This window comes from Methylocystis sp. SC2, from assembly GCF_000304315.1.
Classification (GTDB): Bacteria; Pseudomonadota; Alphaproteobacteria; order Rhizobiales; family Beijerinckiaceae; genus Methylocystis.
The window spans coordinates 3,365,276-3,421,130 of sequence record NC_018485.1; the positions used below are offsets into that span (position 1 = coordinate 3,365,276).

Genomic DNA, 55,855 nt, shown 5'->3' on the forward strand with positions numbered 1-55,855 from the left:
CTATGCCGATGACGGCGCAAACCGCGCGGCAGAAGCGCGTCTGGATCGCATGCTGAATCGGCCAGCCGCGCCGGCGCGCCAGCGCCTGGAGCGGAACAAGGAAGATGAAAGCGCCCGTCAGCGTGAAGACGAAGGCGAGCGCGCGCAGATGGGCCATGGCGCGCAGATGGCGCGCCTGTAAGACAGGCGCATGACAGCGTCCCCGCTACCGCGCCTTCGCGGCGTCCGCCAGGAAAAACCGCACCATCTCGCGCGAGGCCTCGGGGCCGTGGCGATCGGCGAAGGAGCCGTCGGGATCGCCGCCTGACCAGGCGTGGCCGAGCCCCTCGACGGCCCAATGTTCCAGCAGCGGCACGCCGCGCGTGTCGGCGATGACGGTGCGGCTGTATTTGCGGCCGCCCGCCGATCCGGTCTCGCGCGTTTCGCGCGCCAGCGCATCGGCAAGATCGAGCCGAGCCCCTGCGATGATCGTTTCGCCGTTGGTCGGATGCACCTTCTGGTCGGCGTCGCCGTGGAAAACGATCGTCCGCACGCCGTCAGACAGGGACCTGCGCGCGGCGCCGCGTTCGAATTTGCCGCTCATCGCCGCGAAGGCGGAGGCGACGTCGCTCGCCGAGCCATGCGCGAGGCCGGAATGCACGCCCACCGCGGCGTAGAGCTCCGGATAGGTCGCGGCCATTGTCGCGGCCATGGCGCCGCCGGCCGACAGACCCGCCACATAGACGCGCGTCGCATCGACGCGCCACTCCGCCATAACGGCGCGGGTCATGCCGGCGATGAGGCTGGGTTCGCCCCTCTCGCGGGTCTGATCCGCCGGGTTGAACCAGTTCCAGCAGCCCATCTGATTGGCCGTCGTCGACTGCGCCGGATAGGCGACAAGGAATCCATGTTCTTCGGCCAGCGCATTCATTCGCGAGCCGATGGCGAAGTCGTCGGGGTTCTGCGTGCAGCCGTGAAGCATCACGATCAAAGGCCGTTCGCCGTCTCCGACGTTTTGAGGCGCATAGACCTTGTAATCGCGCGCGCCGGCCGCGCCGACATAGCTGCGCGAGACATAGGCGGCGCCCGGCGGAACGTCGATTTGCGGGGTCTTCCGAAGCCCGACGAGCGGCCCGCCGTTCGGATCGAGGCCGGGAAGACCGGCGTGACGCAGCAACTCCACGGTCTCGCCGAGCGGGCGGCGCAGACGAAACGTCGGGGGATGCGGCTCGGCGTGCGCCGCCGGCGGCGGCGTTGGCGCCTTCGCCGCGGCGCCGTTCGTCAGCGCGCCCATCAGCACCCGCGTCGCTTCCGCGAGATTTTGCTCGCGCGTCAGTCGCGTCGCCCGGCTGAAGGCGCCCGTTAGGAAGTTTTTCATTTTGTTTACGCCTCGCGGCAGAGTGGGGAAGGTCAACTGATGCGGTCCTGGAGCGCCGACTTGACGGACTTGCTCGCTTGCAGCGCGCCGAGCACGGTGATCGACTCGATGGTCTCGCGCGCAAGCTCCGGCGTGACGTCTTGCGCGATGGACGCCAGTCCCAGGACATGGATGCGCAATCTGCGGCCGGCCGACTTCACGGCCTCGAGGTCTTCGCGGCTGTAGTGCCGCAAGCCGAGCTCCAGCGTGTTGCGCATGATGGACTGTTTCACCGCGTCCGAATGCGCGCCGAGCTGGTTGCGGATCGCCGTGCGGATGAAGTCGGTGCGGTTGGAGTAGAAGCCTTCGCGCACCAAGAGATCGATATGGCCGAGATCGACGTAGCCGACATTGATCGTGATTTTCTCGGCCTCTGGCGGCCTTTCTCGTAATTTGTGTAGGTCCGCCATCGCCATCCTCTAACCATCTACTGGGATGGTATATGGATGGTCTGTCGTTCGGGCGCAAGTGGCGCGAACGACCTTTGCGGCCATAGTCGACCCGACGACGTCCTCCGCGGTCGAGTTCTTCGCTACTCTTGACGCCGCCGCTTTAGGCGCCCTTATGTGCGGCTGCCCGCCCGCGCTGGCGGCCAGTTCAGGCTTTCTGGGAGATCCTAATGACGATTGTGCTTGCGCGCCGCGCATGTGTCGTTGCGGCCCTGTCGCTTCTATCCGCCGGGCTGCTCGCCGGGCCGGCCTTCGCGCACGGCCCGTCGCGTCAGAAGGTCGTCGAAAAGATCGAAATCGACGCCCCGGCCGCGAAGGTCTGGGAAATCGTCGGCAATTTCCAGGACTGGAACTGGCATCCCGCCATTGCAAAAACCGAAGGGACGGGCGGCAACGCCGTCGACGCCAAGCGCAAGCTGACCCTCAAGAACGGCGGGGCAATCGACGAGACGCTGACCAAATACGACGCCGACGGCAAGTCGCTGAGCTACAAGATCGACGCCGTCGACGTGAAAGTGCTGCCGGTCAACAACTACGCTTCGACGATCAGCGTGAAGGAAGAGGGCGGCAAGAGCGTCGTCGAATGGAAGGGCGCGTTCTACCGCGGCTTCATGAACAATGATCCGCCGCCGGAACTTTCCGACGAGGCGGGGGTGAAGGCGGTGAGCGATATTTATAAATCCGGTCTCGCCGCGTTGAAGGCCAAGGCGGAGAGCAAGTAAGCGCCGCGCCATGCGCCAAGCGTCGGTCACGATCGCCGTCACGCGCCGGCAACTGCTCGGCGCCGTGGCGGCTCTTGTTTTTGCGCCGGGCGCTGCATTTGCGGCGCATGGCGCTTCGCCGCTGAAAGTCGTCGAGACGACGATCGTCGATGCGCCGCCGGGCAAAGTCTGGACGGTCGTCAGCGATTTTGCTCACGCCGACTGGCTGCCGGGCGTCGCCCGCGTCGAAACTTCCGGCGCCGATGTTCCCGATGAGGCGCGGCGCAGGCTGATCATGGCCGACGGCGGCGTCATCGAGGAATTGCTGACGAAGCGCGACGCCGAGCGGATGCTGCTTGGCGTTCATCGCGAAGGCGACGATGTGAAGCGGCTGCCGGCGACCAATTACACCGCGCTGATTACGCTGCTGCCCGCCGAGGGCGGCAAGACGCAGGTCGAATGGAAGGCGCGCTTCTACCGCGGTCATCCCAACAACGACCCGCCGCCGGAATTGAACGACGATGTCGCGATTGCGGCGGTCACGGCGATGCAGCGTGCTTTTCTTGCGGCGTTGAAGGTGAAGGTGGAGGGGAGCGTTCCCTCTCCCCGCCAATAGCGGGGAGAGGGCCAGGGTGAGGGGCTTGGTGATTTTCCGAACCTATGGCGCATGATCGGATGAATAGGACAGATGCCCCGGCCCCTCACCCTAACCCTCTCCCCGTAAACGGGGAGAGGGGGATGGGCGCGCGCCTTATTCGCCGCTCTCCTTCTCCTCGCCGCGCCGGCCCTCGCCGACGAGGCCTTCGTCACCGCGCAAGGCGCCGACGCCCTCTCGATCGTCGATCTTGTCAAAATGCAGACCGTCGCGACTCTGCCGATTGGCGGAAAGCCGGCTGGCATAGCTGTTTCGCGCGACGGCGCGCGCGCCTTTATCACTAGCCCCGAAGGCAAGTTTCTCACCGTCATCGACGCGGCGAGCCGCACGATCGAGAAGCGCATTCCGGTCGAAGGCGGGCCGCTGGGCGTCGCCGCGAGCCCCGACGGCAAGCGCGTCTATGTCGCCGATCTCTACGGCCGGCGCCTCATCGAGATCGTTCTCGCAGGCGGCGCGCAACGCAGCGTCGGCGTCGGCGCAATGGCGTCGGGCGTCGCGGTGGCGCCGGACGGCAAGACGATCATCGTCGCCGACCGCGACGACAATGCGTTGTCCCTCATTGACGCGGCGACGTTTTCACGCGTCGCGACCATACCGGTCGGCAAGCATCCTTTCGGCGTGACGATCGACGCTTCCAGCGCGCGCGCCTATTCGGCCAATGTCGAATCGGACGACGTCAGCGTCATCGACCTCGCTTCCCGCAAAGTCATCGCGACGCTCAAATGCGGCAGCCGGCCTTACACGGTGGCGCTCGCCAAGGGCCGCATCTTCGTCGCCAATCAGCACGGCGACAGCGTCAGCGTTTTCGATGCGGAAAGCTTGGCGCCGCTCGAAACGATAAAGGTCGGCGAATATCCGGAAGGCCTGGCGGTCAGCGGCGACGGCGCGCGCGTCTATGTCGCCAATTGGTTCTCGAACGAACTCTGGGCGCTCGACGCGCAGACGCTGAAAATTCTCGGGAAAGCGGAGACCGGCGACGGCCCGCGCGCCTTCGGCGCCTTTATACGCGACGCCGAATGATCTCGCAGTCATACAGCATGCGTTTGAACGGTTAGGCTGTCATTCCCGACGCGCGCAAAGCGCGCGATCGGGAATCTAGGGCAGGACCAGCGTTCCTGCGGCGGCTCTGGATTCCGGGTCAGGCCTTCGGCCTGCCGGGAATGACAGGCCCCACGGAACAGCCAGATTTGGATGGCGGCTATGTTTCGATGTGCTCGGGCCGTACGCCGAGTCCGATGAGCCGCGCCGGGAGTCGGCGCAGCAATGGTATGGCGTTAAGGAGTCGCAGCGCCAGCGGCGCGTCAAAAGGCTTCTCTGCCGAGAGGACGCTGCGCACCACGCGGTTTTGGATCGCAAGCTGAAGGGCCTGCGTCACGCGGGTCGGAAATTCCCGCCGCCTCTGCACCGCGGTCACGTCCGCGTCGGTCAGCGAATTGTCGCGCAGCTTCGTGGAAAGGAGATTGGCGGCGGCGACCGCGTCCTGAATCGCGAGATTGATCCCGACGCCGCCGACAGGCGACATGGCGTGTGCGGCGTCGCCGATGCACAGCAATCCGGGGCGGCTCCATGTCTTGAGGCGGTTGACCTGAACGGTGAGCAGGCTGACGTCGGTCCAATCCTTGAGCGTATCGACGCGATCGGCAAGGAAGGGCGTCAGCCGCGCGATCGAATCGCGAAACGTCTCGATGCCTTTCTCGCGCAGTTTTTCGGCGTCGCCCTTGGGGATGACGCAGCCGCACTGCCAATAGGAGCCGCGATCAATCATCGCCAGCATGCGCCCCGGCGCGACGCGGCCGAAGCTTTCGTCGGGATCGCTCTGCTTGCGCGGCAGCTTGAACCACAGCACGTCCATCGGCGCGCCGAAATCCTCGACGGGGAGCTGCGCGTCCTCGCGCATCAGCGACCTGCGCCCATCCGCGGCGATGACGAGTCTGGCCTCGATCTTCAGCTCTCCTTCCGGCCCTTTCGCTAAAACGCCGCAGACGCGCTCGCCGTCGAGTAGCAGGTCCTCGCCGGCGGTGTTCATCAGAAGGCGGAAATTCGGAAGCGCGCGCGCATGTTCGGCGATGAAGTCGAGAAAATCCCATTGCGGCATGAAGGCGATGAAATTGCATTTGCCGGGTAGGCTGGAGAAATCGGCGACCTTGTATCGACGATCGCCGATCCAGGCCGAAAGCTCATAGGCCTTGTGGTGCGGGAGGCGCAGGAAGTCGTCGAGCAGCCCAAGTTCGTCCATCAGCCGCAGCGTCGACGGGTGAATCGTGTCGCCGCGAAAATCGCGTAGAAAGTCCGCATGTTTTTCGAGAACGATCACATCGACGCCGGCGTGGGCGAGCAGAAATCCGGCCATGAGCCCGGCAGGGCCGCCGCCGACGACGCAGCAGGTCGTTGTAACAATCTGCGACATAGAGCCTCCGGCGCCTGGAGCCCGACGCTCCAGCGACTCGAACATAGGCCACGCCGCACGGCGCTCTAACAACCGGTCGTCCGGCGGTGGCTTCTATAGACTAAGAGCAAACCGCGCCCACATGATCGCGAGCGTGATGCAGCTTACGGCGTAAACCGCAAAACGGAAGGGAACGTGATTAAGCAAGATGTAGATGGCGGCGTGAACGGCTCGAGACGCCACATACATCCAGGCGAGTGAGAGCTGCAACGCGTCGATGTGGTGAAACGCGACCATCATCAGCATGACGACATAGAAAAGCGTCGGAACTTGCATGAGGTTATTGAATGCCCGAGCCGGGCGCTCAATCCATTCGCTCGGCGGCTCGGTCTTGTAGTCGCGGAAATATTTTAACGAAGCGCCGCCGAGCAGCACGGCGCCGTTCCGGGACATCACCATCAGCAACCAAACCGCGGCGGTTAAGGCGAACATTGCAATCATGGGCGACACGATATCCACGGGGTCAGCGGGAATGACCGGCCGAGTGGACAGCGCCGCGATCGCAACCGCGCCCGCCATAATGATGGCGAAGACAGCTAGATATTCGTTGCCGCTCGGTCGGCGCCCTTCTTCTTGGAATTCGGCCATCAATCTTCTCCCTCGTGAGATGCGCAAGCGAAGCGTTCACAGCCAGCGACGCGCGTTTGGGATGAGCGTCATGCTCGCCCGCTCGGCGGAGATCACTTGCAATTTACAAATAAATCGAGATCGCTTGTTATTTGCAAGTAAATTTCATAACCTCCGCGGGTGTCCAAGAAAGATCCCGCGCTCCGACGCTCCGACTGCCCGCTGAACGTCTGCCTCGAAATCTTCGGCGACCGATGGTCGCTGCTCATCATCCGCGACCTGCTGTTCAAGAAGCGGCACGAGTTCAAGGACTACCTCGCGGCCAAGGAACGTATCGCGACCAATGTCCTGTCGGATCGGCTGCGGCGATTGGAGGCAAGCGGCATCATCACGAAGACCGCGCACCCCTCCGATGCGCGCAAGGCGGACTACCGGCTGACTGAAAAGGGATTGGATCTAGCCCCTCTCCTCTTCGAAATGGCGCTTTGGGCGACGAAGCATGAGAAGACCGACGCCCCCACGGCTCTGGTGCGGCGAATGTCGGACGACCGTTCGGACCTGCTCGCAGAGCTGAGAGCCAACCACAGGCCGGCGCCGGCGCGAAAAAATCCAAGCGCAAGGAAGTGACGTCTGGGGCTGAGAAGCTTGCGTCCGGTCTGACCCGGGCGCTCGACTTGGATGGGGCCGTCTCTCCGGCAAGGCTGGACATTGGCGCCATCAGACGCAATAAGGGGCCACGACATTCGAGGACGCAGCTACATGTCCTATATCGTTCGCTTCTTCACCTGGTGGAACCGCGCCACGCTCAGCACCGGCCTGTGGACGCTGCTGTACGGCGAGCGCGTCGGCGAAGACGAATTCGGCAACGTCTATTACCGTCGGCGCGGCGGCAAGATCGATGCGGCGCTGGGGTTTGAACGGCGCTGGGTGATCTACAAGGGCTATTGCGAAGGCTCGGCGACGCCGCCCGGCTGGTACGGCTGGCTGCATCACACGGTGGATACGCCGCCGACCGACGAGACCTATCGGCCGCGTTCCTGGGAGCTTCCGCACCAGGCCAATTTGACCGGAACGCCGCAGGCCTATCGGCCGCCGGGCTCTCAGCTCGCGCTGGGCGAGCGGCCGCCCGCCGGCGGCGACTACGCCCCCTGGCGGCCTGAAGGCTGAGCGGCGCTCTTCCTTGGAAAGGCCTTTCTTGCCTGCTTTCGTCCCCGGCTTGTTTTCGAGGCTGGCGGAGAATCCTGCGGTGATCGGATGAAGTTGCCCTTATCCCTGACGCCAGCGGCGGTCGGCGCGTGGGCTTTTTTTGCCGTCGCCGCGTCCGCCGAGCCGATCCGGCATCCGACCGCGATCTTCGCCGGCCTCGACAAGACCACTGGCCGAATCATCAATTTCGACGTCGCGATCGACGAAACCGTGCAGTTCGGCGCCCTTCAGGTGACGCCGCGCGTGTGCAATACGCGACCGCAGACCGAAACGCCGCAGACGACGAGCTTCGTCGAAGTGGACGAACTCATCCTCAAGCCGGAACATCGGGGCGACCCCAAGCCCGAATCCGTGAAGGTCGAGGCCAAACAGGAGGCGAAGCGCATCTTCTCGGGCTGGATGTTCGCTGCAAGTCCCGGTCTCCACGGGGTCGAGCATCCGGTCTATGACGTCTGGCTGGTCGACTGCAAAGGCGGCAAGGAAACGGTTGCGCCGCCCGCCGAAGCGGCCGCGCCGGCGGCTCCGCCCGCCGCCGAGGCCGAGGCGACCGCCGCCCCCGAAGGCGCCAGCGGCAAGAAGCGCCGCTCGCGCAGAGTCGAGCCGACGGCGCCGCCGCCGATGGAAAATCAGCCCATCGGTCCCGCCGATCAGGCGGCCCCGGCGCCCGTCGAGCCCGACGTGGGTCCTGCGCCAGCGGAAGATCCTGCCGCCTCGCCCACGGGCGGGCGCAAGAAGAAGCGGCGGCGCGCCGAACAGCCCGGTCCCGCTGCGGCGCCGCCGCCAGCGAACAATCCGCTTTTCCCCTTCTAAAGCGCCTCCCGATCGCATGGAATCATGTGACCGGTAAGGAATCGCTCAAAATCAAAACGTTGGAGCAGGTTCTCATCGGAAAAGTCTGTCAACTTTTTCGGCGCCTGCGCTAATCGGCAAGCGCGGCCAGCGCCTGAACGCCCCTCACGGGCGCGTTTTTGGGCCAGACGTAGAAGTTGGCCTTTTCAGGGAGCGCCCGTTCGAGCGTGCGATGATATTCCTCGCGCGAAACCTCGATTGCGCCGAGCGAGGCGAGATGCGGCGTAATGAATTGCGTGTCGAGCAGCTGGAAGCCGCCCGCCCGTAGCCGTCCGATCAGGTGGACAAGCGCGACCTTTGAGGCGTCGCGCTCCAGATGGAACATGCTCTCGCCGAAAAAGGCGCTTCCGAGAGCGACGCCGTAGAGCCCGCCGACGAGGCGCCCGTCAATGCGGCATTCGACCGTATGGGCGAAGCCAATATCGAACAACTCGCGATAAAGCCGATGGATTTCGGCGTTGATCCAGGTCCGCTCACGTCGAAACGCCGGAGCGGCGCAAGCGTCGATCACCGCGTCAAAATCGCGATCGACGACGACCTCGAAACGATCGGACCTCACGGTCTTGGCCAGGGAGCGCGACACGACGAAGTCGTCGAGGGGAAAGATCGCGCGCCGCTCGGGATCGACCCAATAGAGCTGATCGTCGTCGGCGCTCTCGGCCATCGGGAAAAGCCCGATGGAATAGGCGCGGAGCAGAAGATGCGGGGTGATCGCATAGGGGGCGTTGAGGCGCGACATCTCTTCAAGGATAGCGGCGCGAGAACGCCGCGCCACCCTCGGGCGGCGAGTTTCTTGAAAGAAAGTTGAATTAATTGCGCGTCGTGCAGTCGAGCTTCGCGCCGCGCCACTCGACCATGGCGTCGTCGCCCTTGTTCCAGAATTCGATATCCTTGGCGACGTAGCGCGCGCCGCTCGCGGCCATCGCCTGTTTGGCGATCACGGTCTCGCCTTTAAAGACAAGTTTGGCGCGATTGGCGTTCGCGCCAAGGAAAGTGACCGTCAGAGCGGCGTTGGGATCGTCCGAACATGTGAAGACGAAGGGACCGCGCACGGCGGCTTTTGCGTGGGCGGAGGCGAGCGGCGCAGCCGCCGCCAGAACCGCTGCGACGATGACCAAGGATCGGTTCATCTTCTTCCTGTCCCTCGCTTCTAAAAATCAGGTTCGATGCCGCCCGTCGCTAAAAAATGCTCCAACCAATGAATGTCGTAAATGCCGTTTTGAACGTCGGCGTTGCGCACCAGCGTGCGAAACAGCGGAAGCGTCGTATCGATGCCGTCGACGATGAATTCGTCCAGCGCGCGCCGCAGCCGCATCAGCGCTTCCGTTCGGTTGCGCCCGTGAACGATCAGCTTTCCGATGAGCGAGTCGTAGTTGGAGGGGATCGTATAGCCCTGATAGACCGCTGAATCGACGCGAACCCCGACGCCGCCGGGCGGGTGGTAATAAGCGATGCGCCCGGGCGAGGGCCTGAAGCTCGCGGGGTGCTCGGCGTTTACGCGGCATTCGATGGCGTGGCCGTAGAACCACATGTCTTCCTGTCGCAGGGACAGCGGCGAGCCCGCGGCGACCCGGATCTGTTCGCAGACGAGATCGACGCCGGTGATCGCCTCCGTCACCGGATGCTCGACCTGAATGCGCGTATTCATCTCGATGAAATAGAATTCGCCGTTCTCGTAGAGAAACTCGATCGTGCCGGCGCCGGCGTATTGCATGTCCCGCATCGCGCGCGAGCAGATCTCGCCGATCTCCATGCGCTGGGCGTCGTTGAGCGCGGGCGAGGGGCTTTCCTCCCAGATCTTCTGGTGTCGGCGCTGGAGCGAACAGTCGCGCTCGCCGAGGTGAACCGCCTGGCCCTTTCCGTCGCCGAAAATCTGAAATTCGATATGACGCGGCTTTTCGAGAAATTTCTCGATATAGACCGTATCGTCGCCGAACGCGGCCTTTGCTTCGGTGCGCGCGGTGGCGATCGCGATGGGAAGATCATGCGCGTCGCGCGCGACCTTCATGCCGCGGCCGCCGCCGCCGGACGCCGCCTTCACCAGAACCGGAAAGCCGATCCGCTCGGCGATCTTCAGCCCTTCCTTTTCGCTCAGGATCGGCCCGTCGGAGCCTGGCACGCAGGGAATGCCGAGCTTTTTTGCCGTGGCCTTGGCTTCGATCTTGTCGCCCATCAGGCGGATGTGCTCGGATTTCGGTCCGATAAAGGTGATGTTATGCTCTTCGAGAATCTCGGCGAAGCGCGCATTCTCCGAAAGGAAACCGTAGCCCGGATGCACCGCGTCCGCGCCGGTGATTTCGCAGGCGGAGAGCAGGGCGGGAATATTGAGATAGGAATCGCGGGCGGGCGCCGGCCCGATGCAGACGGACTCGTCGGCGAGCTTGACATGCATGGCGTCGGCGTCGGCGGTCGAATGCACGGCGACTGTCGCGACGCCTAATTCCTTGGCCGCGCGCAGGATGCGCAGCGCGATTTCGCCGCGGTTGGCGATAAGGATTTTGTCGAACATCTCTTGCCGCCGCCTACTCGATTACGAGGAGAGGTTCGCCGTATTCCACTGGCTGGCCGTCCTCGACCAGTATGGCCGTCACAACGCCGGATTTGGTGGCGACGATGTCGTTGAAGGTTTTCATCGCTTCGATCAGCAAGAGCTTGTCGCCGAGCGAAACGCGCGCGCCGATCTCGACGAAGGGCTTTGCGTCGGGGTTCGGCCGAAGATAAGCCGTGCCGACCATGGGCGACTTCACCGCGTCCAGGTATTCGGGGGGCTCCGTGACCGGAGCAGGGGACGCGGCCGGCTTCGCCGTCGGCGGCGGCGGGGGCTGGACCGACGGCGCGGCGCCGACGCTCGCGATCGCTCCGGCAGGCGCGCGCGCCGCGCGGATACGCAAATCGCCCTTCTCCACCTCAAATTCGGTCAAATTGCTGTTTGCGACGAGTTCCGCGATCGTGCGCAGCAGATCCGCGTCGATGGCGGGCGCGGGCGCGGCGACCGGCGCCGGCTTGCGGGAGGAAGCGGTGCGAGGCGGTTGAGCTTTGCGCGCCATAAGTGTCTCAGCTCTTTCTCAGTTCGTTTTCAAAGACAGCGTCAAGGGCGAGAAGGTATGAGAGCGGGCCGAATCCCGCGATCACGCCGCGCGCCGCGGGCGAGATGAAGGAATGGCTCCGAAAGCTTTCGCGTGCGTGCACATTGGACAGATGCACTTCAATGACGACAGCCTCCGCGCCCTTGATCGCGTCATAGAGCGCGATGGATGTGTGCGTCAGCGCGCCGGCGTTCAAAATGACCGGCGCGCCCGCGCCGCCGGCTTCCTGGATCCAGTCGACGAGATCGCCCTCGTGGTTGGACTGCCGGAAAACCAGCGATACGCCGCGTTCGGCGCAACGCTTCTCCAGCGTCGCGCGGATATCGTCGAGCGACGCTGTTCCGTATATCGCGGGCTCCCGCTTGCCGAGAAGATTGAGATTGGGACCGTTAAGCACGTGGACGGCTGACATAGCGCTTCCGAAAACGTTCCCCGAAAAATCTCAAAGGCGGCAGGCCGCCTGTCTTAGCCTTGTTGTCGCCGCAAAGAAAGCCCGTCGCCGCCCTAGCAGGCGGTCTTGCCGCATTTGCGCATGTTTTCGATCTTGGCTTTCAGTTGCGCGTAGGGCACGCCGCCGATGATCGCCTCTTTGCCGATGACCCAGGCGGGCGTTCCATCGAACCGCAGCTCATCGGCCAGCGTGGCGACTTCCTTCAGCGCGGCCTTTGTCTCCGCGCTCGACATGTCCTTCTCGAGACGGGGCATATCGGCGCCGACCTCCTTCGCCGCCGCCAGCGCCTGCTGCTTGCCGATGTGGCCGCGAGTCGAGAGCAGCTTGCGATGGAAATCCCAGAACTTCTGGCTGTCGAGCTGCATGCGCGCAGCGGTCGCGACCTGCGCCGCCTCGACGGAGTCGGGCCCCAGAATCGGGAAATCCTTGAGCACCACCCGCAGCTTGGGATCCGCCTCGATCAACTTGCCGACCGAAGCCATCGCCTGCTTGCAGTAGCCGCAGTTATAGTCGAAGAATTCGACGAGCGTGACGTCGCCGCCAGGATTGCCCACGACGGCCTGGTTGGGCGAATTCAGGATTTTGTCGCCGTGCTGGCCGACGGCTTTTTCCCGCGTGGCGGCCTCGGCGACCTTTTCGCGCTTTCCAAGCTCGTCAATTGCTTCCCGGACCACTTCCGGGTTCGCAAGGAGATAGTCGTGCACGACCTTCTCGATCTCGACCTTCTGCTTGCCCGAAAGCTCCTCGGCGAAGAGCGGCGTCGCCGCGCCGAGAGCGAGACATGCGCCGGCGGCGAGCGAGATAAAAAAGCTCATTGCATTCTCCTTTGCGCGACAGCGCATTCGTGTCGATCCCTTCGTCGCGGCGCTTTTAGCACAGGGGGCGGCGGCCGTCCTCCTGACGCAAGGTTGGCGCATTTCACGCGAATGGCTTAGCGCGACTGGTTGGTCCGAACGCCGTCGTTCACCAGCACCGAACCGACGCCGTAGTTGAATTTCGCTTCGCCCAGGGTGCGCAGCTGGAGCGTGACCATTACCGTCTGGCTGCGGGCCGGCAGGCCTGTGTAGGACTGCGGCTGATAGATCTGCGAATAATTGACCGACAGCGTCGTGCATTCGTCCTGATAGCCGATGCCGCCGCCGAGCGTTGCGACCGAGAACAGGGGCGCCGAGCCGACGAGATTTGAGCCGGTAAGCGTCGTCGCATAAAAGACGGACGTCGGATTGGTGAGAGAGTTGTAGAGATAGCGGCTCATATCGAAGGTGACGGTGCCGGTCAGGAAATAGTTTTTGGTGATGTCGTATTTTCCGGACGCGGAGAGTCCCTGGCGACGCACGTCAAAGCCGATCGCCGGCTGTGAAGCGTAATTCGCGTATTGGAGCTGGAGCGAGATCGGATCCAGATTCATTGTCGCGAACACGTCGACTCGCCGCGCGCGCAAGCTCCCCTTGTCGAAGCGGCCCTTGGCGGCGAGGCTGAGAACGGACGAGGGCGCAAACGCGAAGCGCCCGACGATGTCCGACGCGCGCGAGTCGAGGCCGGAATCGAGGCCGACATTCGCGGCGTCAGCCTGCGCGTAGGAGTTGGCGCCGGCGATCTGGCGCGACTGGCCGATCATCGCGTTGATGAAGCCGCCATTGGACAGCGACAGGGTGGCCTGGCCGCCATAGTTGAGGCGCGTGCCCGTCTCGAACCGGTCATAGCCGGAGAATTTGCTCCATTCGAACAGCGTCGAATCGTCGAAGACGAGGCTTTGCGCGTCCATGTTCACCAGCGACGGAATCGACGTCTGATTGGGGCGCGCGACGACTTGGGCGATCGGTTCGAAGACGATGTCGCCGATAAAGCTTCTGGCAAGGATCGGGTAGCGCCATTCGGCGCCGAAGCCCGGGAGCGCCTGGCCGCGGAAGCGGTTGTCGGCGCCGTTGAAGAACTGGCCCTGCGCGGCGTTGGGGATCGGCGACAGGCTTTGGTTATAGATCGGGAACAAGCCTTGCCGGTCGTAATCGAGATAGCTTCCGACGAAACGCGCGAACGCGAACGGGGTCCACACGCCGCCGACCGGGTCGATGATTTTACGCTTCCAGGCGCCGCTGATCGTCGCGTGCTGGTAATCGCCGCCGACGCCGCGCAACAGACAGCCGCTCTGCGCCGGGTCGCTCGCCCGCGCGTAGATCTGGCAAACGTTGTACAGGCTATAGATGCGGTCGAGCGTGCGCGGCTGTATGGACTCGAAGTTCGCGACGTTGGCGGACGTGCTCGTCACATTGGCGTCGAGTTCAACCTGTCCGCCAACGCCCGCCGTCGCTGCAGGATCAATGTCGAAGACGCGATTATAGTCGATCACCGGATGGACGACGGGCTGCTGCGCCTGCACGTCATTGGGCGACAGCAGCTGGAAATAATATCCGCGCATGTCGAAATAGCTGCGCGGTCCTTGGCCGGTCAGATAGATCGTCGACGACGCTTCGCGGAAGAAATAGTTCTGCAGGAGATAGTTGTATTGCTGGTAGTCCTGCAGGAAGTAGCGATCGGACAGCGCCGTGATGTCCCAGCCGGCGCGCCAACGGTCGTTGAGCCAGAATTCGCCAAAAGACTGGATGGCGCCGCGCCATTGCTTGCCGCCGGCGCCGAAGGGGGCTTGCGCAAAGGCGCTCGTGTCTCCCACATGCGTGCCCTGACCGCGGATCGTATAGCCGCCATTGTCAAAGCGCTGACGGAATTCGGCCGTGACGAACGGACCCTGCCGGGAAAAATAAATCGGCGTTACGGTCAGGTCGTAATCCGGCGCGATCGCCCAGAAGTAAGGCACGCCCACGCCGGCGCCGAGCTGCTGGCGATAAATGAAAACCGGCGACAGAAAACCGGACTTGCGCTTCACCGAAGGGTCCGCCGACGACCAGAACGGCACATAGGCGACCGGCACGCCAAGAAGTTCGAAGGAGGCATCCTCGTAATAGATCATCTTCTCGACGTTGTCGTGAATGATCCGTTTGGCGCGAACCGACCACGTGCGCGGCTTTGCGGGATCGTCTCGACAGGCCTCGCAGGCGGTGTAGGTGCCCATTTCGAAGGTCGTCGTCTCGCCGGCCCGCTCGGCGCGCGGCGAGGTGAAATGCGTGTTGTTGACGGAGTCGACCTGCAGGCTGTCGATGAACCCGTTCTTGAAATCATCCGTGAAGTCGAAACGCTCGGCCCTGGCGATCGAGCCGTCGGTTTCGGTCAGCGTGGCGTGGCCCTCGGCGAAGACGCGCGACGTGTTGCGGTCATAGGTGACGCGGTCGGCTTCGAGCAGCCGGCCCTTGTAATAGATCTGGACGGCCCCGCGCGCCGTGACGGTGTTGCTTTTCTCGTCGTAGACGAGCTCCTTGGCCTCGACGACCATGCGCGCTTCGGCGCCCGCGGCCGGCGGCGCGGCGGCGGCGTGCGTGGCGAAAGCCGCTTCGGCGAGCGCGAGCGCGGCCGCAAGGATGGATAGGCGCCGGGAGGAGCTGGTGAGCGCCATCAGCCGTCCTCCGAATAGAGCAAAATCACCGTGCCCAACATGCTCCCGACAAGCGCAGGCGACCATGCGGCCACTACAGGGCTGATCATGCCTGCGCCGCCGAGATCCGAGAGGACTTTAGTAACGATGTAAAGCACGAAGCCTGCGGCCACGCCACCCGAAAGGGTTTTTGCGACCCCGCCAAATCGAAAGAATCTTAATGAAAAGGAAGCGGCGACGAGAACCATCGCGACAAGCAGCAGCGGTCGCGCAAGAAGCGTCTGAAACTGCAGTCGATAGCCGGTCGCGTCGAGACCCGCTTCGGCCGTGCGCGCCGTCATTTCCGGCAGCGACCAGAAGGGCGTGCCCTGTGGCGGCGTCGTCGCCGCCGCCACCTGCTCGGGCGTCAGGTCGGTGGCCAGCATGTACGAACCGACGTTGCGCGCCGGCTCTCCGGGCAGGCTGACCTGCGCGTTTTCGAGCACCCAGACTCCCGGCTCGAGTCGCGCGCGATGCGCTTCGACCCGCTCCAGAAAGCCGCCGCGCGCCGCGTAAATGTTGACGCTGACCCCCGCGAGCTCCGAGCCGCCGTTCGAGGAGTTCATGGCGTGCATGATGGCGAGGCCGTCCACGCCGTGCTGGCGCAGCCAGACGCCATGGTCGATGCGCAAACTGCCGGGCACGCCGAAAAGATCCCACTCCATTTGTTCTGAGCGCTGTTTCATCGAAGCCGAGAGCGGGTTGTAGATCGCCACGGACACGACCCCGATGAGCAGGGCGGTGAGCGCCGGCGGCGCGATGAACTGCCAAACCGACATGCCGGCGGCGCGGGCGACGATCAATTCAAGCTTCCTGGTGAGGTCGACGAAGGTCGCCATCGATCCGAAGAGAACGGCGAAGGGCAAGATCATCTCGGCGGCCGCCGGCACCCGCATCGCCGTCATCAGCGCGACGGTCGCGGCCCCGGCCTGCGGATTGTCGCTGGCGCGCCGCAGCATCTCGACGAAGACCACGACGAACATCAAGCAGAAGATCGTAAAGAAGATCGCCAGGATCGTGCGCATGAACCGCAGCGCGAAATAGCGCGTGATCGTCGCCCCGATCATGGCTGCGGCTTTCCTCCTTCGTGCTTTGGCGCGCCGCCCCGAACGCGGAACGTTAAGGCTCAGTTAACGATCGCTAGACGCTGGCGTCTTGGCGCGCAAGCGTGTCATGGCCCCGGCGAGCCGTTCCAAGACATTCAATTCGCGAGCGTTGCTTTTGCGCCACGCCGGATTTCTGCGGAACGATCGCGGCGATTCCGCGGCGGGACGGGAATCTGGAATGGTTCAAAAAATGCACGGAGGCGCGATTGACCGCCGACGCCCGCCGGAAGATATTACGGGCCGCTCCCGTCAAATCGCGCGCCTGGCGCGCCGCCGGCGCTAACTTTCTCAAAAAACCGACGCATTTGCGCCGGAACGGCTTCCGCTTCGGCGGAGCAGGCAAGAGGCCCTGATGCTCGTCAACGCCAAATATGAACTCCAGCCATTCGACGCCGTTGAAGCGCTGCTGCGCCAGCCCGAGGACGCTGGGCATCCGCGCACGCTCGTCGTTTTCGTGGGCCGCGATCTCGCCATGGGCGAGCGCGCCGCCAGCGTGCTCAAGGATGCGGCCGCGCATCTTTCGCGCGCCGCCGCGGCGGCGAAATTCAAAGGCAAGTCGGGAACGTCGCTCGAGATTCTGGCGGCGCCCGGCGCGCCCGCCAGCCGAGTGATACTGATGGGCGTCGGCGTCGGGGACGAGTCCGGGGCGGAGGGCGGCGAAGCCGCCAAGCCCTTCGAGGACTTCTTGGCGCTTGGCGGACAAACCGCGGCGAAAGTGGGTCCGGGGGCGCGGGCGGTCGTGCTGTTCGACCTGCCGGAAGGGGTTTCCGCCGCTCACGACTCGGTCGGCCAATTCGCGCTCGGCGGCTGGATGCGGGCCTACAAATTCGACCATTACAAGACAAAGAAGAAGGACGAGGCCGAACGCGACGGACCGATGGAGGTCGTCGTCGCTTTGGCCGATCCGGACAGCCATCGCGCCGAGATGTCGGATGGCGGCCATTTGGCGGACGCCGTCATGCTCGCAAGGACGCTCGTCAATGAGCCGGCGAACGTCCTGACTCCGCCGGAATTCGCCCGCCGCGCGTCGGAGCTGATGAAGCTCGGCGTCGAGGTCGAGGTCCTCGACGAGAAGGCGATGGCCGAACTCGGGATGCGGGCGCTGCTCGGCGTCGCGCAGGGGTCGGAGGCGGGCGCCCGGCTCGTCGTGCTGCGCTGGAGCGGCGGCGCCCAGGGGGCGGCGCCGATCGCCTTCGTCGGCAAGGGCGTCGTTTTCGACTCGGGCGGCATTTCGATCAAGCCCGCCGCCTCGATGGAGGACATGAAGGGCGACATGGCCGGCGCCGCCGCCGTGACCGGCGCCATGTACGCGATCGCCGCGCGCAAGGCGAAGGCCAATGTCGTCGGCGTGCTCGGCCTCGTCGAGAACATGCCGGACGGCAAGGCGCAGCGGCCGGGCGACATCGTCAAGTCCATGTCGGGCCAGACGATCGAGATCGTGAACACCGACGCCGAAGGTCGGCTCGTCCTCGCCGACGCGCTGACATACGTCATCGAGAACCACAAGCCGGCCGCGGTGATCGATCTGGCGACGCTCACCGGCGCCATTCTCGTCGCCCTGGGACAGGAATATGGCGGGTTGTTCTCGAACAATGACGAGCTTGCCGATCGCCTGACCAAAGCCGGGAGCCACATCGGCGAGAAGCTGTGGCGCATGCCGATGGGTCCGGCTTACGACAAGCTGATCGACTCGAAGTTCGCCGATATGAAGAACACCGGCGGGCGCCACGCCGGCTCGATCACCGCCGCGCAATTCCTGCAGCGTTTCGTCGGCAAGACGCCCTGGGCGCATCTCGACATCGCCGGCACCGGCATGGGCTCGCCGATGAGCGACACCAACCAGAGCTGGGGCGCGGGCTGGGGCGTCCGGCTCTTGGACCGGCTGGTGCGCGACTATTATGAGGGGTAATTGACGATCGCTCGGTCTGGGCGCGAGGCAAGAGGCTCTGTCAGTCAGCTCAGCCCAAACTCGGGAGCTCTTCTCTTGTTTGGCTCTCGATTCTCTGCTGCAGAGTAGAAGATTTGGCGGTGCCGTAAGATGACGCGTCTTCTTGTGAAGAGCGTCAAGAAACAGATGGAGGATAGATCAAATAAATCTTGCCGCGTTGACGCCAGGAGTTGCTGCTAAAGCTTCAGCATGCGCATAAATACGTTATTCTGTCCGCTTTTTAATTGGAAATGTTGTTGCACCGCCCGATCTGATGGTCAGTTCAGTTGGTCCTGGACTGAAAGGAACGCATCATGATCGAATCTCGATGGAACGCCGATTTCATCGCGACCATCCTCGGCGTCGTGTTCGTGGCGGTTGGCCTCTTGGGGTTCGTCCCCAATCCGATCGTCTATGACGGCGGCTACTTCCACGTGAACGCCGCCCATAACTTCGTGCATCTGATCACCGGAGCGCTCTTGCTGCTCAGCCCTTATTTCGGCGTCCCGGTCCTCATGATTCGCACGCTGGCCATCGTCTACACGGCGCTCGCCATCCTGGGCTTCATTGCGCCGAACGTCGCTGAACTCGGCGGGCTGATCGCGATGAACCACGCCGACCACTGGCTACATGCAGTGCTGGCGGTCGTCCTGCTCGCGATCGGCTTTATGAAGCCTATGGAACGATCTGTCACCACGGCCCATATGTAAGAGCTGCAAAGCGTCGCGCCTCAGCCTTCGGGCTGGGGCGCTTTGGGCCGAGGCTGCGATGACCGATATGGACACAGTAGGGCTTCGCGACGCCGTCCGCGACGCCCTCGACAAGAGCCCTCTGGCGGACGCCAAGTCGATCTCGGTCGAGATCGTCGGGGGAGAAGTCGTGCTGAAGGGCTCCGTCGCCTCGGCGGCTGAATGGATGGAGGCGGAATACGCCGCGTCAACGGCCGCTTCGCCCCTCAAAGTCAAGAACGCCCTGACCATCAGCGTGGTCTGGGAGGCGCCCAAGGACGACGTCTATCAGGCCGGGCTCGAATCCTTTCCGGCAAGCGATCCGCCCTCCTGGACGCCGGGCGAGACTTAAAACTCGCGCTCAGGCCTCGCTGATGGTTAGCAAAGGCCGCCCGTCCGCCAGCGATTGGGACTCCGCCCAAGGGGAAACGCCGGCCGCCCTGGACAAGGCTACCGGGCGTAGAACTTGCGCGAGGCGGAGAGTTCCGACATAGCGGGAGCGAAAGCTGCCCGACATGCCCGAGATCGCCTTCTATCATCTCACGCGCGCCACGGTGGAGCAGACGTTGCCAATGCTCCTCGAACGTTCGCGCGCGCGCGGCTGGCGCGCCATCGTGCAGGCGATGAGCGAAGCGCGCCTCCAGCGGCTTGACGCCGATCTCTGGTCGTACCGTCCGGAAAGCTTTCTCCCGCACGGGACGAAAGCCGACGGCGCGGCGGAGGCGCAGCCGATCTATCTCACCTGCGGTAACGACAATCCCAATGACGCCGATGTGCGGTTTTTCGTGGAGGGCGCCCGCATCGCCCCGGCGCTCGCCGGCTCCGGCGCGCCGCGCGAACGCGCCGCGCTGGTGTTCGACGGGCGCGACGACGCCGAACTTACCGACGCGCGCGCGCAATGGAAAGAACTGCGCGATCTGGGCTATAGCCTCGTCTATCACCAGCAGAGCGAGAGCGGCGGATGGGAAGAGAAGGCGCGCGAACCGAAAGCATAGATCTCGCCGCCTCCGGGCGGGATCGCCCAGATGCGAATGAGATGATCGATTCCAAAGGCGTCGAGCGCGCTCCAAGCGCGGATTCCGCTTTTTTGCAGCGCGCTCTCGGTGAAGATTTCGCCGAGCGCCGCGCCAGGGCGCGCGAAAGGCTCGACGCCGTTGATCCGCATAAGCGTCCCGGCGGGATCGAGGCGGATCCCAAGCGCCGGGAATGGTTCGAGGCGGTCTACGCTCTCGCCGAGAACGATGCGGCGGCCGTGCCCTGGGCGCATCTTGAGCCGCGCCCGCTGCTTGAAGATTGGCTTGCGGCGCGCTCGCTCGTCGGCCTTCGCGCGCTCGACGTCGGCTGCGGGTTGGGCGACAACGCCGAAGCGCTGGCGCGCGCCGGCGCGCATGTCGTCGCCTTCGATCTCGTGGAGCGCGCGGTTGAATGGGCGCGCCAGCGTTTTCCGCAGAGCAAGGTCGACTATCGCGTCGCCGATCTCTTCGCTGCGCCATCGGAATGGCGCGGCGCCTTCGATCTCGTGCATGAGCTTTACACCTTGCAGGCGCTGCCCGAGGCGCTTCTGCCTGACGCCGCGCGGGCGCTCGCCGCCTTTGTCGCGCCGGGCGGAACGCTGCTCGTCATCTCGCGCGCGCGTGATGAAGGCGAAGACCTTGGCGGCCCGCCATGGCCGCTCGCGCGCAGGGACATCGAGGCGCTCGCCGTCGACGGTCTTCGGCTCGTTGCGCTGGAAGATATTCCGGCGAGCGGCGGCCTCGCGCGCCACTGGCGCGCCGAATTTCGTCGCGACGAGGCCGGCGGGTGAGCGCGCCGCTGCTGTCGATTAAAAGCGTCAGCAAAAAATTCGGCGCCGTCGTTGCGCTCGAGAACGTGTCGCTCGAGGTGGGGGCCGGCGAATTCTTCGCGCTGCTCGGACCCTCGGGCTGCGGCAAAACCACGCTCATGCGTTGCATCGCGGGTTTCGAGTCGCCGGACGCCGGAACGATCGCGTTGAACGGCGTCGATCTTTCGGGCGTGCCGCCCTATCGGCGACCGGTGAACATGATGTTTCAGTCCTATGCGTTGTTTCCGCATCTCAATGTCTTTGAGAACATCGCCTTCGGTCTGCGACGGCAAGGCGAGACGAGAGACGCCATCGACGCGCGCGTCACTGAATTGCTGGCGATGACGCAGCTTTCGGCTTTTGGCCATCGGCGAATCGACGAAATGTCCGGCGGACAGAAGCAGCGCGTGGCGCTGGCGCGGGCGCTCGCGCCGCGTCCGAAAATGCTGCTGCTCGACGAGCCGCTGGCCGCGCTCGATCGCAAGCTGCGCGAAGAGACGCAGTTTCAGCTCAAGAAAATCCAACGGCTGACGCAGACGAGCTTCGTCATCGTCACGCATGACCAGGACGAAGCGCTGGCGCTCGCCGACCGCATTGCGGTGATGCGGGCGGGCAGGGTGGAGCAGGTCGCCGGGCCGATGGAGGTTTACGACCGCCCCGCGACGCGCTTCGTCGCCGGCTTCGTCGGCGAAACCAATTTCATCGAGGGACGGCTGGACCGCAATGGCGCCGCGGCGCTGGTCGCCGAGTTCGGACGAATCCCCTGCGAGCCTGGAGATTTTCCCGATGGCGCGCAGGCGACGCTCAGCGTTCGCCCCGAGCGCATTGGCGTTGCGCGCGACGGCGAGGGGATCGCGGGCTTCGTCGAGAACTTCGTGTTTCGCGGCGAAACGACGCTGCTGCGGGTGCGCGTCGCCAGGGACATCGTTCTGCGGGCGGCGGCGGGCCATGGCGAGCGCCACGCGATCGGCGACGCCGTGAGGCTCAGTTTTCCGCCTGGCGCGGGAACGCTTCTCGCGGAGGAGAGATAGGGTGAGGTTAACAATGAGCGCGCGGCGCAATGCGGATTGCCTCATCCCGAGGAGGCCTCGGAGAGGCCGTCTCGAAGGACAAGGACATCCGCGACGCGACGCGACGCCCTCGTCCTTCGAGACGGGCCTTTCAGGCGCTCCTCAGGATGAGGGCGCCCCATGCGCCGCGCGCCGCGAGGACGCCGTGGCATGAGCGCGCAGCGCCGACTCTCGTTGGGCGAGCGGCTCGTGATCGCGGCGCCTTATCTGTGGATCGGCGCCTTTTTCCTTGCGCCGATGTTGCTCATCGCCAAAATTTCCGTTTCGCAGTCGGTGCTGGCGCGCCCGCCCTATCGGCCGATTTTTGAGCCTTCCGACAGTTTGGCCGCCATCTGGGCCAAGGCGCAGACCTTTTCGTTCGACGCCTATCGCGCCCTGATGAGCGACACGCTTTATCTCGAATCCTATCTGTCCTCGCTCGCCATCGCCGCGGTCTCGACGCTGATCACGCTGATCATCGCCTATCCCTTCGCGCTCGCCATGGCGCGCGCGCCCGAGCGCCTGCGTCCCATGCTCATCGGCCTTGCCGCGGCCCCGTTCTGGACGAGCTTTCTCATCCGCGTCTATGCCTGGATCGCGCTGCTGAAGGACGAGGGGTTGATCAACAACGCGCTGATGGCGCTCGGCCTCATTTCGGCGCCGCTGCAGATGTTCGCGACGACGGGCGCCGTCGTCGTCGGCATCGTCTACTCCTATCTGCCGTTCATGCTGCTGCCGCTCTATGCGGCGCTGGAGCGGCAGGACCCCAGCCTTCGCGAGGCGGCGGCGGATCTCGGGGCGTCGCCGGCGCAAGTTTTCTTGCGCGTGACGCTGCCGCTGTCGCGTGAAGGCGTGGTTGCGGGCGCGCTTCTTGTCTTCATTCCGGCGGTCGGCGAATTCGTCATTCCCGATCTCCTCGGCGGGTCCGAGACGCTGATGATCGGGCGAACCTTGTGGAACGACTTCTTCTCCAATCACGACTGGCCGGCGGCCTCAGCCGCGGCGATCGCGCTCGTCGCCGTGTTGATGATTCCGCTGCTGCTGTGGGAGCGGGCGCGGCTCGCCGATGAGGACGACGTCCGATGAGCGCGGCCGTCTCGTGGGCGCGTCGCGCGACCCTTTTTATCGGCTTTGTCTTCCTTTACGCCCCGATCGTCATTCTCGCGGCGATGAGCTTCAACGCGTCGCGTCTCGTTTCCGTCTGGGGCGGATTTTCGACGAAATGGTATGCGGCGCTCCTGGAGAATGAGCAGCTTCTACATTCAGCGAAGATCAGCCTCGCCGCCGCGCTGACCTCGGCCACCATCGCGACTCTGCTGGGACTTCTGGCCGCCATAGCGCTCGCGCGTTTCGGCCGCTTTCGCACGCGCATGCTGTTTTTCGGGGCCGTTCATGCCCCGCTGGTTCTGCCGGAGGTCGTGCTCGGCCTCGCGCTCCTCACCTGTTTCGTCGCCTTGGGGGTCGGACGAGGCTTCATCACGCTGGTCATCGGTCATGTGACGTTGACGATGTGTTTCACGACGGTCGCGATTCTCGCGGCGCTGCGCGACAGCGATCCGGCGCTCGAAGAAGCGGCGATGGATCTCGGGGCGACGCCTTTTGGGGCCTTCGTCCGCGTGGCGTTGCCGCAGATCGCGCCGGCGATCGTCACCGCCTATCTCCTGGCGTTCACGCTTTCTCTCGACGACCTTGTCATCGCCAGTTTTGCGACGGGACCCGGCGCGACGACGCTGCCGATGCGCATCTACTCGCAAATACGGTTGGGCGTTTCGCCGCAGATCAACGCCATCTCGACGCTGCTTCTGGCGCTCGTCGCCATAGCGCTCGGACTCGCGGCGCTTGTTTCTTCCGGGCGCGCGCGGGGCGATGGCCAAGTGGTGACAAGCTCGGCGCGCGCGCCAGATAATCATGCGTCATGACTAACGATTGGTTCGCTTCTCTTCCGAATTTCATCACCATCGGTCGTCTCGTGCTGACGCCGGCGACGATCATCTTGATCGTCGAGCGGCAATGGATCGCCGCCTTCCTGCTGTTCGCCGTCGCCGGCCTGTCCGACGCCCTCGACGGCTGGCTGGCCCGGACCTACCGCCTCCAATCCGAACTTGGCGCGATTCTCGATCCCATCGCGGACAAGGCGCTCATCGTTTCGATGTATGTGACGCTGGCGATCGTCGACGCGCTGCCGGCCTGGCTCGCCATCATGGTGGTGTTTCGCGACGTCATGATCACCGGGGCGGTGTCGCTGTCATGGCTCATGGGCCGGCCGATGAAGGTGCATCCACATTTTTCTTCCAAGGCGACCACCGCCGCGCAACTGGTGTTCGCCGGCGTCGTCCTGGCCGCTCAGGCATACGGCGTTCATATTCCGCTGCTAAATGTGGCGCTCATCGCCCTCGTCGCCGCATTGACCGTCGCTTCCGCCTGCGTCTATCTGTGGCTTTGGGTCCAGCATATGAGGCTGTGACATGTCACAGAGAAAACCGACGCCCGGCTCCGGCGCTGCGCAGCCGGCGGTCATTCCGCCGCCTCTCGACGCTGGCGACGACGCCGAGATGCGGCAGCTGCAATGGGCGGGACTGAGCCTCGAACGGCAGCTCGGGCTCTGGGGCTTGACGCTTCTGGCGCTAGGCCTGTCGCTCTATTTCCTGAGCCCGGTGCTCGCGCCCTTCGTCGCCGGAACCGCGCTCGGCTATCTGCTCGACCCCGTGGCCGACCGGCTGCAGCGGCTGGGCCTGTCTAGACTGGGGGCCGCGGGTCTTCTGCTCGTCGTCTTTCTTCTGGTCGTCGGGACCGCGGCCGTTGTTCTGGTTCCGATTCTTTCGCATCAGCTTGCGGGCTTCCTCACCTCGCTGCCGGGCTATTTGCAGACGCTGCATGGCCTCCTGACGCAGTGGAGCGAGCGCGTCACCAGCGATTCCATCAATGGGTGGTTGCAGGAATTCGGGCTCGGCGGCGCCGCGGCGTCTTTCGATGCGCAAAAATATATAAACGACCTCACGAGCCAGGGCGCGACGCTGCTCGGCGATTTCGTGAAATCGCTGTTGTGGCGCGGTTATGCGCTCATCAACGTGATCTCGCTCATCGTCATCACGCCGGTCGTCGCCTTCTATATGCTGGTCGATTGGGATCACATGGTCGCCATCATCGACGATCTGATTCCGCCGCGCCATCGCGACGACGTGCGCTCGCTCGCCCGCGACATCGACCGCGCGCTCGCCGGCTTCGTGCGCGGACAGTCGCTTGTCTGCCTGTTCCTTGGCGTCTGGTATGCGGGCGGGCTTTCGGCGATCGGGCTGAATTTCGGGTTCCTTATCGGCGTCATCGCGGGTTTTCTGAGTTTCATCCCCTACGTCGGCTCCGTCACCGCCTTCGTTCTATCGATCATCGTCGCGATCGTTCAGGGCTGGCCGCACATCCATCTGCCGATCGAGGCGGTGGCGATCGTGACGACGGGACTGATCATGGACGGCTATGTGCTCTCGCCGCGGCTCGTCGGCGCCTCCGTCGGTCTGCATCCGGTCTGGATCATGTTCGCCTTGCTGGCCTTCGGCGCGCTTTTCGGATTTACGGGCCTTATCGTCGCCGTGCCTGTCGCGGCGGCGCTCGGCGCCTTCATGCGCTTTCTTGCAAAACGCTACCGCGGGAGCGCGCTCTATCAGCACCCGATCCGCGACCGCGCATGACAAAGGCCGGCGCGCCGGAAACATGCGAGCCGGGACGTCAGTTGCCGCTCGATCTGCCGACGACGCCGCGCTTCGGACGTGAAGAGTTTCTGCCCGCCGCATCGAACCGGGCGGCGCTCGACATGATCGAACGCTGGCCGAATTGGCCGGATCGGGTTCTCGCGCTGATCGGGCCCGCCGGCGCGGGAAAATCCCACCTCTGCGCCATTTGGGCGGCGCGCGCGGGCGCGCTTGTCGTTGCGCCCGGCGCCCTGCCGACCCTGGAGGCGCTGGTCGCCCAGGCGCCGCGCGCCATCGTCATCGACGACGTCGACCGCGTCGCGGACGAAACCACGCTGTTCCATCTTCTGAATTTTGTGAACGAAAGCGGCGCCTTCCTGCTGATGAGCGCGGCCCGCCCGCCGCAGGCGGGAGACACGCGGCTTCCCGACCTGTTGTCGCGTTTGCGCCGCGCGCCGGTCGTCGAAATCGGCGCGCCGGACGACATGTTGATGCGCGCGGTTCTGGTGAAGCTCTTCGCTGACCGACAGCTCCTCGTCGAACCGCCGGCGCTGGCCTTCGCCGCGCTGAGGCTGGAGCGCTCTCTCGCCGCCGCCCGGGCCTTTGTCGCCGCCCTCGACCGCGAGGCTTTGGCGCAGGGACGGCCTGTCACACGGGCGCTCGCGGCCAAGGTTATTGAGAGGTTTACTTAAGGATTCGGCCGAACGGCTTCGCCGCCGCGCAGGCCTGTGGCATGATGGCCGGGACGGGAAATGAAAATGAAGCCGCATATTCAGGATAAACTCGCCGCCCAGCGCACGGGGGCCGATATCGCCGTGATGGATTGCGCCGACGAGATTCTCGTGGAGGATCCCGCCAAGCTCGCCGCCTCTCCGCAGCGCTTCATCAATCGGGAACTGTCCTGGCTGGAATTCAATCGCCGGGTTCTGGAGGAGGCCTCCAACCGCAATCACCCGTTGCTTGAGCAACTGCGTTTCCTGTCGATCTCGGCCAATAATCTCGACGAATTCTTCATGGTGCGCGTCGCCGGCCTGCGCGGGCAGGTGCGCTCCGGCGTGACCGCGCGCTCCGAGGACGGACTGACGCCCGCCGAGCAGCTGACGAAGATCACCGAGCGCGTCACGCTATTGACGAGCGAGCAATTGCGGCGCTGGCGCGAACTTCGCGCCGAGATCGAGGGCGTCGGCATCGTCATCGTCGAGCCCGCGGACGTCTCCAAGGCCGACCGCGAGTGGCTCGAGGAATATTTCCTCAGCCGCGTCTTTCCGGTGCTGACGCCGCTCGCGGTCGATCCGGCGCATCCGTTTCCTTTCATCCCCAATCTCGGCTTCACATTGGCGCTCGAACTGGTGCGCCCCGGCGATCGCAAGACGCTGCAGGCGCTGGTCCGGCTGCCGCCGAAGATCGAGCGCTTCGTGCGCTTGCCGGCGACGGCGGGCGTCGCCGGCCGCGAGCGCTTCATGCTGCTCGAAACGCTGATCGCGATGAACGCGCAGCGGCTGTTTCCTGGCTATTTGCTGCGGGCGCAGGGCCTGTTCCGAGTCATCCGCGACAGCGATCTCGAAGTCGAGGAGGAAGCCGAAGATCTCGTGCTTCTTTTTGAGACCGCGTTGAAGCGGCGCCGGCGCGGTTCGGTCATCCGGCTCGAAGTGGCGGCGGACATGCCGGCGACCTTGCGCGCGCTCGTGGCGGAAGAGCTCGACGTCAACGAGCCCGAGACGTTCGAGATCGACGGGATGTTGGCCCTCAACGATCTTTCCGAACTCGTCGCGCTCGACCGGCCGGAGCTGAAATTCAAGCCCTACAACCCGCGCTTTCCGGAACGGGTGCGCGACAATGGCGGCGACTGTTTCCTGGCGATCAAGCAGAAGGACCTTGCGGTCCATCACCCATACGAATCCTTCGACGTCGTGGTGCAGTTCCTGCAGCAGGCGGCGCGCGATCCCAATGTCATCGCCATCAAGCAGACGCTCTATCGCACCTCCAACAACAGTCCGATCGTGCGCGCGCTTGTGGAGGCGGCGGAGGCGGGCAAATCCGTCACCGCGCTCGTCGAACTGAAGGCGCGCTTCGACGAGGAAGCGAATATTCGCTGGGCGCGCGATCTCGAACGCGCCGGCGCGCAAGTCGTCTTCGGCTTCATCGAGCTCAAGACGCACGCCAAATTGTCGCTCGTCGTGCGCCGGGAAGGCGGCGGCCTCGTCACCTACTGCCATGTCGGAACCGGCAATTATCACCCCGTGACGGCGCGCATCTATACGGACATTTCGGTGTTCACCGCCGACCCGGTGATCGGAAGGGACATCTCGCGCATCTTCAATTACATCACCGGCTATGCCGAGCCGGCCGGGCTTGAGCGCATGTCGGTGTCGCCGATTTCGCTCAAGAAGAAGCTTCTCGAGCATATCGAGCAGGAAATCGCCTTCGTGAAGGCCGGCAAGCCTGGCGTCATCTGGGGCAAATGCAACGCGCTTGTCGATCCTGAAATCATCGACGCCTTTTATGCGGCGTCGCAAGCGGGCGTCTCGATCGAACTCATCGTGCGCGGCATCTGCTGTCTGCGGCCCGGCGTTCCCGGACTGTCCGATAACATTCGCGTGAAGTCGATCGTCGGCCGCTTTCTCGAACACGCGCGTGTGTACGCCTTCGGCGGCGGCTATGTGCTGCCGCATCCGCGCGCGCACGTCTATATTTCTTCCGCCGACCTGATGCAGCGCAATCTCGATCGAAGGGTCGAGGCGATGATGCCGATCGTCAATCCGACGGTGCATCAGCAGGTGCTCGATCAGATCATGCTCGCCAATCTCATCGACAATGAGCAGAGCTATCGCGTCCTGCCGGACGGCTCGTCGCTGCGCATTGTCCCGCCCGAAGGCGAGGAGCGTTTCAACGCGCATAAATATTTCATGACCAATCCCTCGCTTTCCGGTCGCGGAAAATCGCTCAAGGATTGGCGGCCGCGCTCGCTCTTAAAGCGCGGCCAAAATGCTTGAGGCGGCGGCGCGCGGCGCGACGCAGCGCTCCGACTGCGCGCCGAAGCCTGTCGCGATCGTCGACATCGGCTCGAATTCGGTGCGGCTCGTCGCCTATCAGGCGCTCTCGCGCGCGCTGACCCCGATCTTCAATGAAAAGGCCATGTGCGGTCTCGGCAAGGGCGTCGTCACGACAGGCCGGCTTCCCGATGACGGCGTCGACAAGGCGATGAAGGCGCTGCGCCGCTATCGGGCGCTTTGCGAAACCATGGGCGTCGACGACATCCAGGTGATCGCCACCGCGGCGGTGCGCGGCGCCAAGAATGGCGATGTTTTTCTGAACGCGGCGCGCGACGCCATCCAGCGCGACATTTCGCTGCTTTCGGGCCGCCGCGAGGCGGAGCTTTCCGCGCTTGGCGTCATTTCGGCGATTCATGAGCCGGACGGCGTCGTGGGCGACCTCGGCGGCGGCTCGCTCGAACTGATCGACGTCCACAAGGAAGCGCTCGGCAAGGGGATCACCCTGCCGCTCGGCGGACTCGCGCTGATGGACGCCTCGCGGCGCTCGATGCGCGAAGCGACGCGCATCGCCCGCAAGGCGATCGCCGACGCGAAGCCGCTCGATCATCTCAAGGGCCGAACCTTTTACGCGGTCGGCGGCACCTGGCGATCGCTCGCCAAACTCCACATGCGTCAGCGCAACTATGCGCTCGGCGTCATGCATCATTACCGCATTCAGACGAGCGAAGCCGCCGACTTCGCCGAACTTGTCGAACATATCGACAGCGAGGCGCTCGAGGACATCGACTTCGTTTCGGCGGCGCGCCGGCCGCTGCTCGCCTATGGCGCGATCGTGCTTGACGAGATCATCCGCCGCGCCAAGCCGCGCGAAATCGTGATTTCGGCCGCGGGCGTGCGCGAAGGCATGTTGTATGAGCGCCTGTCGCCGGCCGAGCGTCGCGTCGATCCCTTGCTCGCGGCGACGCGCGAATTGGAAGCGACATTCGCGCGCGCGCCGGGCTATGGCGACGATCTCATCGATTGGACGGACGCCTATATGGAAAAAAGCGGCATTGATGAAACCGACGAGGAACGCCGGCTGCGCCACGCCGCCTGCCTGCTCTCGGACATCGCTTGGCGCGCCCATCCGGAATATCGCGCGCAGCGCGCCATGAACATCGTCACGCAGGGGCCCTTCGTCGCCATTGATCATCCCGGCCGCGCCTTCCTGTCGCTCGCCATCGTCTTCCGTCACGAAGGGCTCGACGGAGTGGAAGGCCTTGCGGATCTGCGCACCTTGTTGACGACGCGCCTTTTCGCGCGCGCGCGCATTCTCGGGGCGCTCATGCGGGTCGCCTATTTGTTGTCAGCGTCGATGCCGGGCGTGCTGCCGCGCACGCGCTTGCGGGTCTGCGATCACGCGGCGACGCTCTCCTTACCTGCCGCTTACGCCGATCTTGCGAGCGAGCGCGTGCTCAATCGTTTGAAGGCGCTCGGCAAGCTGATGGGCGCCGACGCGCTGATCGAAGTGGCGCCCTGATCCAAAAGCGGTTCACTCTGCAAACGGGCTTATTTGAAAGGAACTCGATATGGACAGGCAATTCGCAAGAGGGCTTCTGGCGGCCGCCGTTGCGATCGCATCGATGTGCGGGAGCGCCGACGCCTGCACGCGCGTGCTCTATGGGACCGCCGACAAGGACTATCTTGTGGGCCGGACGATGGACTGGGACGTCGATCCGCGAACAAGCTTGTGGTCGTTCCCGCGCGGCATGGCGCGCGACGGCGGCGTTGGTCCGGGGTCGATCAAATGGACCTCGAAACATGGGTCGCTCATCGCCGATTTTTACAACGCGGCCACGGCTGAAGGCATGAATGACGCAGGGCTCGCGGTTAATCTTCTCTATCTTGCCGAAGCTGATTACGGAGACCCCAAAGCCTCCAAGAAGCCGCTGCTGTCCGTCGGCGGCTGGGCGCAATATGTCCTCGACAACTACGCGACCGTTGCGGATGCGGTGAAGGCGCTGCAAAAGGAGCCCTTCGCGATCGTCGCGCCCGATCTTCCCGGCGGGGTCAAAGCGGCGAGCCATATGGCGCTGGCCGATCAGACTGGCGACAGCGCGATACTCGAATATCTCGGCGGCAAGCTCGTCATCCATCACAATCCCAAATACACGGTGATGACCAATTCCCCGCCGTTCGATCAGCAGCTTGCGCTCAACACCTATTGGGTCGAGATCGGCGGGTCGAATTTCCTGCCCGGCACGCATCGCGCGTCCGATCGCTTCGCCCGCGCCAGCTGGAATTTGAACGCGACGCCGAAGGTCGACGACAGGCGCGTGGCGATCGCCAGCGTCTTTTCGATCATTCGAAACGTCTCGGTGCCGCTTGGGATATCCACGCCGCAGGAGCCGAACATCGCCTCGACGCGATGGCGTTCGGTCACCGACATCAATGATCGGCTCTATTATTTCGAGCCGACGCTGAACCCGTCGATTTTCTGGGTGGAGCTGACGAAACTAAAGCTCGAACCGGGCGCCAAGCCCGCGAAGCTCGACCTTACGGGCAGCCCGATTCTGGCGGGCGAAGTTTCGGACAAATTCGTTCCCGCCGAGCCGTTCAAATTCCTGTCGCATTGACGCGCGGGCGTTGCGCGCCTCTCGAGCGACGCGGCGCGTCACAGGACGCGCCGCCTTCTGATGCTACTCTGCGGGAGCGCGCGCGACTCGATTGATCTTGTCCACGCGCATGCTCTGTGCGCCGGCGGCGCAATTGAAGCGCAGGGACGTGCCGACGGCTGAGTCGAAAAACGCCGCTTTTCCGTCCGTGACGGTGACGACGAGACGCGTCGCCTGGGTGGCGGGCGTCGGATCCTCGTCCAGCGCGGAATCGATGACCATCATGGTGAGACGGCAGCCGTTCTCGCCGCCGACGAAATAGCTCACGACATGTTTTGAGCCAGCGTCGAAGCTCGCCGCCATGAGCGGCTTCATCGTCAAGGAGGCGTCGGCGGCGGACAGGCCCGAGCTTGCTGCAAGGCACAGCGCTCCGCCGAACGCCGCCGCGACAATTCGATTTCCTGTAGTCATGTCATATCCTTCCGTTTCGGAGCAGGGCCGGCGTAACGCACAACCGTCGCAGCGAACTGCGCGCCTCGCTCGGATTGGAAGGTAGTTACTGCATTGCAGCAAGACAATGTCGCAAGGCGGTGAATTATCCTTTTTACTGTCTATCTAATTGATATTAATTTGTTTTTCGTAGCGCACAAATATTCGTCAGCTCTCGTTTGCCTGCAAAAAGGCCGTGCAGCGCCATTGCGCTGCAGCACAAGCGTGGGGCTTATTCGGCGTTTGCGGGCTCGTCCGCCGCCTGCCAGTCAAAGGTGACGACCCGGCCGTTTTCCACCGAGAGCGCCAGGCGGCCCCGCTTCAATTCCAGCGCCTTCTCGCCGAAGATCGCGCGGCGCCAGCCCTTCAGCGCCTGAACGTCGGCATGATCGTCATGCGCAATGGATTCGAGATCTTCGACCGTCGCGATCATCTTGGCGGCGACGCCCGTCTCCTCCGACACCTGACGCAGCAAGACCTTGAGCAGCTCGACCGTCGCGCCGTTTGAGTTGCGTCGGTCGCGTTCAATGCGCGGGACCGTGGCGGGATCGCGCGCGAGGCCGCGCTCCACAGCGGCGATGATATCGGCGCCCGCGCGGGAGCGCTCCATGCCCTTCGGAAAGGACCGCAAATTGCCGAGCGCTTCGACAGAGCGCGGCGCGGCTTGAGCAATCTCGATGAGCAAGTCGTCCTTCAGGACGCGCGAACGCGGCACGTCGCGCGTTTGCGCCTCGGACTCGCGCCAGGCGGCCAGCTCCATCAGAACGGCGAGATCGCGCGGCTTGCGCGCGCGATGGCGCAGCCGTTCCCAGGCGTTTTCGGGATGCTGCTCATAGGTCGCGGGCGAGGTGAGCGTCTGCATCTCGTCCACGAGCCATTCAAGGCGATTGGAACGTTCCAGCCGCGCCCGCAAAGCGGTGTAAATATCGCGAAGATGCGTGACGTCGGCGATGGCGTATTCGATCTGGGCGTTTGACAGCGGTCGGCGCGACCAGTCGGTGAATCGCGACGATTTGTCGAGACTGGCGCGCGTGATCGCCTTCACCAGTTCGAGATAGGACGCCTGTTCGCCGAATCCGCAGACCATGGCCGCGACCTGCGTATCAAAGATCGGCGCGGGTATGAGTCGGGCGAGGCGCCAGATGATCTCGAGATCCTGGCGCGCGGCGTGGAACACCTTGACGACGTCGGGATTGGCCATGAGGCCAAAAAACGGCGAAAGATCAAGGTCTTCGGCAAGGGCGTCGATCGCCACAGCCTCTTCCGGCGACGCCAGCTGGATCACGCAGACCTGCGGCCAGAAGGTGGTCTCGCGCAAAAATTCGGTGTCGACCGTGACGAAGGGATGCCGAGCGAAACGGTCGCAGACCGCGGTCAGTTCGGGATTGGTGGTAAGAAGACTCATTGAACTGGTTCTAAACGTTTTTGGTCTCGGTCTGAAGTCCTAAGGAGCGACTTAGGACGTCTCAGCGGCTCCCCGCCCGCGCCGAGGCCGGCCGCAGCCAAAAATAACACGGGTTTTGCCGAGAATTCGCCCACAATCGCACGCCACGTCCGCGCTGGACCGATCCAAAAGCTGCAACATGGCTGGGATGCGGTTCAGGAGGATATGTGCGTGGACCGCTCAAGTCCTTATAGAAAGACGGTTGCGGCCTCAAAATTCCATCATTTCCAAGTTGCGGGCGAGGCCCGATGGGGTAGCATGCCGCCGCCACTCTGTCCGGGGAGCCACCCAATTCATGCATGAGCGTTTCACTCTCGCAGCGCGCGCGGCCGCGCGGGCGCGGTGTCCGGCGGCCGTCATCGCCGCTTCACTTCTCGTCGTCAGCGCGCCCGCCATGGCTGCGCATAAGGGCGGCGTCAGCCCCGCGTGGAATCAGTGCCGCGCGCCTGATCCCGACGCGCGCATCGCAGGCTGCGCGCAAGTTATTCGGGAGATCGACAAGGAGACCCCGCACAACAAGGTGGCGGCCTATGTCAATCGCGCCGGCGCCTATCAGGCGAAAGGCGACTACGCGCACGCGCTCGAGGACTTCGGCAAGGCGCTGGAGATCGACCCCAAATCATCGGTGATTCTGGCCGCGCGCGGCGCCGCGCATCATGCCAAGGGCGATCTCGACAGCGCGCTCGCCGACTATAATCAGGCGCTCGCCGCCGACAAAAAGAACGCCGCCGCGCTTCTGGCGCGCGCCTATGTGTGGCGCGCTAAAGGAGATGTCGAGAAGGCTCTCGCCGATCTCGGGGACGCCGCGAAAGCCGACCCAAAAGCGACGGCGCCGGACGTCGCGGCGGGGGCCCTCTATCATGGGAAAGGCGATCATGACCGCGCTATCGCGGCATTTTCCGAGGCCGCGAAGCGCGATCCCAAACTGGCCGCGGCGCGCAACGGGCGCGGCGCCTGCCACTACGCCAAGGGCGAATTCGACAAGGCGATCGCCGACTTCGACGCGGCGCTGAAAATCGACGCCGGCTACGTCGGCGCGCTCGTCAACCGCGCCAATGCCTGGCGGGCCAAGAAGGACTTCGCCCGCGCGAAGGCCGACTACGACGCGGCGCTGGCGACGAAGCCTGATCTTGCCGCCGCGAAGAAGGGATCGGAGGACATGGCCAAGCTCATCGCCAAGAAGGGCTCAGGCGCGGCGACGCCGGCCGATTCCGCTCCTCTCGAAGCCGAACACGACCACAACTGAAGCCCGGGCGGCGGAAGGCGCGTCAAAGCGCCTTGGCCGCCGCCAGCACCTCCTCGGCGTGGCCCGGAACCTTCACCTTCCGCCAGATCTTGGCGATGCGGCCGTCGGGACCGATGAGCACCGTCGTGCGCTCGACGCCCATATATTTGCGGCCATACATGCTTTTCTCGACCCAGACGCCATAGGCGCCGAGCGTGTCCTTTCCCTCATCCGACGCGAGGGGCAGCGACAATTCATATTTGGCGCGGAACTTGTCGTGGTTCTTGACCGGGTCCGGCGACATGCCCACGACCACGGTCTTGGCCTTCGCGAAACTCTCGCGTAAGGCGTTGAAGTCTATCGCTTCCTTCGTGCAGCCGGACGTGTCGTCCTTCGGGTAGAAGTAGAGCACGACTTTTTTGCCCTTCAGCCCGGCGAGCGAGATCTTTTCCCCGCCGGCCCCGGGGAGATCGAAGGCCGGCGCCAAGCCTCCCTCTTTTAAGGCCCCCTCTTTTAAGTCTCCCTCCTTTTTCCCGTCCTTGCGTGAGGCTTCCGCCTTGCCTGCGGTCGTGCTCATGGCGCCTTCCTTTCGTCGCATCTGCAGCTAAAATCAGCGCCTAGAATGCAGACCGCGCGCCAGCCGGCAAGACCGGCGTGATTGCCTGCGTCGGCGCTGCTATCGAGCCGAGAGCGAGGCCAATTGACCGACAGGACGGGGCGCAAGCCTAGCGGCGGCGGAGTCGTCGTCGATAGCGCGCGGCGCGCGATTCAGCAGGCCTGTCGCGCAGCGTGGCGGCCGCCGCGTTTTTGGGCGCCGCGCCGCGGACTTCCCCGCCTGCTCATGCTCAGCGGACTCGCCGCGACGCTGCTGTGCGCGCTGACGCTCGGCGGTTTCTTCCTGCTGCTGTCGCAAGGCTCCATCACCTTCGCGTGGCTCGCCCCGCGCATCGTCGAATCGCTCGATGAACTCGCGGGCGGCCGATACGAATTCTCGCTGGGCGCCGCCGCGATCGGCAATGGCGATCACGGCCCGACGCTGTCCGTGGACAATTTCATTGTGAAGAAGGACGGTCGTCCCATCGTCGCGGCGCCGCGCGCGGAGTTGGCGCTCGACCTTCGCTCCCTGTTGATCGGCCGCATAAAGCTGCGCCGGCTCGAGGTTCTCGATCTGGACTTGCGCCTGTCGGTCAACCCGGACGGCGCCGTCGTGATTTCCGCCGGCGCGCAACCCGTTCCGACGGGGGCGCCGGCGATCGCGCCCGGCGCCCCGGCGAACGGCGCCGGCTCGAAACGCGTGACTCTGCTGCGCGACGCGGCGGGGGCCCTGCGCGGGCTCATGGACTTCGCCACGAGCCCGAACAGTCCAATCGCCGCGCTCGATCGCCTCGGCGTGGCGCACGGCCGGCTCACCATCGATGACCGCACGATCGATCGCGCCATCCGCTATGAAGACGTGACGCTCAGCCTCGATAAGGGCGGCGCCGGCATGCGCTTCTCGGCGGCGGCCAATGGCCCCTCGGGGCGTTGGACGGCCGTCGCCGTCGCAAAGGGCGCGCCGGGGGGACGGCGCGATTTCCACGCGCAGTTTCGCAATTTTTCGATCGACGAGATTTCGCTTGCCGGCGGCTTCCGCACGACCCGCTTCGACACTGACGCGCCGCTCTCCTTCGACCTGAAATTCGCGCTTGGTCCGGGCGACGAGGTGCTCGAAGCGTCGGGTCAAATGGAGATTGGCCGGGGCTATTTCCGCTTTGACGAGCCGGATCACGAGCCGGTGATGATCGAAAAAATCGCCGGCGTCGCGGTTTGGGACCGGGCCGCGCGCAAGGTCGCGATCGCGCCGCTTGTGTTCAAGGCCGGCGGTTTCGACATGACCGTGGTCGGCGACGCGCGCCCGCCCGAGGGGGCGAGAACCATCGCCGATGCGGCGCGCCTGGACGGGCCGTGGACGATCGCGTTGCGCCTGAAAGCGCCGACCGTGGTCGCGCCCGAGCGCGCGGGAGAGAAAAATGTCCGCATTGACCACGGACTGCTCAATGCGCGCCTGTTTCGCGACGAACGCCAGATCGCCTTCGACACATTCGCCTTTGACGGTCCCGATGCGCACGTCAACCTCAACGGCGCGGTGAGTTGGCGCGACGACATCCGCGTCATACTCAAGATGGGCATCGAGGAGACGCAGATACGCGCGCTCGCGCGCCTGTGGCCCACCCATGTCGCGCCGTCCGTGCGCACCTGGTTCGTCGATCATGTGCCGGTCGGCGTCTTGAAGCGCGCCCAATATGCCGCCGACTTCGACGGCGCGGCGCTGAACGCGATGCGCTACGAGCAGGCGCCGCCGGATCGCTCGCTGTTCGCCGAGGGCGACATCGTCGACGCGACAGTCTCCGACATCCTGCCGGGCATGGCGCCGCTTTCCGGCATCAGCGGACGACTGCGGATCACCGGCCAGACGGCGTCTTTCGACGCGACCTCAGGCGCCATGGAGACCGGGCCGGGTCGACGCCTCGCATTATCGTCCGGCCGCTTCCTGGTCGCCGACAGCGCGCTGCGCCCGACGCCCGCGATGGTCGAGGTGACGGTTGGCGGCGACGTCGAAGCCGTCTCCGACCTGCTCGCATTGCGGGCGATCGCCGAACACGCGTCTATCCCCGTGGAGGCGGGCGCGCTGAAGGGAACCATCGAGGGTCGGCTGCGCGTCGATTTCGAGACAGGGGCGACGGCGCGCGACGCGGCCACGACTTTCGCCATCGACGCGACGACGTCGAACCTTGTGATCGAGAAGCTGATCGGGCGGGAGAAGCTCGAGAGCGGCGCGCTGCATATCATCGCTGACCGGGCCGGACTGCGCGTGAGCGGAACCGGCCGACTCTTTGGCGCGCCGGCGACCCTCGACGTGCGCCGCGGCTTTGGCGACAAGGGTCCGGCGCAGGCGCAGGTCGCATTCACTTTTGACGATGCGGCGCGCCAGCGCGCCGGCTACGCCGTCGCCGGCGTCAGCGGCCCGATTCTGGCGACGATACGCACGCCGATCCCGGTTGAGAACGTCGATACGCAGATCGAACTCGATCTCACCCGGACGAATTTCGACAATCCGCTCCCGGGCCTGGTGAAGCCGGCGGGAAAGCCGGGAAAGTCGTCGTTCACGCTGACGCGCCACGGCGAGGCGATGTCGCTTGAACAATTCGTGTTCGACGCGGGACCGACCCAAGCGCAGGGCGTCATCGAATTCGGCAGAGACGGCGCGTTCCGCGCGGCCCGTCTTGCGCAGGCGCGGCTCTCGCCCGGAGACGACATGCGCGCCGACGTGCTGCGTAGCGGCGAGATGGTGAAGATCGTCGCGCGCGGCGCGAATTTCGACGCCCGTCCGATCATGCAGGGATTGATGCGCGCCGACCGCGGCAAGGGCAGCGTCGACGACCTCGATCTCGACTTCAAGTCGCCGATCGTCACCGGCTACGGCAAGCAAATTCTCACAAACGTCGAACTGAAATTGGAGCGTCGCGGCGGCAAGCCTCGCGGAGTGGCGCTTAAAGGCTTTTTCGGCCGCGAGCAGCTCACGGTCGGCATGGGGCGGGGTCAGGACAATCAGTCGCAACTCGAAATCGCGACGAATGACGGCGGCTCGCTGCTCTCCTTCTTCGACATCTATCGGAAGATGGACAGCGGCGCCCTGACCGCGACCGTACAGCTGAGTCAGAACCGCGCCGATGGCGCTTTGCGCATTCGCGACTTCTTCGTGCGCGGCGAACCGACCGTGCGCCAGCTGATGGCGCAAAGCGGAACGGCGCGCGCGGACGATCGCGGCAATTACCGCTTCGATCCCGACCTCGTTCGCGTCGGCAGATTGGAGAGCGACTTCAGCTGGTCGGGCGGACAGCTTACCGTGCGCGACGGCGTGCTGTCGGGTCCCGAGATCGGCCTCACCTTCGACGGCTACATCGACTTCCCGCGCGAGCGGCTGGACCTTGTGGGCTCATATGTGCCCGCCTATGCGTTGAACAATCTGTTGTCGAATATTCCGGTGGTCGGCGTCGTGCTCGCCGGCGGACAGCATGAGGGCGTCTTTGCGCTGAGCTATCGCCTCTATGGCGCGCTCTCATCGCCCTCGATCAACGTCAATCCGCTCTCGGCGATCGCTCCCGGCTTGATGCGCAAGATCATGGGCGTCATCGACGGCACCGCGCGCATGCCGCAGGAGCGGTAGCGGGGAGATTATGATTTCGCTTCGGCGAACGGGCGTGTAGGATTGTCGATAAATCAGCTTGCAATTATTCGGAACGCCATCAATATAACTGTCTTTCAGCAAGGTGTTACGGCAATGACAGACATTACGAATACGGGGCGTGACTTAGATCGTCCCGAGAACATAACAGAGCTGCTCCAAAGACCCCTTTTCAATACCGCGAGTTGCAGTGGAATCGATCCTATGCTGGCTCTGCATTTGAGCATGATTGAAGTTCGGTTGAGGGCGGCAGTTCCAAATTTGGTGAATGATGCAAATTCTTTAAGCTTGGCAAAAATGATTGCCGAGGGCTTGAAAGATTTTTCACCCTCGGCTTCTGAGAAAATTCGCTATTCAACGCATGAGCTTTGGAACAAGGCTTACCAGCTCGAACGACTGATTGCGCTAATTCAGCCACAGGAGGCGCTCTTCACGGAATTGGCTCGACGCACCAGACAAGCCATTGATGAGGGATTGCCGAGCGCCAGCAAGCTGAAGGAATCCTTCGACCGAGGGAAGGCCGAACTTCTGGAGAAGGAAAACGGGGACGGCGGCAACGTCGGCGTCACATTTAAGCTAAAATCCGACTCCGGCTCGGTACAACGTGCCCGGATGCTGCTGCTGGACGCGTTAGAAGAGTTGCATTGGGCTTCGCAGCGAAAATTCTCCGCTCGGCCGCTTCAAATCGGCGCAATAAGACTTGCAACAATGTTTGTATTCGGGTCGGCGTTTCTATTCGTCGCCCCCTATTTGGCTCTTTATATCTTTTCTCTCTTCGGGAAACCCTTCGACCCAAGAGCGTGGGAGTGGTTGCCGCTGTTTACGGCGCTTTCGGCCGGATTGTTTGGCGCGTTTTTCTCCCGTCTCAGCGCGTTGCAATCGAATGCGAATACTTTGAGTTTGGACGCATTAGCAGAGGCGAAGCGCCCACTGTACATGCTTTTTCGGGGCATTGTCGGAATGAGCGGGGCGCTGTTCGTTTTCTTTTTTCTCCAGTCAGGTCTGATTCAGGGCAATCTCTTCCCGAAGTTCAAAGAGCTGGGATTTTCCGTCGTGGAATGGCCGTCGGAAGTTCAACCGAGTCCCGGGAACAAAAATGGCGCGCAGCTTTCGTCAACAACGCCGACCGCAAGCGTGACAGGCTTGCCTTGGCGAATTGTGCTGCCCAGTGAGTCTCTCGCCTTGCTCATCGTTTGGAGCTTCCTTGCGGGTTTCTCGGAACGATTGGTGCCGAATATATTGTCCTCGACCGACAAGACTTTAACTGATGCGACCCAACGAGGTTTATCAAAGTGATGGAGCTTAAATCGGTTTGGTGAAGCGATGGGACGCCGCTAGATCAGTTCTTTTTTAGCAGCACGTGCTTCTTCTTGCCGAGCGAGAGTTTGACGACGCCCTCGCGCGCAAACTCAGCTTCGCCGATGATTCCGCGCTCATCGGTCACCGGCGCATCATTGACGCGCAGCCCGCCGGACTTGATCTGGCGTCGCGCTTCGCCGGTCGACGCGACGAGACCGGCCTTGACGAAGGCGGTCAGCACCCCGAGCCCGGCGGCGATTTCCTCGGCCGAAACGGCGACCTTGGGGAGCGACAGCGCGAGCGCGCCTTCTTCGAAGGTCGTGCGCGCCGTTTCCGCGGCCTGCTCCGCCGCCGCGCGGCCGTGAATAAGCGCCGTCGCTTCGGTCGCGAGAGTCTTCTTCGCCTCGTTGATCTCGGCGCCCTGCAGCGCCGCGAGGCGGGCGATCTCTTCCATCGGCAGGAAGGTGAAGAGTTTTAGAAAGCGGGCGACGTCGGCGTCTTCCGTATTGCGCCAATACTGCCAGTAGTCATAGGGCGACAGCATGTCGGCGTTGAGCCAGATGGCGCCCGCCGCGGTCTTGCCCATCTTGGCGCCCGAGGACGTCGTCAGCAGCGGCGACGTGAGCGCATAGAGTTGCGGGCAGCCCATGCGCCGCCCGAGATCGAGGCCGGTGACGATATTGCCCCATTGGTCCGAGCCGCCCATCTGCAGCAGCGCGCCGTAGCGCCTGTTGATCTCGACGAAATCGTACGCCTGCAGGCACATGTAGTTGAACTCGATGAAGGAGAGTTCATGCTCGCGTTCGAGCCGCAGCTTCACCGAATCCATCGTCAGCATGCGGTTGACGGAGAAGTGGCGGCCGACGTCGCGCAGGAAGTCGATGTAGTTTAACCCCGCCAGCCAATCGGCGTTGTCGAGCATCAGCGCGTCGGCGGCGCCGTCGCCAAAGGTGAGGAACCGTTCGAAGACGGTCCGGATCGACGCCTTGTTGGCGTCGATCTGCTCGACGGTGAGCAGCTTGCGGCTCTCGTCCTTGCCCGAAGGATCGCCGACCCGCGTGGTGCCGCCGCCCATCAGCGGCAGGGGCTTGCCGCCCGTTCGCTGCAGCCAGGCCAGCATCATGATCGGCAGCAGCGAGCCGACGTGGAGAGAGGGCGCCGTGCAGTCGAAGCCGATATAGGCGGAAAGCGTCCCCGAGCGCGCCTTCTCGTCCAGCCCCTCGAAATCAGAGCATTGATGCACGAAGCCGCGCGCGATCAGCGCGCGCAGGAAATCCGACGAGGGAGAAAAATCAGCGGCCATGGCGGGGTGATAGGCGCTGCGCGCCGACGGCGCAAGCGACCCGGGCTTGTGAGTTCCGGTTGAAATTCAGGCCTCCTTACAATAAGTAAGGAGGCAACGAGAAGGAACTGGCCTTAATGTCGAAGGCGACCCTGACCAGCAAGGGTCAGATCACTCTGCCCGCCGAGGTGCGCCGAGCCTTGCGGGTGCATACTGGCGACAGTCTGGTTTTCGAACAGACAAGCGGCGACGCCTTTCTCGTTCGCGCCGCCTCCGGAGACATACGACGCCTCAAAGGCGTTGTTCCGTCGCCTTCGACGCCGGTCACGCTTGAGGCGATGGAAATGGCGATCCGAAGCCGCGCCCGCCAAAAGTGATAGCGCTCGATACAATTGTGCTCGTGCGCTACCTCGCCCAGGACGACCGCGAGCAAGCCAAAGCCGCGACGCGATTTATCGAAGAGGCGTTGACGGCCGGCGATCCTGGTTTCATTTCGACGATCGTTCTTTGCGAGATCATCTGGGTGCTCGAAACCTGCTATAATTTGACGAGAGCGGACCTCGTTTCGATCATCAAAGCGCTGCTCGATACGCGGCAAATCGTCGTGGATGAGGCAGACGCCGTGCGCGCCGCCCTGAATCATTCCAGCGTCGATCTTGTCGACGCGATCATTCATGAGGTGGGCAGGTCGCGCCGGTGCCAGAGGACGGTGACGTTCGACCGCAAGTTCGCCCGTCTGGCCGGCGTCGAACTGCTTGGCAGGTGAGCGGTCCGCAGCTCTGATGACTGGCGCAACCTGCTCCCTCTCCCTTCGAAGTCGGCTGTCGCCGACTTCGAAGGGAGAGCGGCGGCGCCGCTTCTTGCGACCTTCGGGGCCGTTTCTTGCTCCACCGGAGCGCTTTTGGTAGAAGCCGCAGGCTTTCGCGCTCGCGCCGGCGCGCCGTCGAACGCAGGACACTCATGCTTTTCTACGAGCCGCTGTTCCTGTTTCTGTTCGGCCCGGCGGTTTACCTCCTGTATCTCTTCTTTGGAGAAGTCCGCGCGCGGCGGGCCCTCATCCTGCTTGCGGCAAGCGTCGTCTTTTACGCCTGGAGCGAGCCGGTCTTCATCTTCCTCGTCTTCGCCTCGGTCGCGCTCGATCTTTATGTGGCGCGAAGGATCGCCGCTCTATCCATCAGCGATCCCGCCGTCATAGCCGACGCTTCGCGCGAGCGAAGCGATCGGGAATCCAGACTTGCCAGCGAGGCGGTGATTGCTCTGGATTCCCGGTCAGGCCTTCGGCCTGCCGGGAATGACACGCGCAAGCTCTGGCTCGCGCTTGGCGTCGTCGCCAATCTCGCGATCCTCGTCTACTACAAATATACGGGCTTTCTGGCGCTCAATCTCGACGCGCTCTTGAAGGCGCTGACGCTGCCGGGGATCAACATTCCCCAGATCGCGCTGCCGATCGGCGTCAGCTTCATCGTCTTCGAAAAAATCACCTATCTCGTCGACGTCTATCGCGGCGTCACGGCGCCGGCGCGCCGGCCGCTGCTCTATGGGCTTTACGTCTTCTTCTTCCCCAAGCTCCTCGCCGGGCCGATCATCAAATATCACGACATCGCGCGCCAGTTCGACGAAATGCCGCACGCCGACGTCGATGATTTCGTCATCGGCTTTTCGCGCTTCATGCTCGGCGTCGTGAAGAAGCTGCTCTTCGCCGATACGCTGGCGAGCGGCGCGGATCTGATCTTCGCGCATGACGTCAGCGCGCTCGGCTTCGCCGAGGCCTGGGCGGGCGTGCTGTTCTTCACCTTCCAGATCTATTTCGATTTTTCCGGCTATTCCGACATGGCGATTGGGCTCGCGCGCATGTTCGGCTTCCGGCTTTTAGAAAATTTCAACATGCCCTATGTCGCGACGAGCATCACCGATTTCTGGCGGCGCTGGCATATTTCTCTCACCAGCTGGATTCGCGAATATCTGTATTTTCCGCTCGGCGGCAATCGGCGCGGCGAAGCGCGCACCTATCTCAATCTGTGGATCTGCTTCTTCGCCTCGGGACTCTGGCACGGCGCGGCTTGGACCTATATCGCCTGGGGCGCCTATAATGGCGTGTTCCTCGTGCTCGACCGGCTGTTTCTGGTGAAAAGCCTTCAGCGGTTGCCGGACTGGTTCGCCAATATCGTCACGATGATCGTCGTCATCGTCGGCTGGACATTCTTTCGCGCGACCTCTCTCACGCAAGCGGGCGCGCTGCTGGCGCTGATGGCGAATCCGACGGCGCACGCCAGCGCGCCGCTCGCCATTCCGGAAGAATATGTCGTCGTGGCGCTGATCGCCGCGGCGATCTGCGCCGCGCAGCGTCTGTCGCTTTATGTCAAGGATTTCAGTTGGGGAAGCGCGGCGCAGCGCTACGCCTTGGCGTCGAACAGTGCGCTTTCCATGCTCTTTCTTGCGGCTTTGGCGAAGGGACTGGCCGATCCCTTCAAGCCGTTCATCTACTTTCGCTTTTGAAAGCGCGAGGGCGATCGAGCCGACATGGACAAGCGCGTCGAAAACGATCAAGCGGAATTGGGAGCGGCGGCGCCGACCTCTTTCGCGCGCGCCTTTTTCAAGTCGCTCAGCTTCGCGCGCTTGCCGATCTTTGGCTGCGCGGGCTTCATCGCCTTTCTGTTCCTCGCCAATATGTGGAATTTCGCCGTCGAGCGCGATTGGCCGAAGCTGCGCATCCGCAGCGCCTGGCCGCTCGCCGGCGTCGCCAAGCCAAAGCCCGCGCCCTGGACGCTCGACGCTTTTCTTTCGGGAGAGACGCAAAAGGCGGTGTCGACAAATCTTGGGCGAATGTCGCCGGTTTTTCCGATTTCCGTACGCGCGAAAAATCAGCTGGTCTTTTCGCTGTTCGGCGGCTCGGCCGCGCCCGGCGTCATGATCGGCCGCAACGGCCAGCTCTATGAAGATATCTATATCGACGAATTTTGCGCGCGTGACGGCCGCTTCGATCCTGCCCGCGTCGCAGCATGGTCTTCGGCGTTGCGCGATATTCAGGAGATGACGCAGGCGCGCGGAAAGAGCTTCGTCTATCTGATTTCGCCGTCCAAGGCGGCGCGCTATGCGGAAGACCTTCCGAAGTCCGCGCCATGCGCTTCGCGCGCGACATCGATGCCCGACAAGCTCGCGCCCTATCGCACGGCGCTCGATGAATCGCATGTGCGCTATGTGGACGGCCCGGCGCTCATCGACGCGGAAAAATCCAGACAGGAGATCGCGCTGTTTCCGCGCGGCGGCTCGCATTGGAACAGCGTTGGCGGCGCGCTCGCCATGCGCGAGGTTACGCGCGCGGCGCCAACGTCTCCCGTCGGCGCGCTCGATTTTACCTCAGCGCCGGCGCCCGAAGCCCTCGGCACCGACCGCGACCTGCTGGACCTGTTGAATCTTCTGTGGCCCGACGCGTCTTATCCGACCGCGGCGATCGGCAGGGCAGGGGAGAAGGGCGATTGCGCGCGCGCGCCGCGGCTGCTCGCGCTTGGCGGCAGCTTTCTGCATCAGGTTCTGGCGGCGGCGACGCTCGCGCCCTGTCCGCCGCAAATCGACTATTGGTTCTATATGCGCACCGCGGACAATGGAATCGAACTCGGTCATTACCGGCGCCCGCCCGGCGACGCCTCGAATGGCGAGCGGCTGGCGGCGACATCGGAAGAACTCGACGAAAACCTCGCCGGCGCCGACTTCGTCCTGCTCGAAGAAAACGAAGCCGGCGTCGCCACGACGAAGCAGATCGGCCATCTCGCCGAGGCGCTGCGCCGTATGCGTTAGGCGAGGCGCGGATATAGGTGACTCGATTGGGCGCGAGCCCCCTCTCCCCGTTCACGGGGAGAGGGCTGGGGTGAGGGGCCGGGGAAAGGAACAGGGACGCCGATCGCGGCTTTGAGCCCATAGGCGTTTCCAGCGCACGGCGAAAGGCCCCAAGCCCCTCACCCTAACCCTCTCCCCGCAAGCGGGGAGAGGGGCGCGCGCGTTCGAACGATTCATACGATGTCGATTTAAACGGCTCGGCTGTCATTCCCGACGCGCGAAGCGCGATCGGGAATCCAGAGCAGAACCAGCGTTCTTGGATCGGCTCTGGATTCCCGGTCAGGCCTGCGGCCTGCCGGGAATGACAAGCTCCGACCGAAAGGATCACGCGGAATTCGCATCGCTTGTGTCGCCACGTCGCCAGGGATCGCGGCTCGCGCAACAGCGGAGATTGGTTTTTCGCGCAAAGCGCGCTCAACGCTTTTGAGATCGATTGCGTCATCGCATTTGTGCGAGTTCGTGCAAATGCCGGTCGTATGTCGGTTTGAATTTCGGCGTACGACCCATAACAGTCGCCCCGCCGAGCGGATGATGAATAGTTTGATTTGAGCCGACTCAGTCATTCCTAAGGGCACAATCTTGGATGAAATGCCGCTCAACTTATGCAACAAACTTTTGCACGCGCCAAGGCCCCGATTTTCAAGGCTTCGATGCTTAATGCAAAAGTCTTGATGTGGGCCATGTTCGGAAGCCTTGCTGTACCGTCGTGGCGGGCGTACCACTGAATGGCCGGACAGGGCGAGGGGTATACAATGGAGAGCTTTCTCGCTTCCTTCTTCGAGAAGGTGCCGGAATCTTGCGGCCCGATTTACAACGAACGCTCCTTGCAGCTTGAGCTTGCCTGCCTTTTCCGAGCGCAGGGCGCGCAGGTCGAATTTGAAAGACCGTTTGTCATTGCACCGCTTGAAGGCTCCACTTGTCCCGTGAAATCGAACCTTGACCTTCTCATTAGAAACAACGGCCAAACGACCGCCATTGAACTGAAAGTTCCACTCAACGGGCGTCATCCAGAGACGCTTTACGACTTTTGCAACGACATCGCCTTTGTTGAGGGCATCCTTCGCGCGGGTCACGCGGACACAGGCATTTGTGTCATGCTCACGAGTGATCGTGTTTTTTGGTCAGATAGCGGACGCGGCAGCGCCATACACAATCTCTTTCGGCGCAAAGGATCGCTCCTGAATGGAGCCATCCAAAAGCCCACCGGGGCCGCGAACACCACAGTATTCGTGTGTGGCAAGTACTATCCCGCCGACCGTTGGGTAGCCGTGCGCGACACGCGATTGATGGGTGACGATGCTAAGTATCTCGCCATCGAGATCAAACCTTAAGGTTAGGATAAGGACAAGGGAAAATCTATGCCTTGTACCTTGTAAGTCTGCGCGATTTCTCACGCCCCAGCGATCTCCGCGGTGCATATTTGCGCGAAGCGAACATCTGCCCGCCAGCCAAATGTTTCCGCGTTCCGCCCAAAGGCGAAATTCAAACTCGGACATTCCCCAAATGCAGCGTGATCCATCACGCACTCATCGTTGCTCACGCCGCCTGCGACGGATCGTTCCAATAGCCCTCGGCGCGGGCGATCCTGGCGTATTCGGCATGCACCACCGCAGGGCCATACAGTCGCTCCAGTCGGCGGACGATGAAATGGCCGCGCGCGAGACTCTGGAAGTGCTCGGTGAAGGCGACATTGATCGCCGCGCCGCTGATCGCGCCGATCACCGGCACGGCCTGCGCCGCGGTCTTTTGCGAAACCACCATGCCGAAACGCGCCCCGATCGCACCGATCAGACGCGCCAAGGCAGGCGCCGCCTCGCTGGAGACCTGCCGGGCGGTCAGAAAGCGCGCCGCGTCGGACACGGATTTTGCGAGAAGCGCGCGCAGCGCGAGATAGCCGCCTTCCAGGACGTTTCCCTCGGCGGAGGGGCCGCCCAGCGCAAAAACTTCGAGGCAGGCGAGGGCGGCGCCCGGGTGGCGCAGGTCCTCTCCCTCCGCCTGCGCGATTTCCGCGATCGAGCGCAGCATGATCGTCGTCGACACCGGCAGTTCGATCGGCAGGCTCGCAAGCCCGACGGCGCCGCCGACGCCGCCGGTGAGCGCCGCGAGACGGCGGTGAATCCGCACCGTGTCCTTCCTTGGCTGCGCGTCGAGGCTCGCCAAGGCCATTTTCATCGCCCCGGCGAGCGCCTTTTGCGTCGCGGCGGCGACCGCCGCCTGCAGGCGCGGCGGCAGCGTCAGCGCGCCAAAACTGAGCTGTCGGCTCGCCAATCCCGCCAGCCGCGTCGCAAAGCTATGTCTTTCCAACGCCGCGACGGCGGCGCGCAGCGCTTCGACATCGGACTGCGACAGTCCCGCGTCGACGAGAACGGGAAGCGGATGAGAATTCGTCACCGATGGGCCTGGGCTTAGTCGATTTCAGTTAAAATCGGTTACTTCCGCGGCCTTTGCAAGCGCTGCAAAAGCGTGGCCAAAAAAGCGCAGGTCCCGCGAGGCGCGTGCGGCCGCGCATGGAATGCTTCCAGCAAGATGTCTGTTCTGTGTCCGCCTGGAGCGGCGCTGTTGCAATTCGGCCCATGTTCTGTACTGCAGGGCGTGTTACTGCAAAGCATGCGTTCGCGGCTCCGCTTCAGGCGCGGCTGCCGCAGGACAGGCGCGGTTGTCGCGGATCAGCAAGAGGAGGACTGGATGCTGAAGTTTGGAATGGGTCGCGTCGCGGCCGGCGCCTGCATGTTGGCGCTGTTGGCGCCGGCGAACGCATTTGCCGGCGATCGCGTCGGCACCCTGCAATGCCGGCTGCTGGGGAATGGCATCAGTGTTTTGGTCGAAAATCAGCAGATGGACTGCATCTATCGCGACGACGCGGAAGGCGCGATTCCGGCGCATTACGTGGGCGCTCTGACCAAGGTCGGCGCCAATGTGACGATCAATGGACCTGGCGAACTCGCGTGGGGCGTCGTCGCGGCGACGGACCACATTGGTCCCGGCGCTCTCGCCGGCGCCTACATGGGCCCCGAAGTCTCGGCCAAGATCGGGGTCGGCGGCGGCGGCGCGATCCTCGTCGGCGGGTCGGACAACACCTTCTCGCTCCAGCCTTTCCAAGTGGAAGCTGGCTCCGGCGTGGGCTGGACCGCGGGCGTGGAGCGCTTGACGCTCACCTATGTCCCGCCGCCGCCGCCGCCGCCCATGCCGCGCCGCCGACACCATCATCATCATCGCCACGGCCACTAAACCGGCGCGGCGAAACTCAGCAGCCTGTCGGTGGGGAAATCATAAAGCCTCGCGCTCTCGCGCCATGCCGGCGCCAGCGGCGCGAGGCATTTTTTTGCGAATTCCTCGGCCGTTTTGAGCGTCATCGGATCTTCGCCCGGCATCGCCTGCGCGCGCATGCGGGTGCGCAGCGGACCCGGATTGGCGAGCATGACCGTCACGCCGTCGCCGGCGCTCTCGGAGGCGTAGGTGCGGGCCATCGCCTCGAGCGCCGCCTTCGAGACCGCGTAAGGGCCCCAGAACGGCTTCATCGTCTCGCGATGCGCGGCCCCTGAGGTGATGAACAGGACGCGTCCGGCGCCTGACGCGCGCAGGAGCGGATCGAGGGAACGGATCAGGCGCCAGTTCGCGGTGACGTTGACCGCGATGACGCGATTCCAATCCTTCGGATCGACATGGGCGAGCGGCGACAGAGGGCCAAGAACGCCTGCGTTGCCGACGAAGGCGTCGAGCTTGCCCCAGCGTTCGAACAGCGCCGCGCCGAGACGGTCAAGCGCGTCGAAATCGGCGAGATCGCAAGGAACGAGCGTCGCCTCGCCGCCGAGCGCGCGAATCTCGTCGTCGAGTTCTTCAAGCGCGCCCTGCGTGCGCGCGAGCGCCACGACATGCGCGCCCTCGCGGGCGAGCTCCAGCGCGAGGGCGCGTCCGATGCCGCGCGAGGCGCCGGTGACAAGAGCGATGCGGGGGGAAAGTGAAGGACTCAAGAATTATCCGCCAGTGAAGTCCCAGGGGTTGATGAGCTCGATTGGCAGGCCCGAAAAATGTCGCACATTGCGCGTCGCAATCGATGCGTTGCGAGAGAACGCGATCCCTGCGATTTGGGTGTCCCGGATTTCTATCGGACGACCAATCTTGAGGCGCTCCGCCGCAACCGAGGCGGTGGCCAAAGCCGCCTCAAGATCGAAGCTCGCGATGCGCTGCGCGAAGTCTTCATTCAGCATTGTGTAGATCGCTGCGATGAGCCGGTTCTTGCGTTCGCTGTCGCCCAGCCTTGCGACGCCTTGATACAGCTCCATCGCCGTAATGGATGTCGTCCAGAGTTGTTCAGATCGCTGACGGTCGACCCGTGTTCGAACGCGCGGCGAGGGCTCCGAGCGCATCAATTCGGAAAGAACGTTTGTATCAACGATGATCAATCGAATTCAGCCGGTTTGATTTCTTCACCGGGCAGTTCAAAGGCTGCGGCTTCCCGTTCGCTGAGGCCAATTTCGTGAAACCGAGTTGTAATTCGCGTACCCAATCCGGAGGGAAGAGCGGGCGGCGGGAAGAGTCCAACGACGTCCTGAATAATCGCGCGCGCTTCTTCTTCGACGCTGCGGCCGTGTTCGGCGGCGCGAGCGCGCAAATGTTTGGATACAGTATCGTCGATATTGTTGATGATCAGTTGAGACATGACGATGGCCTAACAGAAAATGTATAGCCCTATTCCGAATTCGACGCCAACTGAGTCGTCGGGTGGCGGGGTGATATTTGATTTTGGACTGAAAGGAGATTCGCTCGCAAATGCTGAGGCGCTCGCTAGCGAACCAGCATCAATCGCCATGCGAACATGGGCCAGCGCATCGGCTCAGCTCGCTTCGGCCAGCAGCGACAGTTGCGCGCGGTTTTCGCCGACGAGGTCGGTCAGCGACGTGGGATAATCGCCGGTGAAGCAGTGGTCGGTGAACTGCGGCCGGATCGGATCGCGGCGCTCATAGCCCATGGCGCGATAGATGCCGTCGACCGACAGAAAGGCGAGCGAGTCGCAGCCGATATATTCGCGCATCTCCTCGAGCGTATGCGTCGCGGCGAGCAGCTTGTCCTTTTGCGGCGTGTCGATGCCGTAATAATCCGGATTGGTGATCGGCGGCGACGAAATCAGGAAATGCACTTCCGTCGCGCCGGCGTCGCGCATCATCTGCACGATTTTCACCGAGGTCGTGCCGCGCACGATCGAATCGTCGATGAGGATGACGCGCTTTCCGGCCACGACGCAGCGATTGGCGCTGTGCTTCATGCGCACGCCGAAATCGCGGGCGATCTGCGTCGGCTCGATGAAGGTGCGCCCGACATAGTGATTGCGGATGATGCCGAGTTCGAACGGCACGCCCGACTGCTGCGAATAGCCGAGCGCCGCCGGCACGCCGGAGTCCGGCACGGGCACCACCACGTCCGCCTCGATCAGGCGCTCGCGCGCGAGCTCGGCGCCCATCGCCTTGCGCACCTCATAGACCGGACGGCCATGGACGATGGAATCGGGACGGGCGAAATAGATGTATTCGAAGATGCAGGGGCGCATCGGCTGCGGCGGGAACGGCCGCAAGCTTTGAATGCCGTCCTCGGAGATAACGACGATCTCGCCGTTCATCACGTCGCGCACGAAGCGCGCGCCGATGATGTCGAGCGCGCAAGTTTCCGACGCGAGAATATATTTTCCGTTGAATTCGCCGATGACGAGCGGCCGAATGCCGAGCGGATCGCGCGCGCCGATCAGCTTCTTGTTGGTGAGCGCGACGAGCGAATAAGCGCCTTCGATCGAGCGAAGCGCTTCGATGAAACGGTCGATGAGCAGCGGCCTGCGGCTGCGCGCGACGAGATGAAGGATGACCTCGGTGTCCGAAGTCGACTGGAAGATCGCGCCTTCGCGGATCAGTTCGCGCCGCAGCGTCTGGGCGTTGGTGAGATTGCCGTTGTGGGCGACCGCGAAGCCGCCCGTGTTCAGTTCCGCGAACAGCGGCTGCACGTTGCGCAGCATCGTTTCGCCCGTCGTGGCGTAGCGGACATGGCCGATCGCGGCGGCGCCCGGCAGGCGTTCGATGGCGCTTTCCTGAGAGAAGTGGTCGCCGACGAGCCCCAAACGGCGCTCGCCATAAAAGCGGCCGCCGTCGAAAGTGACGATGCCGGCCGCCTCTTGGCCGCGGTGCTGCAGGGCGTGCAAGCCCAAGGCGGCGATCGCTGCGGCGTCCGGCAGATCGAAGACGCCGAACACGCCGCAATATTCGCGAAGCCTGTCGCCGTCGAGATCGTCTGTGGCGTCAATCTCGCGGGATGAGGATCGTTGAAGATCCTCGGCGGCCTCCGTCATGCTTTGTCCCCCGTGACGCGCCGCCGCTCAGCACTCCCAAGCGCCCTGGCGTCGCATTCCCGTCATATGTGCCAGCGGCGGGGCCCAACCGCAAGACCATCATTCAGGCTTGTCGCCCGATTGAGGCGCCGACTCGGCTGGCGCCTCAGCCGGAGTTTCCGAGCTTGCGTCGGTCGGCGCAGGCTGAATCTTGTCCGGCTCGACGTCGGCCGGCGGCTCCTCATTCGTCGGAGCGCCCTTCTTCGCCTTGATCTTGGCGACGAGGCTGTCGATGTCGTCGGGCAGCATTTCCCGCAATTTCTCGCCGCCAGCCGTCAGGAAGGGCTTAGCGCGCGCGTCCTTGATCCATTCGGGCTGATTCGTTTCGGGCACCAGCCAGCTGTAAAAAACAAAGGCGACGACGGCGAGCAGCGCGCCGCGCACGGCGCCGAACAGGAAGCCGAGCGTGCGATCGAGGGCGCCGACCTTCGAATCGAGAATGACGTCCGAGAGCTTCACCGTGATCAGAGAAACAGCGATCAAAGCGACAAAAAACACCGAGGCCACGGCGGCCGCGAGAGCGATCTCGTCCTTGCTGACATATGGTTTGATGTAGGGCAGGGCGAGCGGATAAAAGAAATACGCCGCCGCCGCCGCCGCAACCCAGGACAGGATTGCCAGGACTTCGCGGGTGAAGCCGCGCAAAAGAGCGAGCATCCCCGAAACCAGAACGACGGTAATCACAGCCAAATCAAGATATGACGGCATCGCTAGCCCCTTGCTTGTTCGCCCCGAGCTCTGAACGCTTCTGAACGGGCTGTTGGCCGCCTTGCGGGCGACATCCGTACGACCCTCTCCAGAACCTGTGTCGACTTTGCGCCGCCGCAGGCAGCCAAGCGTCGGTCCGGCAGGCGTTTCGCATTCGCACTGGCAGCCTTCTAACGCATCTTGGGGCCAGCCGGAAACACTAATGCGCGAGACCTCTTTAGCCGCGCGCGATCGTTCTTTCGCGCGTCGAAATTCGGGCGATGGCGGCGACGAGGCCGCCGACGTCCGCGCAGGGACGGATCGTCACGCCGGCGCCGCGCCCGTCATCGGAAATTTGCTGCGATTGCGGGACGACGGCGAGATGGAACCCGAGTTTTCCCGACTCGCGCAGGCGCATGCCGGCGTGAATGACGGGCCGCACGGCGCCGGAGAGCCCGATCTCGCCGAAAAAGCACATGTCGGGCGGCAGGACCGCGCCGGTGAGCGACGAGACGAGGGCGGCGGCCGCGGCGAGATCGGCGGCCGGCTCATGGGCCCGAAATCCGCCTGCGACGTTGAGATAGACGTCGTGCATGCCAAGCTTCAGCCCGCCATGCGCTTCGAGCACGGCCAGGATCATGGAGAGCCGATTCTGGTCGAAACCGACGACGGCGCGTCGCGGCGTGCCGAGGGAGCTCGGCGCGACGAGCGCCTGGATTTCGATCAGCAGCGGACGCTGCCCCTCCATGCCGGCGACGACCGCGGCGCCCGGCGCGCCAGAGTCGCGGCCGGCGAGAAAAAGCGCCGAAGGATTGGCGACTTCAGCGAGGCCGAGGCTGGTCATCTCGAAGACGCCGATTTCGCCTGTCGCGCCAAATCGGTTCTTGGAGGCGCGCAGCATGCGGAAATGATGCGCGCCGTCGCCCTCGAAGGACAGGACGGCGTCGACCATATGTTCGACCACGCGCGGCCCTGCGACCTGCCCGTCCTTTGTGACATGGCCGACGAGAACGATCGTCGAGCCTGTCGTCTTGGCGTGGCGCAGCAGCGCCTGGGCGCTTGCGCGCACCTGCGTCACCGTCCCAGGCGCCGACTCCGCCATGTTGGTGTGCATCGTCTGTATCGAATCGATCACGATCAACGCCGGGCGGGCGCCTGTCGCGCAGGTGGCGAGAATGTCCTCGACCTGGGTTGCGGCGGCGAGCTCCACCGGCGCATCGGCGAGATCGAGCCTGGTCGCGCGCAGGCGCACCTGGGCGACGGCCTCTTCGCCCGAGATATAGACGACGCGCGCGCCGCGGCGCGCCAGAGTCGCGCAGGCCTGAATGAGCAGGGTGGATTTGCCGATGCCCGGCTCGCCGCCGAGCAGCAGCAGCGAGCCCGGCACGAAGCCGCCGCCGGTGACGCGGTCGAATTCGTCGATCCCCGTCGCAATTCTCGGCGCGGACCGGCCTTCGCCAGCGAGCCCCTCGAGTTCGAAGACGCGGCCGCGCGCGGCGCGGCGGGAAACGGCGGGCGCGCCGGCCTCCGACTCTTCGACGAGGCTGTTCCACTCGCCGCAGGAGTCGCAACGACCTTGCCACCGCGACGCGACGGCGCCGCAGTTCTGACAGACATAGACCGCGCGGCTTTTGGCCATGCATGCTTGGCGCATGGCGCGCCGACGCTTGTCAAGCGGGTCGGCGCGCCCGAAGCCGCAAGCGTCACTCGTCGCCGTTGATTCTCGCGCGCATGATGTTGGACGGCTTGAAGGACACGACCAGCCGCGCCGAAATCTTGGCGCCTGCGCCCGTCTTCGGATTGCGTCCCAGCCGCTCTTTCTTGGAGCGCACAACAAAGGCGCCGAAGGAAGAGAGCTTGACATCTTCGCGCGCAATGATGCGCTCGAAGATCTCTTCCAGCACCATTTCGACGTATTTCGCGGACTCCGCCCGCGGCACTCCGACTTTCCGATGGATTGCGTCTGCAAGGTCCGAACGGGTCACGGTGCCCCCGCTCGCCATGCGCTCTTCTGTCGCTTCGCCGTTTGGCTTAGCGGTTGCGTCCCCCTTGGCCATCTTCTGCCTTATAATTCATCAAAAACGACGGTCGTGGGCTGTTCGGAGCGCGCCGGGAGGGACGACGGGGCGCTATCAGGGGCGGCGCGTTATCGCTCCGAAACCCGCCCACAGCGGGTATTCGCCACCGGCTATCGTCAGAATTTTTCAGAATTGAATCCGGAAATCAAGCGCAGGTTGTAACCGCGCGTGTAATATTTCCAGCCAATATTTGCTTACATTAAAATAGCTGTTGTATTACGCCAGCTTACCAGCGTATCAGCGCCGATCCCCAGGTAAAGCCGCCGCCGACGGCTTCAAGCATGACGAGATCGCCCGCTTTGATTCGTCCGTCCGCCGAGGCGACCGCCAAAGCCAGAGGCACCGACGCGGCGGAGGTGTTGCCATGCAAATGCACGGTGGCGATGATCTTTTCCGGCGCAATCCCGAGCTTCTGCGCCGACATGTCGATGATTCGGCGATTGGCCTGATGCGGCACGAACCAATCGAGATCCTCGGGGGTCAGCCCGGTCGCGGCGAAAGCGTCCTTGACGACGTCGGTGACTTGGCCGACGGCGAAGCGGAACACTTCTTTCCCCTCCATGCGCAGATGACCGACGGTTTGAGTCGCGGACGGGCCGCCGTCGACATGGAGTTTCGCGCGATGGCGTCCGTCAGAGCGCAAATGAGTGGTCAGCACGCCGCGTTCGTCGGCTCCTCCCTGCGACGGCTGCGCCTCGAGCACCATCGCGCCGGCGCCGTCGCCAAACAGCACGCAGGTGGTGCGGTCGGTCCAATCGATGATCCGGGAGAACGTCTCGGCGCCGATCACAAGCGCGCGCTTGTGCGAGCCCGAACGCAGGAATTTCTCCGCCGTGGCGACGGCGAAAACGAATCCCGAGCAGACGGCCTGCAGATCAAACGCCACGCCGCGCGTAATGCCCAGCGCCGCTTGAATCTGCGTCGCGGTCGACGGGAAGGTCCAGTCCGGCGTCGATGTCGCGACGACGATCAGGTCGATGTCGTCGGCGGCGATTCCCGCATTGGCGAGCGCATCGCGCGCGGCCATTTCCCCGAGCATCGACGTCGTCTCGCCTTCCGCGGCGATATGGCGCTCCTTGATTCCAGTTCGCTGCACAATCCACGCGTCGCTCGTGTCGACGCGCTTGGCGAGCTCGTCATTGGTGAGGGTTTTTTGCGGGAGATAGGCGCCGACGCCGAGAACGACGGAACGCAGGTGAGGCATGCTTGTCGTCACTGAGCGGCTTCCCGGCGAGGACTGGTCGAAGCGGCGCCGTCCTGGGCCTCGAGGCTGTGCGCCAGCGCGACTGTGTCGCGAATACGATTGAGCAGGTCGCTGCCGGCCACCTCATGGCCGATCTCGACGGCGCGCGCGAAGCCGACCGAATCGGCGCCGCCGTGGCTCTTGATGACGATTCCCTGAAGTCCAAGAAACACGCCGCCGTTCGTCGCCCTCGTGTCCATCTTGGCGCGAAGCTGGCGGAAGGCCCCGAGCGCGAGAAGATAGCCGAGCCTGGCGAGCAGCGTGCCGCCCATCGCCTCTTTGACATAGGCGGTGATCTGCGCGGCGGTTCCTTCGGCGGTCTTGAGCGCGATATTGCCGGTAAAGCCTTCGGTGACGACAACGTCGACGGCGCCCTGTCCGATGCCGTCGCCCTCCACGAAGCCGCGGTAATCGAAACCTGGCAGGGCGAGATCGCGCAGCATGGTCG

At 63.9% G+C, this 55,855-nt stretch carries 55 protein-coding genes and 1 pseudogene (2 of these 56 cut by a window edge); 29 read left to right on the plus strand and 27 right to left on the minus strand.

From position 1 onward, the window contains the following. The 3 genes in view from BN69_RS16255 to BN69_RS16265 are tightly spaced (at most 48 nt apart) and all read right to left on the minus strand, a layout consistent with a single transcriptional unit that may run on beyond the window. On the minus strand, positions 1-157 hold the 5' portion of the coding sequence (locus tag BN69_RS16255) for a lysophospholipid acyltransferase family protein (RefSeq protein WP_014892738.1). It extends 665 nt beyond the left edge of the window; the window shows 157 of its 822 coding nt (coding positions 1-157); the start codon lies at positions 155-157; its stop codon lies beyond the left edge, outside the window. Between the two features lie 48 nt (positions 158-205). Beyond that, positions 206-1,357: an extracellular catalytic domain type 1 short-chain-length polyhydroxyalkanoate depolymerase gene (locus BN69_RS16260; protein WP_014892739.1), complete on the minus strand. Its 1,152-nt coding sequence runs from the start codon at positions 1,355-1,357 to the stop codon at positions 206-208. 32 nt (positions 1,358-1,389) lie between these two features. After that, a complete protein-coding gene (locus tag BN69_RS16265; RefSeq protein ID WP_014892740.1) occupies positions 1,390-1,806 on the minus strand; it encodes a hypothetical protein in 417 nt (138 codons plus the stop codon). Positions 1,807-2,015: 209 nt separating this feature from the next. On the opposite strand from BN69_RS16265, the gene BN69_RS16270 reads away from it, so the two are divergent. From BN69_RS16270 to BN69_RS16280, 3 genes and pseudogenes are all read left to right on the plus strand, one after another. After that, positions 2,016-2,567: an SRPBCC family protein gene (locus tag BN69_RS16270; protein ID WP_014892741.1), complete on the plus strand. Its 552-nt coding sequence runs from the start codon at positions 2,016-2,018 to the stop codon at positions 2,565-2,567. A 10-nt stretch (positions 2,568-2,577) separates the two neighbouring features. Then, a complete protein-coding gene (locus BN69_RS16275; RefSeq protein ID WP_014892742.1) occupies positions 2,578-3,162 on the plus strand; it encodes an SRPBCC family protein in 585 nt (194 codons plus the stop codon). A 132-nt stretch (positions 3,163-3,294) separates the two neighbouring features. Beyond that, positions 3,295-4,221 (plus strand): annotated as a pseudogene (locus tag BN69_RS16280) (YVTN family beta-propeller repeat protein); the annotation flags it as partial. A 178-nt stretch (positions 4,222-4,399) separates the two neighbouring features. Here BN69_RS16280 and BN69_RS16285 read toward each other — a convergent pair. Then, positions 4,400-5,608 carry an FAD-dependent oxidoreductase gene (locus BN69_RS16285; RefSeq protein WP_041927017.1) on the minus strand — a complete coding sequence of 403 codons (1,209 nt, stop codon included), beginning with the start codon at positions 5,606-5,608 and terminating at the stop codon, positions 4,400-4,402. A gap of 93 nt (positions 5,609-5,701) precedes the next feature. Then, a complete protein-coding gene (locus BN69_RS18580) occupies positions 5,702-6,235 on the minus strand; it encodes an MAPEG family protein (RefSeq protein WP_014892745.1) in 534 nt (177 codons plus the stop codon). A 159-nt stretch (positions 6,236-6,394) separates the two neighbouring features. Here BN69_RS18580 and BN69_RS16295 point away from each other — a divergent pair, with 159 nt between their 5' ends. The 3 genes from BN69_RS16295 to BN69_RS16305 all read left to right on the plus strand — a co-directional run bounded on the left by BN69_RS16295 (position 6,395) and on the right by BN69_RS16305 (position 8,230). Next, positions 6,395-6,841: a winged helix-turn-helix transcriptional regulator gene (locus BN69_RS16295; protein ID WP_014892746.1), complete on the plus strand. Its 447-nt coding sequence runs from the start codon at positions 6,395-6,397 to the stop codon at positions 6,839-6,841. Between the two features lie 132 nt (positions 6,842-6,973). After that, complete coding sequence (locus BN69_RS16300) at positions 6,974-7,381, plus strand: NADH:ubiquinone oxidoreductase subunit NDUFA12 (RefSeq protein ID WP_014892747.1); 408 nt, start codon at positions 6,974-6,976, stop codon at positions 7,379-7,381. A gap of 87 nt (positions 7,382-7,468) precedes the next feature. Beyond that, positions 7,469-8,230: a DUF2155 domain-containing protein gene (locus tag BN69_RS16305; protein ID WP_014892748.1), complete on the plus strand. Its 762-nt coding sequence runs from the start codon at positions 7,469-7,471 to the stop codon at positions 8,228-8,230. Between the two features lie 109 nt (positions 8,231-8,339). On the opposite strand, the gene aat is transcribed toward BN69_RS16305, so the two are convergent. From aat to lptG, 8 genes are all read right to left on the minus strand, one after another. After that, positions 8,340-9,008, minus strand: a complete 669-nt coding sequence (gene aat, locus BN69_RS16310; RefSeq protein WP_014892749.1) for a leucyl/phenylalanyl-tRNA--protein transferase — start codon at positions 9,006-9,008, stop codon at positions 8,340-8,342. A 70-nt stretch (positions 9,009-9,078) separates the two neighbouring features. After that, positions 9,079-9,399 carry an MliC family protein gene (locus tag BN69_RS16315; protein WP_014892750.1) on the minus strand — a complete coding sequence of 107 codons (321 nt, stop codon included), beginning with the start codon at positions 9,397-9,399 and terminating at the stop codon, positions 9,079-9,081. Between the two features lie 20 nt (positions 9,400-9,419). Beyond that, on the minus strand, positions 9,420-10,778 hold the full coding sequence (gene accC / locus BN69_RS16320; protein WP_014892751.1) for an acetyl-CoA carboxylase biotin carboxylase subunit: 1,359 nt from the start codon (positions 10,776-10,778) through the stop codon (positions 9,420-9,422). A 13-nt stretch (positions 10,779-10,791) separates the two neighbouring features. Further along, positions 10,792-11,316, minus strand: coding sequence for an acetyl-CoA carboxylase biotin carboxyl carrier protein (gene accB / locus BN69_RS16325; protein WP_014892752.1), 525 nt, complete (start codon positions 11,314-11,316; stop codon positions 10,792-10,794). Between the two features lie 7 nt (positions 11,317-11,323). Then, positions 11,324-11,767 carry a type II 3-dehydroquinate dehydratase gene (gene aroQ, locus BN69_RS16330; protein ID WP_014892753.1) on the minus strand — a complete coding sequence of 148 codons (444 nt, stop codon included), beginning with the start codon at positions 11,765-11,767 and terminating at the stop codon, positions 11,324-11,326. Between the two features lie 92 nt (positions 11,768-11,859). Continuing rightward, on the minus strand, positions 11,860-12,648 hold the full coding sequence (locus BN69_RS16335; RefSeq protein ID WP_014892754.1) for a DsbA family protein: 789 nt from the start codon (positions 12,646-12,648) through the stop codon (positions 11,860-11,862). Between the two features lie 89 nt (positions 12,649-12,737). Then, entirely contained in the window at positions 12,738-15,311 is a 2,574-nt protein-coding gene (locus BN69_RS16340; RefSeq protein WP_014892755.1) for an LPS-assembly protein LptD, read from the minus strand. Then, a complete protein-coding gene (lptG, locus tag BN69_RS16345; RefSeq protein ID WP_014892756.1) occupies positions 15,311-16,396 on the minus strand; it encodes an LPS export ABC transporter permease LptG in 1,086 nt (361 codons plus the stop codon). The genes BN69_RS16340 and lptG overlap by 1 nt, the downstream gene beginning before the upstream one ends. 391 nt (positions 16,397-16,787) lie before the next feature. Here lptG and BN69_RS16355 point away from each other — a divergent pair, with 391 nt between their 5' ends. The 14 genes from BN69_RS16355 (at position 16,788) to BN69_RS16420 (ending at position 31,252) form a co-directional block, all read left to right on the plus strand. Next, positions 16,788-18,344, plus strand: coding sequence for a leucyl aminopeptidase (locus BN69_RS16355; protein ID WP_014892758.1), 1,557 nt, complete (start codon positions 16,788-16,790; stop codon positions 18,342-18,344). Positions 18,345-18,676: 332 nt separating this feature from the next. Continuing rightward, a complete protein-coding gene (locus tag BN69_RS16360) occupies positions 18,677-19,072 on the plus strand; it encodes a DUF4383 domain-containing protein (RefSeq protein ID WP_014892759.1) in 396 nt (131 codons plus the stop codon). 58 nt (positions 19,073-19,130) lie between these two features. Beyond that, on the plus strand, positions 19,131-19,442 hold the full coding sequence (locus BN69_RS16365; protein ID WP_014892760.1) for a BON domain-containing protein: 312 nt from the start codon (positions 19,131-19,133) through the stop codon (positions 19,440-19,442). Between the two features lie 163 nt (positions 19,443-19,605). Then, on the plus strand, positions 19,606-20,085 hold the full coding sequence (locus BN69_RS16370; protein WP_014892761.1) for a DNA polymerase III subunit chi: 480 nt from the start codon (positions 19,606-19,608) through the stop codon (positions 20,083-20,085). A gap of 41 nt (positions 20,086-20,126) precedes the next feature. Next, positions 20,127-20,894, plus strand: a complete 768-nt coding sequence (locus BN69_RS16375) for a class I SAM-dependent methyltransferase (RefSeq protein WP_014892762.1) — start codon at positions 20,127-20,129, stop codon at positions 20,892-20,894. Further along, entirely contained in the window at positions 20,891-21,943 is a 1,053-nt protein-coding gene (locus BN69_RS16380) for an ABC transporter ATP-binding protein (RefSeq protein ID WP_014892763.1), read from the plus strand. The genes BN69_RS16375 and BN69_RS16380 overlap by 4 nt, the downstream gene beginning before the upstream one ends. Positions 21,944-22,132: 189 nt before the next feature. Continuing rightward, positions 22,133-23,047 (plus strand): ABC transporter permease, encoded by a 915-nt coding sequence (locus BN69_RS16385; RefSeq protein WP_014892764.1) that lies wholly within the window; start codon positions 22,133-22,135, stop codon positions 23,045-23,047. Continuing rightward, the gene (locus BN69_RS16390) at positions 23,044-23,880 is read left to right on the plus strand and encodes an ABC transporter permease (RefSeq protein WP_014892765.1); all 837 of its coding nucleotides are present in this window, start codon (positions 23,044-23,046) and stop codon (positions 23,878-23,880) included. Before BN69_RS16385 ends, BN69_RS16390 begins: the two co-directional genes overlap by 4 nt. Beyond that, positions 23,877-24,425 carry a CDP-alcohol phosphatidyltransferase family protein gene (locus tag BN69_RS16395; RefSeq protein ID WP_014892766.1) on the plus strand — a complete coding sequence of 183 codons (549 nt, stop codon included), beginning with the start codon at positions 23,877-23,879 and terminating at the stop codon, positions 24,423-24,425. Before BN69_RS16390 ends, BN69_RS16395 begins: the two co-directional genes overlap by 4 nt. A 1-nt stretch (position 24,426) precedes the next feature. Next, entirely contained in the window at positions 24,427-25,644 is a 1,218-nt protein-coding gene (locus BN69_RS16400) for an AI-2E family transporter (RefSeq protein ID WP_014892767.1), read from the plus strand. Continuing rightward, positions 25,641-26,336, plus strand: a complete 696-nt coding sequence (locus BN69_RS16405) for a P-loop NTPase family protein (RefSeq protein ID WP_014892768.1) — start codon at positions 25,641-25,643, stop codon at positions 26,334-26,336. Before BN69_RS16400 ends, BN69_RS16405 begins: the two co-directional genes overlap by 4 nt. A 66-nt stretch (positions 26,337-26,402) precedes the next feature. Further along, positions 26,403-28,637: an RNA degradosome polyphosphate kinase gene (locus tag BN69_RS16410; RefSeq protein WP_014892769.1), complete on the plus strand. Its 2,235-nt coding sequence runs from the start codon at positions 26,403-26,405 to the stop codon at positions 28,635-28,637. Further along, on the plus strand, positions 28,630-30,156 hold the full coding sequence (gene ppx, locus BN69_RS16415) for an exopolyphosphatase (RefSeq protein WP_014892770.1): 1,527 nt from the start codon (positions 28,630-28,632) through the stop codon (positions 30,154-30,156). The genes BN69_RS16410 and ppx overlap by 8 nt, the downstream gene beginning before the upstream one ends. Before the next feature lie 49 nt (positions 30,157-30,205). Next, on the plus strand, positions 30,206-31,252 hold the full coding sequence (locus BN69_RS16420) for a linear amide C-N hydrolase (protein ID WP_014892771.1): 1,047 nt from the start codon (positions 30,206-30,208) through the stop codon (positions 31,250-31,252). A 63-nt stretch (positions 31,253-31,315) separates the two neighbouring features. Here BN69_RS16420 and BN69_RS16425 read toward each other — a convergent pair whose 3' ends face one another. Both BN69_RS16425 and rnd read right to left on the minus strand, forming a co-directional pair. Continuing rightward, positions 31,316-31,702, minus strand: a complete 387-nt coding sequence (locus BN69_RS16425; protein ID WP_014892772.1) for a hypothetical protein — start codon at positions 31,700-31,702, stop codon at positions 31,316-31,318. 250 nt (positions 31,703-31,952) lie between these two features. Further along, positions 31,953-33,125, minus strand: coding sequence for a ribonuclease D (gene rnd, locus BN69_RS16430; RefSeq protein WP_014892773.1), 1,173 nt, complete (start codon positions 33,123-33,125; stop codon positions 31,953-31,955). Between the two features lie 334 nt (positions 33,126-33,459). On the opposite strand from rnd, the gene BN69_RS16435 reads away from it, so the two are divergent. Further along, on the plus strand, positions 33,460-34,410 hold the full coding sequence (locus tag BN69_RS16435) for a tetratricopeptide repeat protein (protein ID WP_014892774.1): 951 nt from the start codon (positions 33,460-33,462) through the stop codon (positions 34,408-34,410). 22 nt (positions 34,411-34,432) lie between these two features. Here the strand turns inward: BN69_RS16435 and BN69_RS16440 are convergent, their stop codons facing one another. Then, a complete protein-coding gene (locus BN69_RS16440; RefSeq protein ID WP_014892775.1) occupies positions 34,433-34,966 on the minus strand; it encodes a peroxiredoxin in 534 nt (177 codons plus the stop codon). A gap of 123 nt (positions 34,967-35,089) precedes the next feature. Between BN69_RS16440 and BN69_RS16445 the strand changes: the two genes are divergently transcribed. Next, positions 35,090-38,596 (plus strand): AsmA-like C-terminal region-containing protein, encoded by a 3,507-nt coding sequence (locus BN69_RS16445; protein ID WP_014892776.1) that lies wholly within the window; start codon positions 35,090-35,092, stop codon positions 38,594-38,596. Positions 38,597-38,818: 222 nt separating this feature from the next. Continuing rightward, positions 38,819-39,910, plus strand: coding sequence for a hypothetical protein (locus tag BN69_RS16450; RefSeq protein WP_014892777.1), 1,092 nt, complete (start codon positions 38,819-38,821; stop codon positions 39,908-39,910). 43 nt (positions 39,911-39,953) lie between these two features. Here the strand turns inward: BN69_RS16450 and tyrS are convergent, their stop codons facing one another. Then, positions 39,954-41,216 (minus strand): tyrosine--tRNA ligase, encoded by a 1,263-nt coding sequence (gene tyrS, locus BN69_RS16455; RefSeq protein ID WP_014892778.1) that lies wholly within the window; start codon positions 41,214-41,216, stop codon positions 39,954-39,956. Between the two features lie 116 nt (positions 41,217-41,332). Here tyrS and BN69_RS16460 point away from each other — a divergent pair, with 116 nt between their 5' ends. The 5 genes from BN69_RS16460 (at position 41,333) to BN69_RS18585 (ending at position 46,360) form a co-directional block, all read left to right on the plus strand. Beyond that, positions 41,333-41,572, plus strand: a complete 240-nt coding sequence (locus BN69_RS16460) for an AbrB/MazE/SpoVT family DNA-binding domain-containing protein (protein WP_014892779.1) — start codon at positions 41,333-41,335, stop codon at positions 41,570-41,572. Beyond that, positions 41,569-41,961 carry a PIN domain-containing protein gene (locus tag BN69_RS16465; protein ID WP_014892780.1) on the plus strand — a complete coding sequence of 131 codons (393 nt, stop codon included), beginning with the start codon at positions 41,569-41,571 and terminating at the stop codon, positions 41,959-41,961. Before BN69_RS16460 ends, BN69_RS16465 begins: the two co-directional genes overlap by 4 nt. Positions 41,962-42,155: 194 nt before the next feature. Next, entirely contained in the window at positions 42,156-43,691 is a 1,536-nt protein-coding gene (locus BN69_RS16470) for an MBOAT family O-acyltransferase (RefSeq protein ID WP_014892781.1), read from the plus strand. A gap of 24 nt (positions 43,692-43,715) precedes the next feature. Next, on the plus strand, positions 43,716-44,990 hold the full coding sequence (locus BN69_RS16475; protein ID WP_014892782.1) for an alginate O-acetyltransferase AlgX-related protein: 1,275 nt from the start codon (positions 43,716-43,718) through the stop codon (positions 44,988-44,990). Between the two features lie 791 nt (positions 44,991-45,781). Next, the gene (locus tag BN69_RS18585) at positions 45,782-46,360 is read left to right on the plus strand and encodes a hypothetical protein (protein WP_148277155.1); all 579 of its coding nucleotides are present in this window, start codon (positions 45,782-45,784) and stop codon (positions 46,358-46,360) included. 205 nt (positions 46,361-46,565) lie between these two features. Here the strand turns inward: BN69_RS18585 and BN69_RS16485 are convergent, their stop codons facing one another. Continuing rightward, on the minus strand, positions 46,566-47,420 hold the full coding sequence (locus BN69_RS16485; protein WP_014892784.1) for an EcsC family protein: 855 nt from the start codon (positions 47,418-47,420) through the stop codon (positions 46,566-46,568). A 294-nt stretch (positions 47,421-47,714) separates the two neighbouring features. Between BN69_RS16485 and BN69_RS16490 the strand changes: the two genes are divergently transcribed. Next, a complete protein-coding gene (locus tag BN69_RS16490) occupies positions 47,715-48,257 on the plus strand; it encodes a DUF992 domain-containing protein (protein WP_014892785.1) in 543 nt (180 codons plus the stop codon). Here the strand turns inward: BN69_RS16490 and BN69_RS16495 are convergent. The 9 genes from BN69_RS16495 to plsX form a co-directional block, all read right to left on the minus strand. Continuing rightward, positions 48,254-49,000 (minus strand): SDR family NAD(P)-dependent oxidoreductase, encoded by a 747-nt coding sequence (locus tag BN69_RS16495; RefSeq protein WP_014892786.1) that lies wholly within the window; start codon positions 48,998-49,000, stop codon positions 48,254-48,256. The genes BN69_RS16490 and BN69_RS16495 overlap by 4 nt on opposite strands. A gap of 3 nt (positions 49,001-49,003) precedes the next feature. Further along, positions 49,004-49,432 (minus strand): type II toxin-antitoxin system VapC family toxin, encoded by a 429-nt coding sequence (locus tag BN69_RS16500; protein WP_014892787.1) that lies wholly within the window; start codon positions 49,430-49,432, stop codon positions 49,004-49,006. After that, the gene (locus BN69_RS16505; RefSeq protein WP_014892788.1) at positions 49,429-49,689 is read right to left on the minus strand and encodes a FitA-like ribbon-helix-helix domain-containing protein; all 261 of its coding nucleotides are present in this window, start codon (positions 49,687-49,689) and stop codon (positions 49,429-49,431) included. Before BN69_RS16505 ends, BN69_RS16500 begins: the two co-directional genes overlap by 4 nt. 174 nt (positions 49,690-49,863) lie before the next feature. Further along, entirely contained in the window at positions 49,864-51,360 is a 1,497-nt protein-coding gene (purF, locus tag BN69_RS16510) for an amidophosphoribosyltransferase (protein WP_014892789.1), read from the minus strand. 99 nt (positions 51,361-51,459) lie between these two features. Then, positions 51,460-52,107 (minus strand): CvpA family protein, encoded by a 648-nt coding sequence (locus BN69_RS16515; protein ID WP_014892790.1) that lies wholly within the window; start codon positions 52,105-52,107, stop codon positions 51,460-51,462. Positions 52,108-52,324: 217 nt separating this feature from the next. Beyond that, positions 52,325-53,725 (minus strand): DNA repair protein RadA, encoded by a 1,401-nt coding sequence (radA, locus tag BN69_RS16520; protein WP_014892791.1) that lies wholly within the window; start codon positions 53,723-53,725, stop codon positions 52,325-52,327. 64 nt (positions 53,726-53,789) lie between these two features. Continuing rightward, positions 53,790-54,089 (minus strand): integration host factor subunit alpha, encoded by a 300-nt coding sequence (locus BN69_RS16525; protein ID WP_244434981.1) that lies wholly within the window; start codon positions 54,087-54,089, stop codon positions 53,790-53,792. A gap of 301 nt (positions 54,090-54,390) precedes the next feature. Beyond that, a complete protein-coding gene (locus BN69_RS16530) occupies positions 54,391-55,368 on the minus strand; it encodes a beta-ketoacyl-ACP synthase III (RefSeq protein ID WP_014892793.1) in 978 nt (325 codons plus the stop codon). 8 nt (positions 55,369-55,376) lie between these two features. Then, on the minus strand, positions 55,377-55,855 hold the final stretch of the coding sequence (gene plsX, locus BN69_RS16535; RefSeq protein WP_014892794.1) for a phosphate acyltransferase PlsX. 598 nt of this gene lie beyond the right edge of the window; the window shows 479 of its 1,077 coding nt (coding positions 599-1,077); the start codon falls outside the window, past its right edge; the stop codon is at positions 55,377-55,379.

Bases quoted from the DNA above. Each gene is read 5' to 3' on its own strand.
- BN69_RS16260 (WP_014892739.1), bottom strand. From the start codon at position 1,357: ATGAAAAACTTCCTAACGGGCGCCTTCAGCCGGGCGACGCGACTGACG.
- BN69_RS16265 (WP_014892740.1), bottom strand. From the start codon at position 1,806: ATGGCGGACCTACACAAATTACGAGAAAGGCCGCCAGAGGCCGAGAAA.
- BN69_RS16270 (WP_014892741.1), top strand. From the start codon at position 2,016: ATGACGATTGTGCTTGCGCGCCGCGCATGTGTCGTTGCGGCCCTGTCG.
- BN69_RS16275 (WP_014892742.1), top strand. From the start codon at position 2,578: ATGCGCCAAGCGTCGGTCACGATCGCCGTCACGCGCCGGCAACTGCTC.
- BN69_RS16285 (WP_041927017.1), bottom strand. From the start codon at position 5,608: ATGTCGCAGATTGTTACAACGACCTGCTGCGTCGTCGGCGGCGGCCCT.
- BN69_RS18580 (WP_014892745.1), bottom strand. From the start codon at position 6,235: ATGGCCGAATTCCAAGAAGAAGGGCGCCGACCGAGCGGCAACGAATAT.
- BN69_RS16300 (WP_014892747.1), top strand. From the start codon at position 6,974: ATGTCCTATATCGTTCGCTTCTTCACCTGGTGGAACCGCGCCACGCTC.
- BN69_RS16305 (WP_014892748.1), top strand. From the start codon at position 7,469: ATGAAGTTGCCCTTATCCCTGACGCCAGCGGCGGTCGGCGCGTGGGCT.
- aat (WP_014892749.1), bottom strand. From the start codon at position 9,008: ATGTCGCGCCTCAACGCCCCCTATGCGATCACCCCGCATCTTCTGCTC.
- BN69_RS16315 (WP_014892750.1), bottom strand. From the start codon at position 9,399: ATGAACCGATCCTTGGTCATCGTCGCAGCGGTTCTGGCGGCGGCTGCG.
- accC (WP_014892751.1), bottom strand. From the start codon at position 10,778: ATGTTCGACAAAATCCTTATCGCCAACCGCGGCGAAATCGCGCTGCGC.
- accB (WP_014892752.1), bottom strand. From the start codon at position 11,316: ATGGCGCGCAAAGCTCAACCGCCTCGCACCGCTTCCTCCCGCAAGCCG.
- aroQ (WP_014892753.1), bottom strand. From the start codon at position 11,767: ATGTCAGCCGTCCACGTGCTTAACGGTCCCAATCTCAATCTTCTCGGC.
- BN69_RS16335 (WP_014892754.1), bottom strand. From the start codon at position 12,648: ATGCGCTGTCGCGCAAAGGAGAATGCAATGAGCTTTTTTATCTCGCTC.
- BN69_RS16340 (WP_014892755.1), bottom strand. From the start codon at position 15,311: ATGGCGCTCACCAGCTCCTCCCGGCGCCTATCCATCCTTGCGGCCGCG.
- lptG (WP_014892756.1), bottom strand. From the start codon at position 16,396: ATGATCGGGGCGACGATCACGCGCTATTTCGCGCTGCGGTTCATGCGC.
- BN69_RS16355 (WP_014892758.1), top strand. From the start codon at position 16,788: ATGCTCGTCAACGCCAAATATGAACTCCAGCCATTCGACGCCGTTGAA.
- BN69_RS16360 (WP_014892759.1), top strand. From the start codon at position 18,677: ATGATCGAATCTCGATGGAACGCCGATTTCATCGCGACCATCCTCGGC.
- BN69_RS16365 (WP_014892760.1), top strand. From the start codon at position 19,131: ATGACCGATATGGACACAGTAGGGCTTCGCGACGCCGTCCGCGACGCC.
- BN69_RS16370 (WP_014892761.1), top strand. From the start codon at position 19,606: ATGCCCGAGATCGCCTTCTATCATCTCACGCGCGCCACGGTGGAGCAG.
- BN69_RS16375 (WP_014892762.1), top strand. From the start codon at position 20,127: ATGATCGATTCCAAAGGCGTCGAGCGCGCTCCAAGCGCGGATTCCGCT.
- BN69_RS16385 (WP_014892764.1), top strand. From the start codon at position 22,133: ATGAGCGCGCAGCGCCGACTCTCGTTGGGCGAGCGGCTCGTGATCGCG.
- BN69_RS16390 (WP_014892765.1), top strand. From the start codon at position 23,044: ATGAGCGCGGCCGTCTCGTGGGCGCGTCGCGCGACCCTTTTTATCGGC.
- BN69_RS16395 (WP_014892766.1), top strand. From the start codon at position 23,877: ATGACTAACGATTGGTTCGCTTCTCTTCCGAATTTCATCACCATCGGT.
- BN69_RS16400 (WP_014892767.1), top strand. From the start codon at position 24,427: ATGTCACAGAGAAAACCGACGCCCGGCTCCGGCGCTGCGCAGCCGGCG.
- BN69_RS16405 (WP_014892768.1), top strand. From the start codon at position 25,641: ATGACAAAGGCCGGCGCGCCGGAAACATGCGAGCCGGGACGTCAGTTG.
- BN69_RS16410 (WP_014892769.1), top strand. From the start codon at position 26,403: ATGAAGCCGCATATTCAGGATAAACTCGCCGCCCAGCGCACGGGGGCC.
- ppx (WP_014892770.1), top strand. From the start codon at position 28,630: ATGCTTGAGGCGGCGGCGCGCGGCGCGACGCAGCGCTCCGACTGCGCG.
- BN69_RS16420 (WP_014892771.1), top strand. From the start codon at position 30,206: ATGGACAGGCAATTCGCAAGAGGGCTTCTGGCGGCCGCCGTTGCGATC.
- BN69_RS16425 (WP_014892772.1), bottom strand. From the start codon at position 31,702: ATGACTACAGGAAATCGAATTGTCGCGGCGGCGTTCGGCGGAGCGCTG.
- rnd (WP_014892773.1), bottom strand. From the start codon at position 33,125: ATGAGTCTTCTTACCACCAATCCCGAACTGACCGCGGTCTGCGACCGT.
- BN69_RS16435 (WP_014892774.1), top strand. From the start codon at position 33,460: ATGCATGAGCGTTTCACTCTCGCAGCGCGCGCGGCCGCGCGGGCGCGG.
- BN69_RS16440 (WP_014892775.1), bottom strand. From the start codon at position 34,966: ATGAGCACGACCGCAGGCAAGGCGGAAGCCTCACGCAAGGACGGGAAA.
- BN69_RS16450 (WP_014892777.1), top strand. From the start codon at position 38,819: ATGCTGGCTCTGCATTTGAGCATGATTGAAGTTCGGTTGAGGGCGGCA.
- tyrS (WP_014892778.1), bottom strand. From the start codon at position 41,216: ATGGCCGCTGATTTTTCTCCCTCGTCGGATTTCCTGCGCGCGCTGATC.
- BN69_RS16460 (WP_014892779.1), top strand. From the start codon at position 41,333: ATGTCGAAGGCGACCCTGACCAGCAAGGGTCAGATCACTCTGCCCGCC.
- BN69_RS16470 (WP_014892781.1), top strand. From the start codon at position 42,156: ATGCTTTTCTACGAGCCGCTGTTCCTGTTTCTGTTCGGCCCGGCGGTT.
- BN69_RS16475 (WP_014892782.1), top strand. From the start codon at position 43,716: ATGGACAAGCGCGTCGAAAACGATCAAGCGGAATTGGGAGCGGCGGCG.
- BN69_RS18585 (WP_148277155.1), top strand. From the start codon at position 45,782: ATGGAGAGCTTTCTCGCTTCCTTCTTCGAGAAGGTGCCGGAATCTTGC.
- BN69_RS16490 (WP_014892785.1), top strand. From the start codon at position 47,715: ATGCTGAAGTTTGGAATGGGTCGCGTCGCGGCCGGCGCCTGCATGTTG.
- BN69_RS16505 (WP_014892788.1), bottom strand. From the start codon at position 49,689: ATGTCTCAACTGATCATCAACAATATCGACGATACTGTATCCAAACAT.
- purF (WP_014892789.1), bottom strand. From the start codon at position 51,360: ATGACGGAGGCCGCCGAGGATCTTCAACGATCCTCATCCCGCGAGATT.
- BN69_RS16515 (WP_014892790.1), bottom strand. From the start codon at position 52,107: ATGCCGTCATATCTTGATTTGGCTGTGATTACCGTCGTTCTGGTTTCG.
- radA (WP_014892791.1), bottom strand. From the start codon at position 53,725: ATGGCCAAAAGCCGCGCGGTCTATGTCTGTCAGAACTGCGGCGCCGTC.
- BN69_RS16525 (WP_244434981.1), bottom strand. From the start codon at position 54,089: ATGGCGAGCGGGGGCACCGTGACCCGTTCGGACCTTGCAGACGCAATC.
- BN69_RS16530 (WP_014892793.1), bottom strand. From the start codon at position 55,368: ATGCCTCACCTGCGTTCCGTCGTTCTCGGCGTCGGCGCCTATCTCCCG.